This window comes from Colwellia psychrerythraea (genome assembly GCF_000764225.1).
Lineage (GTDB): Bacteria > Pseudomonadota > Gammaproteobacteria > Enterobacterales > Alteromonadaceae > Colwellia > Colwellia psychrerythraea_D.
Genome location: NZ_JQED01000047.1, coordinates 1 through 57671 on the forward strand (window position 1 = coordinate 1; position 57671 = coordinate 57671).

At 38.6% G+C, this 57671-nt stretch carries 40 protein-coding genes and 3 pseudogenes; 29 read left to right on the forward strand and 14 right to left on the reverse strand.

Annotation, left to right across the window (positions count from 1 at the left end; translation table 11 throughout):
* Positions 1 to 662 precede the first annotated feature (662 nt).
* On the reverse strand, positions 663 to 1547 hold the full coding sequence (locus tag ND2E_RS04790) for a recombinase family protein (protein WP_033095106.1): 885 nt from the start codon (positions 1545 to 1547) through the stop codon (positions 663 to 665).
* Between the two features lie 194 nt (positions 1548 to 1741).
* On the opposite strand from ND2E_RS04790, the gene ND2E_RS04785 reads away from it, so the two are divergent.
* The 4 genes from ND2E_RS04785 (at position 1742) to ND2E_RS04770 (ending at position 3120) form a co-directional block, all read left to right on the forward strand.
* On the forward strand, positions 1742 to 2002 hold the full coding sequence (locus ND2E_RS04785) for a type II toxin-antitoxin system Phd/YefM family antitoxin (protein ID WP_033095107.1): 261 nt from the start codon (positions 1742 to 1744) through the stop codon (positions 2000 to 2002).
* Positions 2003 to 2311 (forward strand): type II toxin-antitoxin system RelE/ParE family toxin, encoded by a 309-nt coding sequence (locus ND2E_RS04780; protein ID WP_033095108.1) that lies wholly within the window; start codon positions 2003 to 2005, stop codon positions 2309 to 2311. It begins immediately after the preceding gene.
* A gap of 65 nt (positions 2312 to 2376) precedes the next feature.
* A complete protein-coding gene (locus ND2E_RS04775) occupies positions 2377 to 2619 on the forward strand; it encodes a cold shock domain-containing protein (RefSeq protein WP_033095109.1) in 243 nt (80 codons plus the stop codon).
* A gap of 12 nt (positions 2620 to 2631) precedes the next feature.
* The gene (locus ND2E_RS04770) at positions 2632 to 3120 is read left to right on the forward strand and encodes a hypothetical protein (protein ID WP_033095110.1); all 489 of its coding nucleotides are present in this window, start codon (positions 2632 to 2634) and stop codon (positions 3118 to 3120) included.
* A 284-nt stretch (positions 3121 to 3404) separates the two neighbouring features.
* Here ND2E_RS04770 and ND2E_RS04765 read toward each other — a convergent pair whose 3' ends face one another.
* Positions 3405 to 6917: a polysaccharide lyase family 8 super-sandwich domain-containing protein gene (locus ND2E_RS04765; protein WP_033095111.1), complete on the reverse strand. Its 3513-nt coding sequence runs from the start codon at positions 6915 to 6917 to the stop codon at positions 3405 to 3407.
* A 736-nt stretch (positions 6918 to 7653) separates the two neighbouring features.
* Positions 7654 to 10770, reverse strand: coding sequence for a chondroitinase family polysaccharide lyase (locus ND2E_RS04760; protein WP_033095112.1), 3117 nt, complete (start codon positions 10768 to 10770; stop codon positions 7654 to 7656).
* 234 nt (positions 10771 to 11004) lie between these two features.
* Between ND2E_RS04760 and ND2E_RS04755 the strand changes: the two genes are divergently transcribed.
* From ND2E_RS04755 to ND2E_RS22480, 3 genes are all read left to right on the forward strand, one after another.
* Positions 11005 to 12267, forward strand: a complete 1263-nt coding sequence (locus tag ND2E_RS04755; protein WP_033095113.1) for a glycoside hydrolase family 88/105 protein — start codon at positions 11005 to 11007, stop codon at positions 12265 to 12267.
* Between the two features lie 297 nt (positions 12268 to 12564).
* Positions 12565 to 15261 (forward strand): family 20 glycosylhydrolase, encoded by a 2697-nt coding sequence (locus ND2E_RS04750; protein ID WP_052056852.1) that lies wholly within the window; start codon positions 12565 to 12567, stop codon positions 15259 to 15261.
* 365 nt (positions 15262 to 15626) lie between these two features.
* The gene (locus ND2E_RS22480) at positions 15627 to 16346 is read left to right on the forward strand and encodes a carbohydrate-binding family 9-like protein (RefSeq protein ID WP_052056855.1); all 720 of its coding nucleotides are present in this window, start codon (positions 15627 to 15629) and stop codon (positions 16344 to 16346) included.
* Between the two features lie 193 nt (positions 16347 to 16539).
* On the opposite strand, the gene ND2E_RS04745 is transcribed toward ND2E_RS22480, so the two are convergent.
* From ND2E_RS04745 to ND2E_RS04735, 3 genes are all read right to left on the reverse strand, one after another.
* Complete coding sequence (locus ND2E_RS04745) at positions 16540 to 17430, reverse strand: type 2 periplasmic-binding domain-containing protein (protein ID WP_033095114.1); 891 nt, start codon at positions 17428 to 17430, stop codon at positions 16540 to 16542.
* A gap of 168 nt (positions 17431 to 17598) precedes the next feature.
* Positions 17599 to 18306, reverse strand: coding sequence for a substrate-binding periplasmic protein (locus ND2E_RS04740; protein WP_033095115.1), 708 nt, complete (start codon positions 18304 to 18306; stop codon positions 17599 to 17601).
* Positions 18307 to 18309: 3 nt separating this feature from the next.
* Complete coding sequence (locus ND2E_RS04735; protein WP_033095116.1) at positions 18310 to 20418, reverse strand: methyl-accepting chemotaxis protein; 2109 nt, start codon at positions 20416 to 20418, stop codon at positions 18310 to 18312.
* 880 nt (positions 20419 to 21298) lie between these two features.
* On the opposite strand from ND2E_RS04735, the gene ND2E_RS04730 reads away from it, so the two are divergent.
* The gene (locus ND2E_RS04730; protein ID WP_033095118.1) at positions 21299 to 22060 is read left to right on the forward strand and encodes a TorF family putative porin; all 762 of its coding nucleotides are present in this window, start codon (positions 21299 to 21301) and stop codon (positions 22058 to 22060) included.
* A 183-nt stretch (positions 22061 to 22243) separates the two neighbouring features.
* On the opposite strand, the gene ND2E_RS04725 is transcribed toward ND2E_RS04730, so the two are convergent.
* Positions 22244 to 23191 (reverse strand): DUF4861 family protein, encoded by a 948-nt coding sequence (locus tag ND2E_RS04725; protein ID WP_033078332.1) that lies wholly within the window; start codon positions 23189 to 23191, stop codon positions 22244 to 22246.
* A gap of 1168 nt (positions 23192 to 24359) precedes the next feature.
* Between ND2E_RS04725 and ND2E_RS04720 the strand changes: the two genes are divergently transcribed.
* The 8 genes from ND2E_RS04720 to ND2E_RS04685 all read left to right on the forward strand — a co-directional run bounded on the left by ND2E_RS04720 (position 24360) and on the right by ND2E_RS04685 (position 33820).
* Positions 24360 to 25292, forward strand: a complete 933-nt coding sequence (locus tag ND2E_RS04720; protein ID WP_081962089.1) for a sugar kinase — start codon at positions 24360 to 24362, stop codon at positions 25290 to 25292.
* An 81-nt stretch (positions 25293 to 25373) separates the two neighbouring features.
* Positions 25374 to 27017, forward strand: a complete 1644-nt coding sequence (gene pgi / locus ND2E_RS04715; RefSeq protein WP_033078329.1) for a glucose-6-phosphate isomerase — start codon at positions 25374 to 25376, stop codon at positions 27015 to 27017.
* A gap of 220 nt (positions 27018 to 27237) precedes the next feature.
* A complete protein-coding gene (locus ND2E_RS04710) occupies positions 27238 to 28947 on the forward strand; it encodes a methyl-accepting chemotaxis protein (protein ID WP_033095119.1) in 1710 nt (569 codons plus the stop codon).
* 341 nt (positions 28948 to 29288) lie between these two features.
* Positions 29289 to 30065, forward strand: coding sequence for a 2-dehydro-3-deoxy-D-gluconate 5-dehydrogenase KduD (kduD, locus tag ND2E_RS04705; protein ID WP_033078327.1), 777 nt, complete (start codon positions 29289 to 29291; stop codon positions 30063 to 30065).
* A 14-nt stretch (positions 30066 to 30079) separates the two neighbouring features.
* Positions 30080 to 30922 carry a 5-dehydro-4-deoxy-D-glucuronate isomerase gene (gene kduI, locus ND2E_RS04700; protein WP_033095120.1) on the forward strand — a complete coding sequence of 281 codons (843 nt, stop codon included), beginning with the start codon at positions 30080 to 30082 and terminating at the stop codon, positions 30920 to 30922.
* 138 nt (positions 30923 to 31060) lie between these two features.
* Positions 31061 to 32032, forward strand: coding sequence for a TRAP transporter substrate-binding protein (locus ND2E_RS04695; protein ID WP_033095209.1), 972 nt, complete (start codon positions 31061 to 31063; stop codon positions 32030 to 32032).
* Entirely contained in the window at positions 32022 to 32519 is a 498-nt protein-coding gene (locus ND2E_RS04690; RefSeq protein WP_081962090.1) for a TRAP transporter small permease, read from the forward strand. The genes ND2E_RS04695 and ND2E_RS04690 overlap by 11 nt, the downstream gene beginning before the upstream one ends.
* The gene (locus tag ND2E_RS04685; RefSeq protein ID WP_033078324.1) at positions 32519 to 33820 is read left to right on the forward strand and encodes a TRAP transporter large permease; all 1302 of its coding nucleotides are present in this window, start codon (positions 32519 to 32521) and stop codon (positions 33818 to 33820) included. Before ND2E_RS04690 ends, ND2E_RS04685 begins: the two co-directional genes overlap by 1 nt.
* A gap of 403 nt (positions 33821 to 34223) precedes the next feature.
* Here ND2E_RS04685 and ND2E_RS04680 read toward each other — a convergent pair whose 3' ends face one another.
* Together ND2E_RS04680 and ND2E_RS04675 are read right to left on the reverse strand one after the other, a co-directional pair.
* Positions 34224 to 34970 (reverse strand): FadR/GntR family transcriptional regulator, encoded by a 747-nt coding sequence (locus ND2E_RS04680; protein ID WP_052056858.1) that lies wholly within the window; start codon positions 34968 to 34970, stop codon positions 34224 to 34226.
* A gap of 400 nt (positions 34971 to 35370) precedes the next feature.
* Entirely contained in the window at positions 35371 to 37644 is a 2274-nt protein-coding gene (locus ND2E_RS04675) for a TonB-dependent receptor (RefSeq protein ID WP_033095122.1), read from the reverse strand.
* Between the two features lie 678 nt (positions 37645 to 38322).
* Between ND2E_RS04675 and ND2E_RS22220 the strand changes: the two genes are divergently transcribed.
* Genes ND2E_RS22220 through ND2E_RS04670 form a run of 3 tightly spaced genes read left to right on the forward strand, consistent with a single transcriptional unit; the run spans position 38323 to position 39939 of the window.
* Complete coding sequence (locus ND2E_RS22220; protein WP_052056859.1) at positions 38323 to 38730, forward strand: RNA polymerase sigma factor; 408 nt, start codon at positions 38323 to 38325, stop codon at positions 38728 to 38730.
* 11 nt (positions 38731 to 38741) lie between these two features.
* Entirely contained in the window at positions 38742 to 38870 is a 129-nt protein-coding gene (locus tag ND2E_RS22755; RefSeq protein ID WP_263281888.1) for a hypothetical protein, read from the forward strand.
* Positions 38860 to 39939: a FecR family protein gene (locus ND2E_RS04670; protein ID WP_033095123.1), complete on the forward strand. Its 1080-nt coding sequence runs from the start codon at positions 38860 to 38862 to the stop codon at positions 39937 to 39939. Before ND2E_RS22755 ends, ND2E_RS04670 begins: the two co-directional genes overlap by 11 nt.
* A 153-nt stretch (positions 39940 to 40092) precedes the next feature.
* Here ND2E_RS04670 and ND2E_RS04665 read toward each other — a convergent pair whose 3' ends face one another.
* Positions 40093 to 41103: a LacI family DNA-binding transcriptional regulator gene (locus tag ND2E_RS04665; RefSeq protein ID WP_033095124.1), complete on the reverse strand. Its 1011-nt coding sequence runs from the start codon at positions 41101 to 41103 to the stop codon at positions 40093 to 40095.
* Between the two features lie 165 nt (positions 41104 to 41268).
* Between ND2E_RS04665 and ND2E_RS04660 the strand changes: the two genes are divergently transcribed.
* The 5 genes from ND2E_RS04660 (at position 41269) to ND2E_RS04640 (ending at position 47292) form a co-directional block, all read left to right on the forward strand.
* On the forward strand, positions 41269 to 42312 hold the full coding sequence (locus tag ND2E_RS04660) for a UDP-glucose--hexose-1-phosphate uridylyltransferase (protein WP_033095125.1): 1044 nt from the start codon (positions 41269 to 41271) through the stop codon (positions 42310 to 42312).
* Entirely contained in the window at positions 42312 to 43484 is a 1173-nt protein-coding gene (galK, locus tag ND2E_RS04655) for a galactokinase (RefSeq protein ID WP_033095126.1), read from the forward strand. The genes ND2E_RS04660 and galK overlap by 1 nt, the downstream gene beginning before the upstream one ends.
* A 78-nt stretch (positions 43485 to 43562) precedes the next feature.
* Positions 43563 to 45137: a sodium/sugar symporter gene (locus tag ND2E_RS04650; RefSeq protein ID WP_033095127.1), complete on the forward strand. Its 1575-nt coding sequence runs from the start codon at positions 43563 to 43565 to the stop codon at positions 45135 to 45137.
* A gap of 98 nt (positions 45138 to 45235) precedes the next feature.
* Positions 45236 to 46261, forward strand: a complete 1026-nt coding sequence (gene galE / locus ND2E_RS04645; protein ID WP_033095128.1) for a UDP-glucose 4-epimerase GalE — start codon at positions 45236 to 45238, stop codon at positions 46259 to 46261.
* Positions 46261 to 47292 (forward strand): aldose epimerase family protein, encoded by a 1032-nt coding sequence (locus tag ND2E_RS04640; RefSeq protein WP_052056860.1) that lies wholly within the window; start codon positions 46261 to 46263, stop codon positions 47290 to 47292. The genes galE and ND2E_RS04640 overlap by 1 nt, the downstream gene beginning before the upstream one ends.
* A 2066-nt stretch (positions 47293 to 49358) precedes the next feature.
* Here ND2E_RS04640 and tnpA read toward each other — a convergent pair.
* Positions 49359 to 49783: pseudogene (gene tnpA, locus ND2E_RS22760) on the reverse strand (IS200/IS605 family transposase).
* A 117-nt stretch (positions 49784 to 49900) separates the two neighbouring features.
* On the opposite strand from tnpA, the pseudogene ND2E_RS22765 reads away from it, so the two are divergent.
* A pseudogene (locus ND2E_RS22765) lies at positions 49901 to 51446 on the forward strand (IS3 family transposase).
* Positions 51447 to 51486: 40 nt separating this feature from the next.
* Positions 51487 to 51780, forward strand: a pseudogene (locus ND2E_RS0121805) (transposase); the annotation flags it as partial.
* Between the two features lie 24 nt (positions 51781 to 51804).
* Here ND2E_RS0121805 and ND2E_RS04630 read toward each other — a convergent pair.
* From ND2E_RS04630 to ND2E_RS04620, 3 genes are all read right to left on the reverse strand, one after another.
* Positions 51805 to 52221 (reverse strand): cupin domain-containing protein, encoded by a 417-nt coding sequence (locus tag ND2E_RS04630; protein WP_052056861.1) that lies wholly within the window; start codon positions 52219 to 52221, stop codon positions 51805 to 51807.
* A gap of 328 nt (positions 52222 to 52549) precedes the next feature.
* A complete protein-coding gene (locus ND2E_RS04625) occupies positions 52550 to 52933 on the reverse strand; it encodes a VOC family protein (protein WP_033095129.1) in 384 nt (127 codons plus the stop codon).
* Between the two features lie 256 nt (positions 52934 to 53189).
* On the reverse strand, positions 53190 to 54056 hold the full coding sequence (locus tag ND2E_RS04620; protein ID WP_033095130.1) for a LysR family transcriptional regulator: 867 nt from the start codon (positions 54054 to 54056) through the stop codon (positions 53190 to 53192).
* 178 nt (positions 54057 to 54234) lie between these two features.
* Between ND2E_RS04620 and ND2E_RS04615 the strand changes: the two genes are divergently transcribed.
* The 3 genes from ND2E_RS04615 (at position 54235) to ND2E_RS04605 (ending at position 57609) form a co-directional block, all read left to right on the forward strand.
* Positions 54235 to 54561 carry a DMT family transporter gene (locus tag ND2E_RS04615; protein ID WP_033095131.1) on the forward strand — a complete coding sequence of 109 codons (327 nt, stop codon included), beginning with the start codon at positions 54235 to 54237 and terminating at the stop codon, positions 54559 to 54561.
* Between the two features lie 362 nt (positions 54562 to 54923).
* On the forward strand, positions 54924 to 55712 hold the full coding sequence (locus ND2E_RS04610) for a GlcG/HbpS family heme-binding protein (RefSeq protein WP_033095132.1): 789 nt from the start codon (positions 54924 to 54926) through the stop codon (positions 55710 to 55712).
* Positions 55713 to 56478: 766 nt separating this feature from the next.
* Positions 56479 to 57609, forward strand: coding sequence for an S-(hydroxymethyl)glutathione dehydrogenase/class III alcohol dehydrogenase (locus ND2E_RS04605; RefSeq protein WP_033095133.1), 1131 nt, complete (start codon positions 56479 to 56481; stop codon positions 57607 to 57609).
* Positions 57610 to 57671: the final 62 nt, after the last annotated feature.

Here is a 57671-nt window from a genome sequence, read left to right on the forward strand (position 1 = left end):
AGCCGATCACTCAATACCATTTTGACCGAAAAGTGATCGGCATCGATGGTATTGAGTGATCGCGATGGATGGTATTAGGTGATCGGCTTAGATGGTATTAGGTGATCGCGATGCATGAGAATATGCACTGCTTGAGATTGAGGGAGGTTTTCGTTTGAAATTGCATTAGACGAAATTAACAACCCACATAATATAACTAAATTTTTTAATGGTATAGAAGTACACTTCATAAATCTTATCCTTTAGACTTTTTGAAAAGAAACTATTTTTTAGCATGGTATACCCTAAAATAAAATCTATTAAACATCTATTAAACGTTTGTTGCGGTAGATATGAGGATTTTCAGTTTAGTAATACATATACTAGGCCGTTAAAATGTAAGCGTATATTGATTATTTCAGACATAAGTAACACACCGTTGTTAGTTAAAAACGTTGCTAATTTAAGAAACTACTTTCAAGAATTACGGAACTCAATAGATTATCAGATTGAGGTGAAAGTGTATTGGAGTAGTGTTACTGATCTCCATGATCTCAATGGTACTGAGGAACGCCATAAAATAGTGTCTGGATTGACTGATCACCCGGTGCTTATAGGGTGATTCTTGTAACCTATTATCCTTAGTGTACGTTTTCGTACCCTTAGCTCTCAAGTCCAGGTAACTACCAATGTTTCCCTGACTCTTTATGCGTAACATTAATTTCAGCAAAACAATTTTTCATATCGGCTGTGGACTGAGCTTCAGACATTATATCGTAGACGGTTTCTTCAAGATCTTTTTGGGAACTGTAAGGAACCTTTAAAATATAGTCCCAACCATCTTTTTCTGGTTTGAACATATCATACTGAGTAATCCATTCATCTTCTATATACTCCCGAGCTTTGCTCTTTCCACGCACAAACTTACTGTTATTTTCAACATTCATTGATACATCTAGTTTTGCAATTTTAATTTTTGAACGAGACCCGGGTAAAGTAGTCGTTGGATTAGCTTCCATATATTCTTTAATGATCCTATACACGCTAGCAATACCAATATCTAATTTTTCTGCAACTGCTTGTCGGGTAAGCCCTTCCTTTATAAGACTGATCACCTGATCTGACTTTGTACGAGCCGTTGGTTGACGGCCTTTATACTTTCCTTGTACTTTGGCCTTGGCTATCCCTTCTAACTGCCGCTCTTTCCGCAATGTTGTTTCAAATTCAGCAAAAACACCCAACATACTAAAAAAAGCATTTCCAGCAGCACTAGAAGTATCGATGGGTTGCTCTGTTGCTTTTAAATGAATTCCGTTTTCTTTTAAATCGTGAGCGAGATTTTGAAGATCTCTAAGGCTACGTGAAAGTCGGTCAACCCGGGTAACAATTAATGTGTCGCCTTCGCGAAGATAATCTAAACAAGCATCAAGTTGAGTTCTCCCCTTTTTATGGGTACCACTTTTTTTTTCGGAAAATATCTTTTTACACTGAGCAGATTTTAATGCCGCATATTGAATGCTTAAATTCTGGTCTGTTGTTGAAACCCGGGCATATCCTACCAAAGACATATCATATTGCTCTAAATTATGTGATAGCTATCTATCACAAATGGAAATTTGATTTATATGATAGTAAATACAGTTGTAAAAAGATACTATCTTATGGGTATACTCTATCGATAGGTTGAATTTATAAGTTTTTAGCACTAATCGTTCGAATCGTTTATAATGATTAAATCATACGATATTAAGGTAAAATTCAAATGCTAGCACTCTCAGCAAATGATGCAAAAACACAATTTGGTGACATGTTAATGAAGGTTCAACGTGCTCCAATTCAAATTAATAAAAATGGCAAACCCGTTGCAGTTGTAATATCTGTAGATGAATATCAAAGTATGGAAACATTAAAATTACGTTTATTGCAAACCAGAGCGCTAAGCGTGGTTGAAGATATGAATAATGGTGATACTGTCGATGGGGAGCAATTTTTTACTGAGCTTGAATCTGGACAGCACGATTAAATGGCCGCTTATAGACTTACCCAGGATGCACAAACAGATCTTATTGAAATTCGTCGCTACACTTTAAAGCAATGGGGAGTAGAACAATCTAAAAAGTATCTCCTTGAAATACGTCAAACCATAAAAGCATTATCACAAACACCAGCTATGGGTAAACAACGCCATGAGGTAGGGAATAATGTTTTTAGCTTTCCTCATGTAAGTCATGTTATTTATTACATCATAGATAAAAATCAACTAGTCGTATTTGGCGTTTTGCATAAAAGCATGGTACCTCTTCTACACCTTGATGATCGAAATACTATTTAAAAGTGTGTGATACGTATTATCAAAATGATCATTTACTCAATATTTTGAAAACATAGGGATATAAAATGGAACTTAACACTAATTCAGAAAAAACACAGGGAAAAGTAAAGTGGTTCAACAATGCTAAAGGTTTTGGCTTTATTTGCGCAGATAGTTTTTCTGATGATATTTTTGCTCATTTTTCACAAATCGACATGGACGGTTTTTTAACCTTAAAAGCCGGTCAATCAGTATTTTTTGAGATAGAAAAAACATCTACAGGCTTTCATGCAAAAAATATATTACCCGTTAACTCAGCTGGGACTTAAAGGAGATAATTAATGGCAACATTAACTAAAGATCAGAAAAGAGCTAAAAAGAAAAAATCTTCACAAAAGAAGTTAATTACAAAGCAACATGAAGAGAATAAAAAGTCAAATCTATCGATTGCAGTTACTAACAATTTACCTGAACGGAAAAATCCAAGTACTAAAGTAAAACCTGATTATAAAACCCTTGTTTCCGATTTTTCTGGTTCAATGGAGCAGTGGGATGAGCTTGTTTTGAAAACTCATAACGCTTTTGGTTACGGTTTTGAATATGATGATCTTGCAGATGCCATTATAGAAAAAATCATAACGGTTCTACCTAGTAGTGTAGATGTTATAAATGCACAAAAAGGAAAGTCTCTTGAAGATATTGTTAAACAATTAGAAGAGAAATATGAAAACCTGCTTATAAATATGCTTTCAATTGTTGATAAGCAAACAAGCGCTTATTGGCGTGGCGAATTAGAAGAAGAGGATTTGTTAGATTATGGTTTTGTATAAAGGGTGGCCTTTATCAACATATTATAAGTAATGAGGGGGATGTTTCCCTCATTTTTTTAAAGCTTCACTATCCAATAGAATAAATGGAGTAAACGAGTAATTGAAATATAAAGATGCCAAAAAAAAATAAAAACAAGTCTAAGCGCTTATCAGGCTACATGGACTCCCCGTTGTCAAGCAACAGCTTTCTCTTATAACTAGAATTTCTCTTTGAAAAATTAAAACGACATTCAATACAGTATTGAATGTCGTTTTTTGTATTACGATATTTTAGCTACCCGAGATTATTCAACTGCTATTAGTTTTACTTCAACAGGTAAACCATCAACAATAGAAAACTCGATAACAGTTTCAGCTGTATTTGAACTAACTAACGTAGCACGTGGGTACTCCTCTTTAAGTAACCAATTTCCGTGCAACGTTAGGCTTACTGTCCTTGGTGCTACTGGGTCAGAGCCTCTAGAAATGAAGCCTAAATCAGGATCAGTTACAGAAAGTTCTACTTTGTTACGTTTTGCGTGTTTAAGCATCACTAGGCTAGCAGTGTCAGTTGCTTTTAATATACTGTTACTATGTGCCATATCTTCCGCCGCCTCAAAGAATGCGTAGCCCCAAATTTTTCTAGCTAAATGCTCAATGACGTGTCGTTGTGACGTTTTTTCATGAACCACATATGGCTTGTCCTTGGCTAATGTGTCCATTTGAAAAGCGTTTGCATTCGGTACAGTAACGTATTCATAGCCATTATTTTCTGGTGCGGTGCCGTGATCAAGGTAACCGATTGTGTATTGGTCAATAGGGTTTTGTGAAATATCGACAGGCCATATTTGGTCTTCGTTTGGAGTTTGCTGGTTACCTTTCCATACTTTAAGTTCGCCGCTGCCTGCAGCAAGATAAAAACCGGTTTGGTAATCATCAATCAGCCAATGATTTTCACTTTCAGCAAAGCTTGTTGCACCAAGGTCACCATACGTGTGTTTATCAACAATAACACTACTGTTATCAGTTGCTAAACGTTGGTATAAAGTAGTTACTGTCGGATTAACAACATCATCATTAGTGATATCTGATCCTAATGATACAATCATGTCACTAAAGGCAAAGTTAGACTTTTTAAACGTAAAGGTAGTGTTATGGGTGTTAGGACCATGAACTATACCAAAGCCACCGCCAAGTTCACGTTCTTGGAAGTCCATAGCAAATATACCGTATTTTCCATGGGTTTCTTCAAGTACCCCTTGTCTATTACCGCGGTTTTTAAAGGCTAAGCTACCCGCAAAACGTTTATCTTGATGGCCATCAATTCGTGATCTTTCGCCGTGAAGTTTATCCCACGGCAGCACAATAGTTGTGGCTCCAGGATTATAGTTCCAGTTCCACGTGTCGACATCAAAACCATTATTACCGACACTATCATCGCCCGAGTAAATAATTTCTAAGGCACCATAGCTTTGATAACGGCCATAACGATTCTCAGAGGGATATAATTCTGCACCCCACATATTGTCGGTAAAGCCATTCATAACAGCTAACCAGTCACCTTTCTTACTGCGGTGTCTTAATACGCCAGCATTACCATGGTTAAACTGGAAAAATCCGTTTTCAAACTTGGCGACTTTATCATAGTTAAAGTCAGCATCAACACCTATAGTACGGTTATAATAGCCAGCTAATATTGGATCAGCACTGTCAAGACCTAGAATCTTACCCCCACTAATCGCCAATTTTTTCAGGTGTGTTGGCAGGGTTGAAATTCTTTTAATATGTGGATTCCTACCCGTAGTAGATAATGCCACAATGCCGCTGTCATTACTCTTCATGCGTTGCGCATATACGGTATCTCTTAAACGTAAATATGCATCAGCGTTTATTTGAAAGTCAGTATCTTCTAAAGCGTGTATAAGATTAATTACAGTGCGTAACGAATACATATAACCATCGTAAGCAGTCCAATGATGAAAAGCTGAACCGTCTGGTTTAATACCGTCGTTGGTTGCTTCGGAGTAATCTAGGAAGCGTTCAACGAAACGTTTTGCGCCTTTTAACCACTGCACGCGTTCATCGTCAGTAGTTACGTCTTTCCAAAGACCAAATAAAGCAAGGGTGTCGCCCATATTAAACATCCAGTCAGTATTATAACCGTTTCTGGCTGCATACTCGCCCCAGAAGTTAGAAAAGTCTTCTGACTGTACTGATAGGGTGAAACCGAATCGATCTTTGATATTGTCAGATAAGTAATCTTTTAAGTGAATGGTGTTTCTTGCGAATTCTCTATAACTGTATGAATTATAGTCTCGGGTTATATCAAGCGTACAAACTTTACGTGAAGTCAACCAAACAATATTTGATGCTTTTTCAGCAATATCGGTATCTGTTGGTGCAACAAGCTTAAGGTGTCGAGAAAAAGCTCTAAGCATTTTACCTGCTTCACCATAAGTTATATTTTCGCCCTGAATTTCAGTAACGATTTCGTCATCAATTTCCATATCTGCGATGACAATATTTAAATTGTCATAAGCGGTTAATGCTTCGTCAAGATCAAGTTGTAGTTCAGCAAAATCAATGGTTTCCTCTGTGCCTAAATAAGTATCAGATAAGGTTTGATAAATATTATCTATTTGAGCAATTTGTCCAGACGTTGCCGTCGTTAATGGAATATCCGTGTCATAGTCTATTGCCATAGTACAAGCTGGATTAGGTGGTGGTGGCGCTTTAACGAGCTTTAATGGCGAGCTATTAATGCTGATATTATCAACAGAAAAATCACGAGCAGTATGACCATTATCAGTACGAATATACCTTACTTCTAGTTCATCACCCTCATCCGTCGCTTGAGTAGTGTAGTTAAAGCTAAAGTTGACTGCCGGATCAGCGCTGGTAATTATGCTACTTGCTGTTGATGCTAATTCAACATCATCGGTAACATTGTGCAAGGCGACCTTAAGTGCAACATATGATGATCTTGTGTTATAAACATAGCTTGATACAGCAATATTTTGCTCTGCGCTCATAGGGCAATCAAACAAATAGGCAGCCCCTTGACCTTCTACCTGGGATTGGCCATTAAATAAAAATGCACCATCGCCTAAACCGTCAGTGTTATCCGCATCATCGGTAACAGCGGATGTTGAAACATCACCTATCGGGGCAAAACCAATTTGATTTTGTGATTCCATGAAACAAACATGCATTGGGGGGGGGACATAGGCCTGCATCAACAATGCCTGACCATTTACTGTGGCGTTGTCGACAGCAAAGTTACGAGCAGTGTTACCATCGTCGACGCGAATATATCTCAATTCTAACTCATCAGCTAGATCAGTGTCTTGGATATTGTAAGATAGCGTAAACTCTTTAACTGGTGTCGATGATGTCAAGGCGAGGTTAGCAGTGCTTGCTAACTCAACATCATCAGTTTTGTTGTACAAAACAACTTTAAGTGCAACGTAGGAAGCGTTGGGATTATATACATGGCTAGAAATGTCTAACGTTTCGCCTTCAATAGCGTCACATTCAAAGGCATAAGCACCACCTTGTCCGACAACTGCAGATTCACCATCAAATAACAGCGCGCCATCGTTTTCTCCATCATTATTGTCAGCATCACTGGTCACGGGTGTTAATTGAACGTCACCTATTTCAGTAAAGCCATTAGCTATATCGGTATCGATAGAGCACTGAGCAAAAACTGAGTTTGATGAAAGTAAAAGCGCACTTGCTACTATCGGTTTACTTAGCCTAGTGATGTTGGATGAAAATATCTTTGGTACTGATATATTATGTCGAAATTTGTTCATATAATGTCCCCATATTATCTTTCCTAAGAGTTAGGAAGTATTGTATTTTTGTTATGAGTAACAGCATGGTTTATTTTTAGTTTGATCCTTTTTATTTAAATTTTTTCTTCCATATTTAACCAAAATCAAGTTGTCATATAACAATGTAACAATATTAGAGTATATTTCTATTTACAATTGAGCAAGTGTTTTTTTTATACTGTTTCAATTATTTTCAGTTGCGATGTGGGGGGGGAAAGTAACCATTTGATTTTGAGAGTTTTGTGCGCTACACATATGACATTTAGATGAGGTGATTTTTCCATGTGAAATGCTCTACTGAAACTAGAAAGCTCAGTTGAGCCTAGACTAAAACTAAATATAAATTATTCAATGTGCAATTCCACTTCTTCGTTGCAGTGACTTAGAAGGGAATAACCATTCCTTCATCACTGCGCCTTGAATTGAAATCGCTCAACCGCTCTGAAACATGCATCTTGAATGGTAATGGGTATAGATAAGGCATTGATTGAAGAGAATAGTTATTCTATTGTCGAAATTAATAACGATGTATAAAGCGTTTCTAAACCAGCCATTCTGGGACGTCTGAGCAAATCATGTTCATCGTTATGTAGTTAATTAAGGGAACAACCATTAATAAAATACAAGCCTTGACCATGAGTCGCTCAACCGCTCTGAAACGAGCATTTTGAAGTCGCTTGGGTATATGTCAGAGGTAATGCGTCATTAATACTCGCTATTCAAACTTTTGCTGTACATTGAGTACCACGGATAAGCCATGTTGAGAAGTTAAGGTTATTTCGGTCTTATCTTGGCGGTAAATCACAGACTTAACTTTGCTCGTTGTCGGTAATTGCCAATGGCCATTAAGCGTTAAGGTCAAGGTAACAGGCTGGCTAAAGCCATCAGCACTTTTTTCTTGGCTAAAGTTAAGATTGGGCTCAACTATGCTTAACGTCGCGCCTTTGTTATCTTGCTGCTGCACCATAACTAATGCGGGCGCTGAGCTTGAGGCTAATATGCCGTGCTGCACTGGCGTTTTTGCCGAGAACAGTGCATAAGCTGTGGTATTAGTGATATGGTCGACCACAATATGCGCCTGACTATCGGCTTGCAAAATATCATAAGACGGCTTGGCGTCGGCTATTTCTGCAAAATTCCTGATCTGTGCCTGACTCATAAAAGGGTAAACCGCGTATTGGTATGCGCCGTTTTCAGGGGCGATGCCATGCTCTAACCAAGCACTGGCAAAATCACCTTGGGTTTTGGTTACGCCTTTGCCTTTATGATTCATTTTTCCTGTACGCAATGCGTATTTGTTATGCAAAGAATGCTGATGTTTGCGCTTGACTGTTACCTTAGTGTCCGACAGGAGGTGATATCCATTGCCGTACGGGTCGATTAACCAATTAGCTGTTGAGTTTTTGGCGTTTGTGGTTCCCTTAGCTGAGCCTGTGGCTGATTGTAACGGTAGCGTTGCTTGATACGGAAACGAAGTCACTCTCCCTGCTGACGAGCTATATAAGGGTTGTGCAGGCTCGGTTAAATAACTTTGAAATAAGTTGGTTTGCACTGGGTGGCTGTTATCACGGCTACTGATATCTGTGCCAATAAAAATCAGTTTGTTATTAAATGCAAAGACCGATTTTTTAGCTTTTAACTCTCCGGCTAACAGCTGCACTCCTTCATCATTGCCTTCATGGTTAGCGCCTTTACTTTCATTTAGCTGCATGGCAAACAAACCATTATTGTTTAACTGCACACTACCAACAAAGGTTTCATCAGATTTAAACATTAATAGCGGTTGCGTGGTTTCTAATTGCTCAATCGGCAGGTTGATCACCGTGGCACCAGGAAAGCGGTTCCAGTCCCAACCCGCCTCGACAAAACCACTGCCGCGCTCACCTTGTTCATTAAGTAATTGCACTGTGCCATTGGCAGGGTAACGGCCATAACGATTAGAGGCGACATAAATTTCAGAAGCCCAGACATACTTGCTATAACCTTTAATTATAGCGGCCCAGCCTTTTTGGCGCAGTACAGCCGTGGCGGCATAAGGGAAGCTGTAATAGCCAGTTAATGTTTCGGCGCTAATGCCGTATTGCTTAAATAGCCTGCTACTCTCTTGATCTTGCTTGCCCCATAAACGCAAATAAGCACCAGCGACATCTTTATCTATCGCGTCGGTGTGTTGAGGGTTACCAGATAACGCTAGTTGTAAATACTGCTGCTGTAGACTTGAAAATGAGCCAGCAAAAGGGTGTCGCCCAGCATTGCCAAAACCAAAGTCAAACGGTTGGCTATAAATACGACTGGCTAAAAAGGCTTTTTTAAAGTTGCTATGGCCAGCTTCATTAATGCTAAAACGGCTAGCCGATAAGCTATAGATAAGTTGAGGTACTTTTTCAAATGCGCCTAAAGCATAAGCAGGATAATGGCCACCATGGTGCCAAGCGGTACCATCGATTTTAAAAACACCATGGCTGTCATCCTGCGCCAAAATAATTGAAATATAATCGGAGAACGCCTGTAACAATGCAGCTTGCATTGCGCGCTCATTGCTTAAAAAGATGATTAATAGGTGATAAAAGGACTGCGTATTCATGTAATCAATATTAGCGTGAAAGCTGGCTTTATCTCCTAAGAGCTTACCTAGATTAAATATCCATTGCAGACTAGCGCCAATATCGTTGAGTAAGCCTGCTTGTTGTAACGGCTTGCGCATCAAATAAAAGGCTTCGGTAAGCTCTCTGGTACTATAACCAATATGATGCAAGGTGCCCATCGATGAGCCAGCTTGCCAGCCTTGATCTAAATAATAACGAGACGCCTGGATAAACATTTGTTCAACAGCAGACTGATTTTCTTGCGGCCCATTACTGTGGTGCAGGGCTAGTTTTTTTAATAATAGACCCAAGTCATGTAACCGGGTATGTATCTTCTCACCTTGCTGCGCTTTATTATAATAGACTTCAGACGCGGCAAAAGTAAGTGGCGGTCCCTGTACGGTTTTATCGTTGTCAACCAAGGAAAGCTCGGTAAATGAACGCTTTAATGACGCTAAACTGTCGGCTGATTTATTTTGGGAAATTAATTGTGCGGTTATCTTGTCTTCAATGGCGAGTAGTTGCTTAACATCATCAGCTTGTAAAGGGGCAGGCGACAAACGGTTCACTAATGATAAATCGCTTAGCAGTGGCATCCAATGATCACTGGCACTTTGTTGTGCTTCTTTGCGCATAAATGGTGTTTGCGCGCTCGGGTAGGGGTGTCGATCATCATGAAATTGTGAAAAAATAATATCATCAATAAAAACTTGCCCGCTACCGCCAGTACTAAACGTTAAGGTATCGTAATGTACTTCAGCATTTTTTTCGGGTGCCTGACCGTTCATCTCATAAAAGGGGACCCTAAAAATACGCCAGCCCGAAAAATTTAGCGGTAAATCAAACCATATAGATTCTTTACCGCTTACATCACCATTTTTTTCAAAACTAATCTTTACTGAGCTTGTTTGTGGCTGCTCACTATATAAGGAAATTAAGAAAGTAGGGCTGGCAGGAAAGTAATTACCGTATTTTAGCTGGCTTTGGTTATAAGTTAACAGGCGCAGCTGTTGTGTGCTCAGGCGACTATTTCCTTGCCATTGCCATAATAACGCGCGCTGACCGAATTTGTAATGTTGCTTGCTTAGTGATATTTGGCTATCGTCATTATGCTGATAATATTGAAGCACTGAGCTACTTTCGAAGGACTCAACGGCTGGTTTTTCTAAGGCGTTTGCTAATACCTTAGTGGTTGTCAGCACAAAGCACAGGCTGATGAAGAGTAGTTTTATTGCCTTAATGAACATATTATCCTATGGGGATTTAATAAATGAAATGTTAAATGTAAGATATCATACCTGTGGTGAAGGGGATATATTTTTCAGTCCCTAGGGTAAGTACACAGTAGAAAAATATTTACTATTGTGTAATTTTCTTATTACTTGTATGCTTATATGATAACTACTTTCTCTATGGAGGAGGTTTGCCGTTATTTTATATCGGTAAGTTTTTGTAGAGAAATATTCAATTAAGGAATAATCATGTATTTAAAAAAAATGAAAAAGTTGCTACCAGTAATAGCGATATTTTTCAGTACTTTTTCAACCACGGCTTGCAGTGAAAATCTAACTGCACAAATGAATAAAAAAGATGTTTATCAGGCGATGAAACATGTGTCTGACTGGCAATGGCAACAATTTAATGCAGAAACTAATTTATTTGAAGGTTATGACAAATTAGACTACATGAGCCCGACCGCTTGGGATACTCACCCTCAAGGGTGGGTTTATGCCTCTTTTCATGTCGGTATGGCTAAGTGGGCGCAACTTGCCGATGCCAATGGTGACGAAAGTTATTTTCAGAAACTCAAAGCCGTTGCGGCGAGAAATAACTATTTAGTTGCCCCGCGTATCTACAATGCAGATGATTATGCTATCGGCCAACTTTACTTAGATGTCTACGAAAAATATAAACAACCCGAAGCCTTAGTACCACTTAAGACGGTATTTGATATTATTCTAAACGCCCCTTCTACGGCTTCTCTTGACTATAAACACATTCAAATAGATGCCAACGCTAAAGCCGATTACACCGCAGAAGCGATAGAGGGTTATGGCGGAAGAGAAATAGGGATTACCCCGTGTAAAAACCGTTGGTGTTGGGCTGATGCTTTATTTATGGGGCCTCCAGTGTGGATGCACTTAGCAAAAGTAACAGGTAATCAAGCTTATTTTGATTTTGCCAATAAAGAATTTTGGCAAACAGCCGAGTTGTTATGGGATAAAGAAGATCATTTGTTTTATCGAGACAGCCGTTATTTTGATCTACGTGAGGAAAATGGCCAAAAAATCATTTGGGCTCGTGGTGTCGGTTGGGTGGTTGCAGGTCTAGCAAGAATGCTTGAACACATTCCAAACGAGCACCCGCAACGTGGCAAATATGAAGATATTTTCAAAAAGGTAATGAAACGTTTAGCTAGCGCTCAACAAGATGATGGCTTTTGGCGTCCTTCAGTGTTAGCACCTGAAAGAGCGCCTTTTAAAGAGTCTAGTGGCACTGGGTTAATTGCTTATGCTTATGCTTATGGTATTAATCAAGGTTTACTAGATAAACAAGAGTATTTACCAGTTGTGAAAAAAGCTTGGACGGCTTTGGTTGGTGTGGTTCAGCCAAGCGGTAAATTTGGCTGGGTACAACAAATTAATGCTGGTCCAGCGCCTGTTTTAGCCAGTGATACGCAAGTATACGGCGTCGCTGCCTTTTTATTAACGGGCACCGAAGTGTATAAAATGCTAGATAAATAGTTATTGTGCGTTTATTTTTCATCATAAATATGTCGGCTGTTGAAGCCGGCATTTACGGTGAACGCTAATAAAATAATCTCGCTCCACTTTAAGATGCTCAAACGAACATCTTAAAGTGGAGCGGGTATATAAGTACCAAGGTATTGGAGTTAAGTGCTATTCGTTTGCTTCTTTTGCTGTAGTAGCCCTTATCGTTTTTCTCGCATGAAAACCATACCAAGATCTTAATTAGTTTCGATGATTGAAGAAAGTGTTTTTTAATTATTGGGCCGTAACATAAGTTGATGGATTATAAAAATGAATAAAAAAACACCTTGCACCCTGCTAGCCACTCTACCCTTGGCTTTTTCACTAGGCTTGACGTTGTCGGGTTGTGAGCAACTAGGTAACCGTGTCGATAATGCTAGCGCAACGACAGCGCCGATAGTATTACACCACGCCAGCCAACAAGACATTAATGAAATCGCCGCCACGCTTGAGGTAAAATATCGCGTGATCAGCAATGTTGCCACCGATAAATGCAATGCAACCCTAGCCGAGGGGGCATGTTTTGAAGCGGAATTGAGCTTGACCGCTAAAACGGCTATTGCCGCGAATAATTGGGCGATACAGTTTAGCAGTATTATGCCGGTACAAAGCTCAAACAGTAACGAATTTACTATTGCCCATATTAATGGTAGCGTTCAAAAAATCTCATTGTCAGAAAATTTTTCCGGTTTTAAGGCCGGTGAAACTAAGCGCATCGCTTTTAGAGCTAGCCACTGGATGTTGTCAGAGCACGATGCTCTACCTAATTATTTAGTGACCGCACCCAGCCTGCAAGCAAGGGTTATTACTAGTACCCAAACCACTATAGATCCTGAAACCAACTTAGAAGTCATTCCCTTTATCGAGCCGTTTACCGATGAGCGCAAGCAGTTTAAGCGTAATGCGGATGATAAAACCGCTTGGCTAACAAGCGAAAGCCTTTACCAGCGCAATCTTGAAGGAGCTGCTAACTCCGTACCTAGTACTAAATTAATCGCCAGTGCGATAATCCCAACCCCCAAAAGTCTGCACGTTGACCCCCTTCATGCTCGTGTTGATATTAGTAAAGGCTTATATATTGATTTTACTAATGTCGCGAAAAAAGACGTTAATGCCGCGATTGCCCGTCTAGCCACTTTAGGGGTTAAACAAGGCAAAGAGGGTTTTCCACTTACCTTAAACATTAATGCCGACACCACTAAGCCCCTTGGTAGCTATCAGCTGTTAGTTGGTAAAAAATCCATTAGCATTGTCGGTGTTGACAGCAACGGTGTTTTCAATGGTTTGCAGTCGCTCGCCAGTTTATACACAGTAGGTCAGCATACTTTACCTGTAGTGACAGTATCTGATGAGCCGCATTATGCTTTTCGTGGTATGTTGGTTGATGTTGCCCGTAACTTTCACTCGAAAGAATTTATTTTATCTTTATTAGAGCAAATGGCGGCATACAAGCTTAATAAGTTACACTTACACCTAGGTGACGATGAAGGCTGGCGCTTAGAAATTCCAAGCTTACCTGAGTTAACTGATATTGCCAGTAAGCGCTGTTTTGATGAGCAAGAGCAAACGTGCCTTAGTAGTCAGCTTGGTGCCGGTGTTGACACAAACTCACCAGTGAATGGTTATTACAGCGTTAGTGATTACCAAGAAATATTACAAGCGGCTACGGCTCGCCACATTCAAGTGATCCCTTCTTTAGATATGCCTGGACATTCACGTGCGGCAGTAAAGGCAATGAATGCGCGTTACAATAAATATCAAGCGCTTGGTGATGAAGCCAAAGCCCAGCAGTATCTACTTGACGATTTCAATGACAAAACCCAATACTCGTCGGTGCAGTTTTACGATGACAACACTATCAACGTTTGTCTTGAGTCTTCTTACGACTTTGTATTAGAAGTGATGACTCAGGTAAAGAAAATTCATAGTGATGCAGGACAGCCATTAACCCGATATCATATAGGCGCTGATGAAACAGCAGGTGCATGGCTAGAGTCACCTGTTTGTAAAGACTTTATTGCGAGTAATGAGGTTGGCGTGACCAAAATGAGTGAGCTTGGTGCTTACTTTATTGAGCGTGTTGCTGGCATATTAACAAGTCTTGATATCGAAACTGCAGGTTGGAGCGATGGTTTATCGCATACCCGTAACGAAAATATGCCTGATTTTGTGCAAGCGAATGCTTGGGATGTGCTTTCTTGGAACGGCCATGAAAAAGTACATGAAGTGGTCAATCGTGGTTGGCAAGTGGTTGTTTCATCACCAGACGCTTTGTATTTTGATCTACCTTACGAAGCCTCGCCTAAGGAACATGGTTTTTACTGGGCATCGAGACACGTCAATACCGAAAAAATATTTCAGTTTATGCCCGATAACCTACCGGCTCATGCGGAGATATGGGTAGATCAGCAAGAAACAACTTATATTGCCGATGATACTAAAACAGCGCGCAGTAAAGGTAAGCCATTTTTAGGTATTCAAGGGCAACTGTGGAGTGAAACCACCCGTAGTGATGAAATTGCCGAACATAAAGTTTTTCCACGTTTATTAGCGTTAGCTGAGCGCGCATGGCATTTACCTGAATGGGCGCTGCCTTACAATTACCAAGGGGCAGTTTACAGTCAAGATACTCATTACTTCACAGAGGCGATGGCGAAAACACGTGATCAAAAGTGGCGCTTATTTTCAACGACCTTAGGTCAAAAGGAATTTGCTAAACTAGAATTAGCTGATGTTGATTACCGTTTGCCGACGGTCGGCGCGGTTGTTGAGCAGGGAATGTTAATAGCCAATATTGCGTTTTCTGGTTTGGGCATTGAATACCAATTGGTTGATGCCAGTGGTGCAGTACAAGCATGGCAAGTTTACACTAAGCCAGTTAATGTGAGTGCGGCCCAGGTAAATGTACGGAGTCGTTCAGTAAACGGAGCCAGAGCTGGGCGTACTACTAACATAGTTGTGCATTAATGCGAGCTTCGTAAGTCAATGGGTAGCTATGCCAATATATGACAGATATATTTCTGTGATAGAGGTAGTCATAGTCATTAGGCAATTGATTACCGCTCCTAGAGAAAAGCTATTAACAATATCCTTAGCTATATTTCATCTGTTTACCACCTAATGGCTAATATCATTTGATCAACTTGGTATAATTATTTTCCAACTAATACCAATCAGACTAACTAAGTGATCATTTTAAATGGCTCAAATACTCAATAACATCGTTGCTTTCAATCCCAATAGCTAGCTATTGCTCAATCAAGCGCCTTGTTCTTGAAAATTTGAACCATTAATTAATCTGATTGGTATAACTGCTAACGAAAGGAAACCTCATGCTAGTTAAGTTATTCATCATTTTTGTTATTTGTTTGAGTTATAGCGCCACGCTCTACGCCACATCGTCGACTTGTGGCAAGAGTTATCAATTAACAACAATCGCCAACAATTCAATTGCGCTAGATGGACTAGCTGAGGATCCTGCTTGGGCTAAAGCCAATATTATTAGCGACTTCTCCTTACCGTGGAAAGAATCCCAAGCTCAGAAAACCCGTTTTATGGCGTTGATTGATGACAGTCACTTGTATTTTCATTTTAGTAGTACTGATAGCAGTGTTGCGCTAAAAAAGCACTGGCAAGGTGAAGAAACCGTGGTGTTGGAAGATAGGGTGGAAATATTTTTTAGTAAAGATCTGACCTTGAACTCCTATTTTGCGCTTGAAATAGACGCTGCTGGCAGGGTACTTGACTACCACAGCACATTTTATCGTCAATTTGATCCGCAATGGCATTTTACTGAGTTGTTATTGTCAGCAGTTAACACTGTCAATGGTTACAGCATAGAGGGGAGCATATCATTGAAAAGCTTAGCCTTGCTATCAATTCCACCATTTAACGCGCTACAGCCAGTGTATGTTGGACTGTTCAGGGCCGATCTTAAAAATACCCCAGAAAAACAGCGGGCTGAGTGGATTAGCTGGATAAACCCAGACACGGCTATGCCTGATTTTCATGTTGCTAGCGCCTTTGGTTGTTTCTTTCTTGCCGCTCATTAATATACCGTTAGCAATGTACCAATTTGAGTATATACCCGTTACCATTCAAGATGCATGTTTCAGAGCGGTTGAGCGATTTCAATTCAAGGCGCAATGATGAAGGAATGGTTATTCCCTTCTAAGTCTACAGACAAGCTACTTTTACCGATTGCACCCAGTAAAACTAGTTTAATTCGCGCCATGGTAGATTCCTTTACTCAGGTGGTTTTAAAGCATTACAACAAAGCACCTTCCAATTTTTAACTGCAGGATTTATAACGCCAATAGTTTGATAGTATTGTGCTAGTTTCCCTGTATTCCTTAGTATTTTTAAACCTTTTTGTAGTGAATTTAAGATCAATGTTGCCTGCGGCCATTGTTTGTATATAGCGAAGACTCTTGCGTCAGGGATTAATATTTTTATACCTTTAACGGGTAATAATGAGATATTACCTATTGTTTGTTGCATCGTCGGGTTGTTAGCGAACGCCGCTAAGGTAAAGTCAGCTCTGTTAGCATGTACCATTCTATAAAGGTTGACATAAGAAATAGTGGTTGCAATATCTACCTCCATTTCCTGTAATGTAGTTATATCTAGCTTCCAGGCAATATGCGTTACTGCAGAATATTTGCGTAGATCTTTAAGACTCTTTATATCCGCTTTTAACACCTTTGATGGTAACATATAAATACCTAGTTCAAATTGAGACTTATCCAGTAGCGGGAGAGTAGTATAAAAGATATCTTTTGCTAAGTAACTTTCCCACAGAGAAACCGATGGAATAGTTACTTCTCCTTTAAGGGATTGCAAATACAGCCTTTTATGATTTGGGTAATGGATAAATGTAAACTCCGGAGTTATTCCCCCTAAATGCAAAGCTTCACAGAGTATGTAAAACTCAAGCTTAACCCTTTGCCATGTTTTATCTACCGTTAATCCTTCACCACAATTTTTGATTAGCTTACCATTGCTGTTAAATATTTTTGATTGTGATGGCAGAAGGCCAAGGGTAATTGGCACAGTGATAGTTGGTGGAATTTGAGCATATGTAGGCTGAACAAATATGAACAGAAAAGATATCAATATTGTAGATTTAAGATGCATAATTTAGTTCTTTTTAAAGTGAGATCTCAAAACTGAAAAGGTGAGGTTACTGATAACTAATAATTCATTGAATAATGCAGCCAATTAACTATTTGGGGACTTGATATGCAATAAGTTAAGTAGCTTTTTAACTATCATAGAATAGTTTTTATGTTACTGGTAAGTTTGTTATCTACTCAGTCGTATTTTTTGCAGCTTAGTTAACAGCTCTAAACGTTTTCGATTTTCTACATCATCCCTAAAAGCCAATATCAACTCCTTTTTCATCACATGTTTCACCACCTCAATATCAAAGATACCTTGTTGCTTTGCTAGATAAAACATTACGTTAGGGTCTGTTATCGCTACATCTCCTCTGCCAACAGCAAGCTTTCTAAGTAATGATAGTTCATTAGGAGCCCCCTCTACACTTTCAGGATACTGCTTAATAGCGTCAGCAAATATTTTCGGGTATAAGTAGTTATTTACAACACCAATTGAGTAATTCTCAAAGATCTGATCAATACTATTGAAGTTCACTACTGTTGCTTTTCGTTTCAAAATACTAATTATAGACCAATCTATCGCTGGTGAAATAATTGCTCCGTCAAAAATATCTTCAGGCCAAGCAGGAAAAATACCAACATATTCAGTGTTAGCCCGCACCAAATGCTTAGCCCTGCTCCATGGATAGAATTCAACAACAAGAGTTATGCCTGCTTGCTTTAGTAATTCCCTTAAAATTTTAATTGAGCTTCCATGGTCTGGTAATTCTTCACCTGCATAGGGCTGCCAATTTAAAGAAGCTATTTTCCATACTTCTTCAGCAGAAAGCTTAGAGGAGCAAAGCAAAGTGGACAGTAAAAAAACAATAAAAAATAATTTTAAAATAATCATTAGTTAGACAACAAAGTTATTTAACTGAGCATGTAAATCGGAAACTTTTCCATTCAACTCTTCACTTAATGAGGCTGTTTGTTGCACAATGGTATTCGCCTCATTTGACATATCAGAAATTACAGTTAATGTTCGGTTTATTTCTTCATTCACTCTTGATTGTTCTTCAGCTGCACTGGCCATTTGAGTATTTTGCATATTAATAATATCAATAGAGCTATTAATTCCTTTAAAAGCATCTTCAGCAGACTTAGCTGAACCTACACATGTAGATACTTTACCAATACTTTCGCTCATCATACCCACTACATCTTTTGTATTAGCTGTCAGTTGGTCTATCATACCTCTAATTTCTTTAGTCGATTGCTGTGTTCTCCCTGCTAAGGTTCTCACTTCATCAGCAACGACAGCAAAGCCTCGCCCTTGCTCTCCAGCTCTTGCCGCTTCTATTGCTGCATTTAAGGCCAGTAAATTTGTTTGCTCTGCAATTCCGCCTATGACAGCTAAAATAGACTCTATATTAGCGGCTGACTCAGACAGTAAGTTTGTTTTCTTTTCCGCTTCAGATAATGCCTGAAATAAACTTTCAATATCAATTGTCGTTGATGTAGCTAACTCAACACCGCTATAGCAGTCATTTTGCGCTGTTTGAGCAGCCTTTGAGCCTTCCAAAGCAGAGGTAGCAACTTCACCTGCAGTTGTTGCCATTTCATGAGTAGCAACAGTCAAAGAGCTTAACTCTGTTGTTTGTCGAGCTAGCTTTTGACTCGCTTCTTGTGAAACTTTTTTTCCCATGTTGGAGTTTTCATCAACTTGAGTTGTTATTTGTGAAATATCAGCAATCATAGAGTGTAATTTATCAATAAACTGATTGATTAATTTTGCTAACTGACCTGTCTCATCTGTACTTGAAACGTTAATTCTTTGGGTTAGGTCACCGTCCCCTTGTGAAATGTCAGTTAAGCGATCAATTAAAGTATTTAACGTTGCGGTAATTGTTCTGGATATAATAACCATGGCCAAACAGCCCGCAATTAATGCTAAAATCCCTGCTAACAAGCCCATATTTAAGGCGTGAATAGATTCAGTTGTTAACCACTCGAGAAAATTCACTTTTTCTTTGTTCAATACGTCAATAGGAACCGCTACATTCGTTATCCAAGGATTATTCGTGGTGGTATTAATTCGGTAAAAAGAATTAATATTGTTGTTTGCCTCAATTAGTTTTCCACCTTGACTAGCATCCTTAGCTTGCTGCCAATCTACTAAGCCTGCAACATTTGAAATACGTTTACCGACATTTTCTGGGGAATTACTGTCAGCTAAAATGATCCCTTTCCAAGACGCAACCACAATACGCCCAGCACCACCATACAAGTTATGATCCATTTCCTCCGCCAGCGTTTGAATACGTACTAATGACAAATCAAATCCGATACTACCTACGTGCTCACCATTAACCTTTATCACATCACTAATTGTGGTGATTAATTCTTGTCCTCTGCCTGGAACCTCATAATAATAAGGCTCCATAAAGAATAATTCACCTGTTTCAAAAGGCTTTAAATGCCAATCATCTTTTCTTTCGCCATTATCGTTAATTGTTGTATTTGAAAATGAATCCATAGTGACATAATCGTAACTACCTTGACCATCAGGGAAGAAAAATGGTGCAAGTTTATCACTCTTGTTGATTGCTTTGCCGCCTGAGGAAGTTAACTCATCAGGCCAAGTGTTTTCTTCAAAAACAACATAACCAGAAAAAACATCTTTGTCTTGCGGTTGCATGGTGGCATCAAACTGTTTAACAATAAACTCAGGGCTTTTTTCTAGTGCTCCTGATAACTCAATATTTGATCGAATTACCGCTAAATTTTTGATCACAGGCATTAACAACAACTCAATATTAAACTTAACCGTTGATGATGCTCCTTTGATTTCTTTTTCTGCTGAATTATCTAATGATTTTGACACATGAACTAAGGTTTTTTCATTCATATTTTTATAATAATAGGTACTTAACCCTATGCCAAAAATCAAAACCAAAGACATTGCTAAAACTGAAAAAATAGTAATTTTAAGGTTTAATGATTCATTTATTTTAGAGAACATAATGAGCCTTTATTTATATTTGATAGTATTTATTAAAAGGCTGGTGGTCGCCATAAGCCTATGAAAATAGCTATGTTTTAGATGTTTACTATCTGAGGGTTAGGTTTATGATACATCAATTATTTAACAATTAAGTATCTATATAATATATGTTAACAATCAAATTTTTGCCAATTAACTTCTATATAACTTATAGGTAAAGACCACTTTTTATAATCAGCAGTAAATAAGATGAACTGAAATATTAATGATTAATTTGAACATTTCTTAGTTTATGAATAACAACTATTCGTTTTTGCTAATAATTTCGCAAAAAGTTCAAATATATACCCGCTCCACTTGAAGATGCAGGATTCAGCTGGAATTAGAAACGCTTTTAGGCAAGGCATTGATGAGAATGGTTGTTCCATTGTCAAAATCAATAACTCAGCATAAAGCGTTTCTAAACCAACCCTTGGGGAAAGCTGAGCAAATCCTACCTTGCGTTACATTGTTTTTTAAGGGAACAATCCTTAATAAAAAAATACGCCTTGGTTATGAATCGCTCAGTCTTCCTGAAACGAGCATCTTCAAGTAGAATGGGTATATTTTATTGATCTTCTTTTAATCTTCTCGTCGCTAATGCAACCATTAGTAGGGCGACGCACAATTATTTACTCACCTTATTACCGCGAAGATATGTATATATTTCAAACTTTACTTCATTTTTTGCTAATATTATCTAATACGATAGTGTGCTATTAACTCATAAACTATCAATAATTTATTTTTTTTAGTAATGGTATTCATTTAGTCAAACAAGCCTATTTATAACTGATTAGTAAAATAATGGAACTAATAATTTTTTATCTGATTTATATAAATCTAGGAGCACTCTAGTATGAAAAAGATTTTAAAATCAGCCAATAACTTTCTTGTGGGCACAATATTATTGTCCTGTCCTTTATCGGCAAGTGAAAAGGTAAGTAAAGAAACTCTTTTTAATGGCACTTTTAGTGGCTCTTTAGAAATGGCGACGGATTATGTCTTTCGTGGTGAGTCTGAAGTAGCTGATGGCGATATTCCTGCCGTCAAAGGTAGCTTTACCTGGACACATGAAGTTGGCGTGTATGCTGGTTTATTTAGCGCTACCAATAAGTTTGAATCGACCCCTGATATAAGAGCTGTGTTAGCACCTTATATTGGTAAATTTGGTTCTTTTGGTGAAAGTGATATTAGCTACAACGTTTTTGTATTTCATTACACCTATCCTGGCGTAGAAGGTATGGATTACACCGAACTCTGGATGGAGATTATTAAAGATTTTGGTCCAGTAAAGCTAAAGTTTGAACTAACCCCTACCCTAAATGACTGGTTTGGTGTTGAGGGTTGGACTGGCATTAACTACGCGGTTCACCCAAGTAAAACCTTTGCGAATGGTATAACAGTGTTAGGGAGTATTGGTTACCAAGAATTATCTGGCGAAGGCGCTGAGGGCTGGGCTCACTGGAACTTAGGCGTTAATAAAGATTTCTATGGTCTACATATTGTCCTTCGTTATCACGACTCAGATGTAGATAGCTCGCACAAGGTTTATGGTTCTGAGCAAGGACGACAAATATTTGATGAGCGTTTTGTTTTTAGTGTCAGTAAAAGCTTCTAATTAACAGCAGCCTCATTAAAATATTAACGTACGTTTTGTAAGTTATTAGTCATTGAGCACCGAATACAAAAAAGTAAGAAAACACGCCAGTTTTTTGGGGTGCTTTTTTACCTTTTAATAAGGTAACCACTGGAAGATGCTTGATTATGTCAAGCATCTGTCTTTATTGGTACCAAGCATAATTTACTTTATCGGATAAGTACTGAGGTATTCTTGCCATTTCTTTTCTGTGGTGAACAGCTCTGCACGCTCCCAGCCATAGCCAGCAGCATAACTGAGTTTACCTTGTGCATTGGTATGAGAAATTAGCCAAATGTGACTTTCATCTCTTTTGGTTGAAGGAAGATGTATTATGTCGTCGACAAGCTCTGGAGCCATGACCACACCTGTGCCTAAATGGTAGCCCGCTAGCTTTTCCCAAGCAGCTACCCAGCCTGATTCTTTATCTAAGCTGACGTTGGCTAATTCATCATGAGTAGCAATACCGATGGCAATGCTTATATTTTTTGCTGGTTGGCCGTTCAGGAGAAAGCTAGAGGTGACTTCAAATAATTGTGAGCCTAATGCAAGACTTATTTGCTTAGTTTCTGATACTTGGCCTAATTTGGTTTGCCAGACATAATCAAGTTCAAAGACAACTTTGCTAGGGTTGTCATCAATAATGCGTGAAGCACTATATGTGCCAGCAGGGTAGGGAGTGCCGTCTATCCAAAGTGCCGTACCACCTGTGCCGCGTGATATGCCGGTATGGTATGGATCATGACCTTCGCCCCAATCTTTATGGTAACTGACGTTATTTTGATAATTATCATACCATTTATCAATGATCGAATAGTCAACACGTTTCAGCCAGCAGTCGACACCACTGGCGGCTTTATTCGGGGTTGCTAGTGAAGAGGGACCATACACACGAAATGCTACTCGATCATTCTCCCAAGCAAAATCATCTTCTCGTATGGAGACAAACTTGGCATAGGCCTTAACCACCTGTTGCTCTTTTTTTACTAACTTATTGTAGGTAGTAGTTTTTTTTGCTAAAGAAGGTGATGTTTCGGTGGTAGCCTGCTGGGCACAACCAATAGTTAATGCGGCACTGACGGCCAGTAATAAATACTTAGGTGTTGTTTTCATCTCGTGTTTCTCTCTATTTTGCGTTTGTTAGGTTGTAATTGCTGCTTTATTTGTTGATAAAGTACCCTCTTATAGCTATAAGATATCATACAAGTAAAAAGAAAGGGATATATTAATTTGGGTTACAAAAGGGGTGATGGAACACAATCGGAATATAGTCTCTGTAGGGTAGGATGAATAATCATAACAGTTAGTTAGCTAGTTAATGCTCCGCCAACACTATACTTTTAAACTCTAGGTAGTCTCAATATGCCGTTTGATACTAAATTGCGGTCTCATGTTTAGTGATGATTCTCTAGAAGAGAAAACACCTTGTCGACTTATACCCGTTCCACTTGAAGATGCTCGTTTCAGGAAGTCTGAGCGATTCATGATCAAGGCGCATTTTTTTATTAAGGGTCATTCCCTTAAAAAGAAATGTAACGCAAGGTAGGATTTGCTCAGCCTTCCCCAAGGGGCTGGTTTAGAAACGCTTTATGCTGCGTTATTGGTTTTGACAATAGAATAACTATTCTCTTTAATCAATGTCTTGCCTAAAGGCGTTTCTAATTCCAGCTGAATCATGCATCTTCAAGTGGATCGGGTATATAATGAGACTTTCGCCTTTAGAGTAGCGACTACCACACGTATAACACTGCGACTAACACCCGCTTTTCTTCAATATCTTCGCTGTGGGCAGTTTTGTTCAGGTCTAGGGGCTGTTGATCTTTCGAGATTACTTTTACAGCAACTTGTTTGGTATTTAGACAAGGCAGAGTATGTGACGTGTAGCTGGCTACACGAACATACGATAACGTAGTATAAATTTTAACCCTGAAAGATCAACAGCCCCTAATATTATTATCTAGAATTTTCCTGCTAAGAGGTTAAATAATTAGTCAAACTTCGCGTTGATTGTATACCCAAACGACTTGAGAGTACTGAAATCGAGCATTTCCAAGTGGCTTGGGTATATATGACCCAGATTAAAGTCTATAGAATTCAATGAATCTTCATTAATCTTTATAGGTTATAGCGTTGAAGTATATAATTTGACATTTTTATTGATTTTTCATACAAGATTGACAAAAAATGTAAATATCGGTTGTAATCTTTCAATAAACATACTTGTATGATATCGTACAAGTATGTTTTGACGTTTTATTATTAAATAATTTGAGGGGCAACCGTGGTTAATGTCGTTGTTATGGGGGAATGTATGATTGAGTTTTCTCCAGCTGGAAATAGTTGTTATAAACAAGCGTTTGCAGGAGATATTTATAATACTGCGGTATACCTTAAACGTTTACAAAATAGTGCGGTAGATATCTCTATTTTGACCGCTGTTGGCTGTGATGCTTTGAGTAATGCCATGGTTGATGATTTTAAAGCTAGTGGTATTGATACTTCGTTTGTACAGCGGGTAAGTCATAGGCAAACAGGGGCTTATCTAATTGAAATATCTGCTGAAGGTGAGCGTAGCTTTGTTTATTGGCGAGATACATCGGCGGCGAAATTGACCATTTCGCAACTTGAAGATAACGCTAAGCGCGCGCTTATTGACCAATGCGATGTATTCTATTTTTCAGGGATTTCTATTGCTATTTTAGCTAAAGAAGATCGCCAAGCATTCTGGCTATTTCTTGCAGAGCTAAAACAAGCTGGGGTACGTATTGTTTTTGATTCTAATTTTCGCAGCCGTTTATGGGAAAGCAAAGCCGATGCTATTTCTCAATTTGATCAAGCTTTAAGTATCAGTGATTTGGTCTTTGCTGGAGTTGAGGATTTTAACTTGTTGTATGATCTTAACTCTTTTAGTGATGTTGATAACTTTCTAAATGAGTTTGCCATTAATGAATTAATTATTAAAAATGGCCCAGACGATATATTTTATCGGTCAACAATCGAACAGTTCGAGGTTGAGATTTCCCCGGTTGAATGTGTTGTTGATAGCACCTCTGCGGGTGACTCTTTTAATAGTGGCTACTTAAGTGCAAGAATGAATGGTTCTTCGAGTAAAGAAGCTATTGAGCATGCTTGTCGTGTTTCTGCTTGCGTTATTCAGCATAAAGGTGCGGTCATTAATCAGGATGTCTTTTCTGCTTTTATGGCAAAAGAATAAGACTAATAAAATCACAGTGCATTTCTGTCTATAGGCCTATACCCGTTAATTCCATTAATTTATTCCTTTACGGAGCGTAAAATGACTAGTAGAACATCTTTATCCAGTTGGCAAGCCTTACTTGAACATGCCGAGAACAACAAACAAGTACACTTAAATCAATTGTTTGCAGATGATAGTGAACGATTCGATAAGTTTTCAATTAAGTTGCCAAACTTATTACTCGATTATTCTAAGAATTTGGTTACTGAAGAAACTATGGCTAAGCTTGTCACCCTTGCCCAAGAATGTGATTTAGAGGCGTGGCGTGAAAAAATGTTTAACGGCGATAAAATAAACCGCACGGAAGATCGAGCTGTTTTGCATAGCGCGTTAAGAAATAGAGCCAAATCGCCCTTTTTATTAGACGGTATTAATATAACCGAACAAGTCGAAGATACCTTAGCGAAAATGAAAGCATTTAGCATTAGTGTTCGAGAAGGCCATTGGTGCGGTTATTCAGGTAAACGCATTACCGATATTGTCAATATTGGTGTTGGCGGCTCTAATTTAGGTCCGCAAATGGTCACCGAGGCACTTAAGCAATATAGTGATAATAGTTTAAATGTTCATTATGTTTCCAACGTTGATGGCACACAAATTGCTGACGTACTAAGACCGCTTAACCCTGAAAAAGTGTTGTTTATAGTTTCAAGCAAAACCTTCACCACCACAGAAACGATGACCAACGCGAATACCGCAAGAGATTGGTTAATTGCTTCGTCATTCGATGAAAAAGCAGTGTTAAAACATTTTGTTGCCGTTAGTGCGAATACAGAGAACGCCGTTGATTTTGGTATCGATCAAGAAAATATTTTTGATATGTGGGACTGGGTTGGTGGTCGCTTTTCTCTTTGGTCTGCTATTGGGTTGCCTATTGCCCTCGATTTAGGCTTTGATAAGTTTATTGAGTTACTTGAGGGGGCGCATGAAATGGATTTGCATTTTCAACAAACGTCCCTTAGAGATAATGCCCCCGTCATCTTAGCATTACTTAGCGTTTGGAATTGCACTTTTCTTGGCGCCCAATCTCAAGCAATATTACCTTATGATCAATCCTTACATATGCTGTCAGCTTATATGCAACAAGCCGAAATGGAAAGTAATGGTAAGTCGGTTACTTGGGATGGTGCGCCAGTTGACTACCCAACGGTACCTTCAATATGGGGGGAGTTAGGCATTAATGGGCAACATGCTTTTTATCAGTATTTACATCAAAGTAATAATGTTGTGCCAGCTGACTTTATTGGCTCTGTGCAAAGTGTTACGCCAGTAAAGGGGCATCACGAAACCTTAATGGCCAATTTTTTTGCGCAAACTCAAGCATTAATGACAGGGGTAAATGAAGCGCAAGTGCGTGCAGATTTGAAAGCGAAAGGTCGCACCGATAGTTATATTGATAAAGTTGCGCCACACAAAGTACACAAAGGAAACCGTCCGACTAATACTATATTGTTGAAACGCTTAGAGCCAAAAAGTTTAGGCAGTTTAATTGCGCTTTATGAACATAAAATTTTTGTCCAAGGCATTATTTTACAAATATGCTCATTTGATCAATGGGGCGTTGAATTAGGTAAAGGCTTGGCCAATAAAATTTCAGAAGAATTATATAGCGGGCACATTAATCAAGATCACGATAGCTCTACAAGAGAATTAATTAAATACTACCAAGCGGATAAAACTTAGAACTATCATTTTACAGCTCCTAGTGAAAATCTCTCAGTGTCTCGGTCAATAATACCTGGGGCATAGGGATTTAAAAAGCACGTGTCCATGCAGTTTACTCAGGATTAAGCTTAACCTCATATGCTGTCAGTATTCAAAAATGAATGTGGTATTCTATCTTTATTATTTCTAATATGTATAGGTATAATCAGTAGCAATTAAAAAGAAAAAACAGGTTCGAATGAAAATAAAATACACCCTTATCATTGCACTATCAATCGTCTTAATTGCTACCGTTACTTCCATTGTTGCGGGGGTTGTTACAACGAATAAAAATGAAAGCCAACTGAAGTATAACACTACAAAATATCTTTCATTTGTACTTGCTGACGAGTTTAGGCATACCTCGATAAACTTAACTAGACTTGCTAGAACTTATGTTGCCACAGGTGAACAAAAATACCTTGACCAATACATGGATATTGTTAACTGGCGTGCAGGTAAAATACCAAGACCTACTAATGTAAACAAAAGCTTATATCCGAGTGTAAAAAAATCACAAAGCGATATCATGAAAGAATTAAATTTTTCTGTTGAAGAATTAAACCTTTTAAAGCAAGCAAGTGAAGCCTCTAATGATTTGATTAGCACTGAAACCCAAGCTATTGAATCGGTTAAGGCGGGAATGATAGTTAATGGCCCTTTTCAAGCAAACACAGGAGAAAGCGCTCAATCATTTGCCTTAAGAATCCTATTTGATGAATTATATCATCAAGAGGTTACTAAAATTATGATGCCTGTCACCCTCTTTTTTAGTGCTCTTGAGCAAAGAACTGAAGCAAAGGTTGACCAAGGCAATGAAGAGCTTTCATTTTGGTTGTCGGTATCTACCATGATGCAAATAGTTTCGGCACTTACCTTATTTGGGGGGGCATTTTATATTGGCAAAAAAGTTTTTTTTCGATTAAACCAAAACGTTGAACATCTTAAAAGTATGCTGTTATCAGATGGTAGAATCGATCTTACTGCCACTATTGAAGAAGCGGGTAACGATGAGATTTCAATACTGGTAAACAGTATGGACTTTATTCACTCTCAAATTAAAGATTTGGTACTAAAACTAAATACTACCATGGGCGATTTATTAAAAACATCTGATAACTTGTCTGGCATTGTAACTACTTCTGAAGCCAGCTTATTAGACCAAGAAAATAAACTCACTCAAATTGCTACTGCTACTAATCAGATGGTGGCAACAGTGCAAGAAGTTGCATCACATTCATCTGATGCTTCTGTTGCGGCAAGTGCCTCTCGTGACAAAACCGAATTCGGTCTTAATATTATCAAAGATGCCGTGTTGAATATGGATAAGCTTTCTGAAGAAATCAATACCGCTTCAACTGCAGTTGATAATCTTGATAGCGATAGCACCGCTATCACGTCAGTGCTCGATGTGATCAGAGGAATTGCCGACCAAACCAATCTACTTGCCTTAAATGCAGCGATTGAAGCTGCCCGAGCGGGAGAGCAAGGTAGGGGCTTTGCCGTTGTCGCTGATGAAGTGCGTCAATTAGCAAAAAGAACACAAGATTCGACCATGGAGATTCAAGCTATGATTGAAAAGCTACAGATAAACTCAAAGACAGCAGTTTCTTCTATGATGAGTAGTAGAGAGCAATCTGTTACGTGTGTTGACATAACGAATCAAGCAGGCCAAATTCTAGAAGAGATCTCTAACCTCACCACAGGAATATCAGATATGAGCACATCTGTTGCAACAGCATGTGAAGAGCAATCCGTGGTGATTGAAGATATAAACCAAAACATCCATGGTATTATTGACAGTTCTGAAATCACTAGAAGTGCGGTTGAGAGCACGGCTGATAATAGTGTGTCATTACAACAACTTTCTGACGGAATTAATGCACAACTTAGCCAATTCAAAGTATGATCTAACACATTGATTACCCCTTAATGGTAACGGGTATAAGTTATTTATTAAATGGCTTAAATTCTCAATAATGTCCTTACTCTCAGTCCTAATGGCTAGCTATTAGGACTGAGAACGTCTTGTTCATAAAAATTCCTATAGAAAAGCTTGATGGTTGCATAATTTAGCATGTCACAATCCTATACCTTAGGATTTCTGGGGTATATCTAGCTTGGCCTACGTTTTAATCGGTAAGTAAAAAATAGCATTTGTGAAATGATAAACTAATCAGTTGTATGATAACATGAAGACTGATATCCTTATTAATCATAGGTGCTGTTTTTTAAATTAATGAGGTGGGCATGAGCACAAATTCGGACAAAAATATATTTTCTCTAGAAGGGAAGACGGCCTTGGTTACCGGCGCAAGTAGAGGATTAGGGCAAGCGATTGCGGTTGGGCTTGCCCAAGCGGGAGCCGATGTTATTTGCTGTAGTTCACGTGAAGGTGGTGTTGATGAAACAGCAGTATTGATCCGAGCTCTTGGGCGTAAGGCCTATACCTTAGCTGCTGACTTATCAAAACCTGAAGCGGTACGTTCGTTAGTAGAACAAGCGTATGCAAAAGTTAATAGTATTGATGTGTTGGTTAATAATGGAGGCACGATTGCGCGCCATCCTGCAGTGGACTTTCCACTAGATGAGTGGCAACAAGTGATTGATGTTAATTTAAATTCTGTATTTCTACTAAGCCAGCTTATCGGTAAAAACATGGTTGAGAATAAGCAGGGGAAAATCATTAATATCGCTTCCATGCTTTCTTTTCAAGGTGGTATTACTGTTCCTGCATATACGGCCAGTAAACATGGTGTGGTTGGTTTAACTAAAGCGCTAGCAAACGAATGGGCTGGGTCGAATGTACAAGTGAATGCTATCGCACCAGGGTATTTTCGAACTGATAATACCCAAGCGCTACAAGATAATCCTGAAAGAAACCAAGACATTGAAAAAAGAATACCTGCTGGACAGTGGGGCGAGCCTGCACAATTAGTGGGTGCGGTAACTTTTCTTTCAGCACAAGCAAGTGATTATGTTAATGGTCATGTATTGGCGGTTGATGGCGGCTGGTTAGCAAGATAATAAAAGGTAAAATTATGAGTATTGATTACGAAAACAGATATGCTATTGGACAAAATGAAGCGAAAAATTTTGATACCAAACAATTACGTGAGAATTTTTTGTCGGAAGATTTGTTTCAACAAGACAAAATTAAATTAGTCTATACCCACTATGAGCGTTACATTGTCGGTGGTGTTGTGCCTATTAATGCCGCGCTAGAATTATCGGCAATAGACCCATTAAAAGCAAAAAACTTTTTAGATCGTCGTGAGCTAGGTATTATTAATATTGGCGAACAAGGCATTGTGAGCGTTGATGGTGAAGAGTTTGTTCTAAATAATAAAGAAGCACTATATGTAGGTGCAGGTAACAAAACGGTGATTTTTAGTAGTGCAAATAAAAATTCACCAGCACGATTCTACTTAAATTCAGCACCTGCTCACAAATCTTACCCAAATAAGAAAGTAACACGTGAAGATGCGAATGTTTTAGAGCTTGGTTCATTAGAAACCTCGAATGAACGTTCAATCTATCAATTGATTATTAATGGTGTGGTTGAAACGTGCCAGCTGCAAATGGGCATGACGTGTTTAAAACCTGGTAGTGTTTGGAATACCATGCCTGCACATCAGCATGATCGTCGTATGGAAGCTTATTTATATTTTGATTTAGCTGAAGACCAAGCCGTTTCTCATTTTATGGGCGAGCCAAAAGAAACACGTGTTATGTGGGTTGGCAATGAGCAAGCAATGATTTCTCCTGCATGGTCAATTCATAGTGGCGCGGGTACGTCAAATTATTCATTCATTTGGGGTATGGCAGGTGAGAATCTTGATTATGACGATATGGATAAATACATGCCAAATGAATTAAGGTAACTTGTTATCATCTCATTAAGCTTAACTCAATGGCGACTAACTGAGCTATGGGTTAAGCTTGATGTGAAGTGACTACTTGTTGGTTGTTGGTTGTAGGCTTGAAAGGGTACTGTTTTGTTTAAATTATTGTTAGTTTTGATGTCGACACTGCTACTTAGTAGCTGTGGTGGACAGTCAAAAAATGATCTGGTTTTACGCGTTGGTCATACATTAGACACTAAGCATGCGGTGCATAAATCGCTTGCTTTTATGTCTGAACGATTAACACATTACTCTAACGGGACAATGTCACTTAAGCTCTATCCGAATGGCCAATTGGGCTCTGAAAGAGAAATGGTTGAGTTATTACAAATTGGTAGTTTAGCAATAACAAAAGTATCGGCAGCAGCGATGGAAGGCTTTGTTCCTGAAATGAAGGTGTATAGCCTACCTTATATTTTTAGAAGTAGAGAACACCGCTGGCAGGTCTTGCAAGGCAGTGTAGGTAAAAATATTTTAGCGGCAACAGGCAAAGCAAAACTGGCAGGGTTAGGCTACTTTGATGCAGGGAGCCGAAGTTTTTATACCTGTAAAAATATGGTCAATGTACCTACAGATATCGTCGGTAAAAAAATTCGGGTGATGAGTAGTCAAACAGCCATTAAAATGGTGCAAACCTTTGGTGGTGCAGCAACGCCTATTGCATGGGGAGAGCTTTATGCAGCCCTTCAGCAAGGAGTGGTTGATGGCGCAGAAAACAATCCACCGAGTTACTATCTATCTCGTCATTATGAAATTTGCCCCTATTACTCTTTAAACGAACATACCTCTGTTCCTGATGTCATTATTGCCAGTAAACACATATTTGATGCGCTGAGTACGGTGCAACAAGAGTGGTTAACATTAGCAATGAATGATGCCGTTGAATTTCAAAAATCTCTTTGGCTCACCGCTGAAGAGGGCGCCTTAGCCGCGGTTAAAGCTGCAGGTGTTAAGGTTATATATCCGGATAAAACCGCTTTTTTCGAGGCTGTTGTGCCTTTCCATTCGAGCTATGAAAATACTGAAATAGGACGATTATTGAAGCAAATAAAGCAAGTAACAACGATATCGGAGAGTGATGATGGTTAAATTTACTGCGTGGTTAGATTTAGTCATTGAAAAGCTTTTAATGCTCTTAATGATATTCATTGTGGCTTCTGTTTCATGGCAGGTACTGTCTAGGTATTTATTACATGAGCCAAGTTCTGTCTCTGAAGAAATAGCACGATTTTTATTAATTTGGATCAGTATGATTGGTGCGGTCTATTGTTACCGTACTAAAGCACATTTAGGACTTGATATCTTAACCAATAAAATGAAACCTCAGCAGCAGCAGCAAGTAGAATTATTTTCTCATCTCGTGGTGTTTATCTTCTCTGCTTTTGTCTTGATTGTTGGCGGTTGTAAATTAGTACAGTTAAGTTTTGACCCAGTACAAATTTCACCGGCTTTGAGCCTCCCTATGGGGTTGGTCTACCTTGTTATGCCGATCACGGGTGTACTTTTTTGTTTTTATGCGGTTGTTGAGTCTTTAACCCTGAAAAACTCTAAAACTGTAAATGAAGGAATAAAATAATGGAACTTACGGGTCTTATTTTAATCGTTACCTTTTTTATTTTACTGGCATTAAATGTGCCTATTTCATTTAGTATTGGTATCGCAACACTGGTGACCATGCTTTTTAGTATTGATTTTGTCCCCGCGGTTACTACGATTGCACAGCGTATGATTGGTGGTGTGAACAGCTTTGCTTTGCTTGCTATTCCATTTTTCATCTTATCTGGCCTTATTATGGGTCGTGGTGGGGTAGCTAAACGATTAATTGAATGTGCCATGGCGTTAATTGGTATGTTTCCAGGTGGCTTAGCATTGGTTAATGTGTTGTCTTGTACCTTATTTGGCGGTATATCAGGTTCGGCAGTCGCAGCTACCAGCGCAATCGGTAGCTTTATGATCCCCGAAATGGAAAAGCAAGGTTATGATCGAAATTTTGCCACTGCGGTAACGGCTACGGCTGCAACAACAGGCATGATCATTCCCCCGAGTAATATTTTGATTATTTATGCAATTGCCAGTGGTGGAGTGTCAATATCTGCACTCTTTGTGGCAGGCTACTTCCCTGGTTTATTAGTTGCCTTTTTCTTGATGCTAGTGTGTGCTATTTACTCGGTAAGAAAAGGGTATCCTCGTGGTAAAGTCTTACCTTTTTTCACTGTTATTGAAAAGGTAGCGGCGGCTTTTCCGAGCTTGTTACTGTTATTGATTGTCATCGGTGGCATTATTGGAGGTATATTTACGGCGACGGAAGCTGGCGCTATTGCGGTATTATATTCATTATTTCTTGCTGTTGTTGTTTATCGAGAAATAAAAATAACGGAATTATCTAGTATTATCCTCAAAGCTGCAGGCATTACTGCCATTGTCATGTTTTTGATTGCAGCTTCATCGGCAATGTCATGGATTTTATCTTACGAGAATATTCCACAAAGTATCAGTCAATTTTTATTAACTATCAGTGAAAATCCATTAATCATCTTATTAATTATCAATTTAACACTGATATTAGTGGGTGCCTTTATGGATATGACACCTGCGGTGCTTATTTTTACACCCATTTTCTTACCTGTTGCTGAAAGTATCGGTATGTCGCCTATCCACTTTGGTATTATGTTGGTACTTAACTTATCCATAGGTTTGTGCTCACCGCCAGTAGGTGCGGTGCTATTCGTAAGCTGTTCGGTGGCTAAAACATCTATTGAAAAAATCATTAGGCCTATGATGCCACTTTATATAGCAATGTTTTTTGCTTTAATGTTGGTCACTTATATTCCCGCTATTAGTGAATTTTTACCTAAGTACTTTGGATTATTAAAGTAGCCACTTAGAGGAAGGTGACAAGTCATTGATTTAATGCTTTAACGATTAAATTAATGACTTGGGAATAACCTCATGTCGGATTGCACAATCATATCCCTCAAGTCCTTGGCTATAACTATTTAATAATATCGTTATTTTCGACCCCTACAGCTAATTATTGTTCAATAACGCCCCTTGTAATTAAATACTATTTGATTCCTATCCCAAGATAATTATGGCTAAGAAGATATTAATAATAAGAGTGGTTATGTTATGGCTAGTTAAGTGACAGGACAGGTGAAAATCGTATATGAACCTCCCATTGGTAAGGTTCCCTTTATTGCTCATTGTTTTATTTGTCATTAGTCTGATTCATCTATTACTGAACGAAGGAAAAGCTAAATCAAACTAAATTAACGGATAATTATGTGCTAGTTTTTAAATTCTTAACAATATTCAGATGACGTTTACGACTGTTACCTAGATGCTCCATTATTGCATATCTTGCTTGTTCATTTTCTCTGGCTTCAATCGCAGAGGCAATTTTTCGATGTTCATCTTGTATTGATTTTAAATATTGTTTTGGATCAATGCCTGATTCATTGTTAATGACAATATTTCTCGAAGGAATAATACCTTCATCAATAAACTTTATAAACCGGCTGAAATAGGGGTTACCTGATGCTTCTGCTATGGATAAATGGAATGCTAAGTCTTCTTGAACAGCGTCATTTCCACTTTCTATTTGTTCATCAAACTTATCTAATGATTCCCAAATAGCCCGCATTTGTTTTGCCGTTCTGTTTTTTGCAGCCATTGATGCCATCTCTAACTCAACGGCCATACGCAATTCAAGTATTTTTACAGCATCTTCAATTGAATTAAATTCATTTGAGTCAATCTCAAAAGTCTGTATTTTTGCTTTATTAGCAACGAACATGCCGACACCTTGGCGACTAATAATAAGACCTTCAGCTTTTAGTGCGGCTACAGCTTCGCGTACAACACTTCGACTTACTCCTGCTTGCTCTTCTATATCCTTAGCTGCGGGCAGTTTTGTGCCAGGATCCATTTTACCTTCTAAAATTTTCTTTCTGAGCGATGTAACTAAATCATTAGTTAAACTACGTGTGGTTTGTATGTGGCCTAAATTAAAGTCTATTACAGTCAAAGTGTATCTCCATTTCACTAATAGGTTATCTTATAATGATACTATAATCAGACCATTTTATTAAATGTTATTTGAAAATATTATTAAAATAGTGATTGATGTAATAAGTAACTGTATCAATTTGATAAAACACTTTGTGTGAAGTCTTACAAGTCGGTGTGGTAATAAAAATTTAAAGTGGTCAATATTGTTGTTATGGGGGAATGCATGGTTGACTTTTCAGAAACAGACAATAATCAGTATAAACAATCTTTTGCTGGTGGTATTTATAATACCGTGGTTTATCTGAACGATTACAAGCGGATGTTGTTAATGTATCAATTTTGACAGGAGTTGGGGGGTGATGCCATGCGTGAGTGCATGCTTGAAGATTTTTTGTTAAACGGCATTCATACGAATATTAAAAAATATAGCTAACGCTAACGTCAATAGTTCGCGGTAAGATATAACGACCATTTCCAGAAGTCCATGATCTAGGATCTCCTTCGGTAATACCTTCGGAGTCTGTTAAATTTGCTACAGCCAACCGTAGCTCCACTTCATCGGTGATATTCATGAGCATGCCAATATCTATTTTCTTATATCCATCTAAAATGATAGTGTTTTCAGGGTTTGAGTAACGGTCACCTACTAAAGATATGGTTCCATAAATAACGGTTGGGATTTTATTAAAGTCAAATTCATAACTTGGTGTTACGCGTAATTGAAATCCTGGCTGCCGTATTGCGTCTTTTCCGATGAAACCAGGATTTCCATCTGTAACTTCTGTTTCCTGGAATGTTGAATTTAAGTTAATTGAAAGGCCATTATCATTGTAGTAGTTAAAGTCTAACTCTAAACCATAGGCTTTATTGGTTGTGACAATAGCGGGTGTGCCAGGAATAAATACGACAGCATCACCTTTAACTTCATTAAGGAAGAAAGTGGCAAACACATCAAAATTATCGTCGACTAACTTATAACCCACTTCAAACTGACTGACTTCTTTAATCAAATCTTGACCTTCGGTAAAAGCACCATAGTTTTCTCTGATATCATCAAAGTATGGCATTTTACCGCCACCATTAGCCCGAGCGAATACCCCCATTGTGTCGGTAAACATCCAATTAGCACCTACAGTCCATGCCATATCTGTTTCATCATAAGAAGCATGTTTAGTGATGACGTTGTCTAAACCTTCATCGACGGTATAATCAATAGTGTGGTTTTCACTACGCAAACCTGCGTCGAGTGTGAAGCTATCTGTTATATTAATCGAACCTGCTGCGTATAAGGCGCTTGTTGTGCCATCACCAGTACTGACAAAGTCATAATTCCATGAGCATCCATTGGCATCTTGGTTACAGTCAATACCACTTAGGTTTTCACCACCTTGCTCTACAACATGATATGAATAGTTACCTAGCGCCCACCAATCATTTGCGGAAAATGAAGAAGAGTAATAACCTAAAGTAAAACTAGCATTATCGAAATCTTTGGTAAGAGCAAAATCATTGACCATCGATTTGATTTCTTTTTTAACGACCCAGCGACCGTATTGTTGAACAATCGTTGACCCATTATATTCAGTGCCCGTCACAAGACCCGTTGCACTAGCTCCATTAGCAGCAACAGTGGACAACTCTACAGCGCCACCGCCAGGGACTAGACCATACGTATCAGCATTACCCTTGGTATAATTAAACTTATCTACTAACGACCAGTTATTGCCAAGATCTAGCTCAATACTACCGCCAGACACACTACCATCCCAGCCTCTCCCTTTGGCAAAGTCAAACATTTCAGTGGTATTATCTGCACCGTATTGAATTGCGGCTTGTCTATTGTTTGTACCAAGTTGGGTAAAGTCACTCCCTACATGGGTTAATGGTGCGGGCAGATACCAAACGCCAAAAAAGTCTGTTTGTCGTGTGTAAAAATTAATTTTACCGTTATCCAACTTCTTGGTGATATTAACAGTGAACTGTGTGCCTTCTTCGCCGTTAAACCCTGCATCACGTACACCTGGTGAGCTTTTAATATACCCACCTACCATGTAATAAAGATCATCTGCTAAGCTTCCACTAAGTACACCATCAACTCGTTGCAGGCCATAGTCAGAGGTAGAGTATTTAACTAAACCTTCTGTTTCTTCTGTACCTTCTTTGAGTATGAAGTTAGTAGTTAAACCAGGTTGTCCGTTAGATATTACAGGGTTTGGACCACCGCGTAGTGCTTCCATAAACTGAACGGTTTCATCTAAACGGAATAAAGTTGAGTTTTCTAAGAAGGACAGTGTTGGTGGCGGGAATACTGGCGCACCTTGTAACTGTACAGTGAGAAAAGGGGCATCACCACCGCCAGGAAAACCGCGAACAAAAACATTTGCACCGGCAACCCCGCCAGAGCTTTCAGACCAGACACCAGGAATAGCCTTAAATAGATCGGCTGTACTTTTAGGGGCTAATTTTTTTATATCTTCATCATCAAAAGAACTAACCGCAAAACTTGCCTCTTCTTTGGCCACCGCTTTACCGCTAAATGTGCCCGTAACAACTATTTTTTCTACACTCTCTTTTTGAACCACTGTTTTAGAGTCATTTTCGGCTGCAAATGCCATCATTGGGTTCAATGCCAACCCAATGGACAAAGCAATCATCGACACTTTGTTTCTTTTTTCATTTTTGTTTTTCATGTTATTCCCCAAGTATAATTCAATTTAGTAGAAGTATGCGCTCTCTCTAAAAAGCTCTTCTGATTTGATAAAGCAGAAATACTATTAGCGACGCATCTCCTTTCTTCTTCCGTATGCCAAATATTGTTAAATATCAGTCTCTTGTATTCGTGATTGGAGATAAACTCAACCATTGTGTTTAAAAAACCAATTAACTAAAAATAATATAAATACGTCAGTCACCAATTTTGTTGGTGTATTAAGTTAACGAATAGGAAATAAAAAACAGCCAATAATATTTTAAAAAAACTTATTGGATTATCACTTGGAATATTTTTTTTGATGTTAAAAGCACCATTTTTACACAGAGTTTTAAGACACTTATGTCCATAAAAACATTTAATTCCCGGTGCTTTTTCGCTTTACGGCAAGTAAGGAGAAAGATGTGCAAGGTTTTGGCTGAGGGATTTATGCAATAATAAATGTTTAGTAAATGATTTTTAGCTAGAGGTGATTACTAAATGATTTTCATGTTATCTTTTACCTGTATATTATTTCAACGTATTTGGAGTTTAGTTCGTGTAGAAAATCCAATAATTTCTTTAGTGCCAATTATTAAGCCATTTTTTTTAATATTTATTGGCTGATAAATAGTCTTGATTCGTTTAATCAATACAGCTATAAAAAAAGTAGTCGCCTATGTCTAAAAATTTATTTGTAAATACGATAGTGTCTTACAGAAAATCTTTGTTAAGCCTGATTGGAAAGATCGCACCTCCTGATGAAGTGGAAGATATAGTACAGGATGCGTATGTCAAAATTTACCAAGTTAAAAATAATAAATCTTTAGAATACCCTAAGGCTTTTTTATATCGAGTCGCAGTGAATTTGGCGAAGGACTTTAATAAAAAATCAGAAGTTAGATTAGCTGATTCAGCACAAGAAGAAAGTGATTTTGGTGTCGATTCATCTGATACTATATACCATAAAGTTCATATAGAAGAAGAGTTTGGCCAACTATGTGAAGCAGTGAAAAATTTGCCAGTACAATGTCGAAGGTTTTTGTATTACGTAAGATATATGGTTTTAGCCACAAAGAAATTGTAAAGGAACTGAACTTGAGTCCACATACCGTAGAAAGCCATATAGCCAATGCTATGAGAAAATGTGAAGAGTTTAATTCCTCATTGGAAAAGTCAAAAGCTAAAGCAAGCCAAGCTTTAAGGGAGCGTCAACATGAAAAATAAAATTATACCTATATTTACTGACAATGTAATGAAAGAAGAGGCATCTGTGTGGTTGGCTAAACTGGACAGAGGTTTAACTGATAACGAAGAAGTGTTATTGAAGGATTGGTTAAGCCAGTCTGAAAAACGTCGCGAGTATTTTGTTAAATTAGCAAAGCAGTGGGATGTCTTATCGGTACTTTCTTTATTATCAGATGTTGTCCCTTATAACAAACAAAAAACTAACCTTAACTTTAGGCACGTTATGATGGCTGCTTCTGTATTCTTTCTTTTACTTTTAAATATGCCTAGCTTAGACATTAATCGTTTCTTTGATACGAATGGCACCGCTTCAACAAGCGTTGTGGACCCTACACTTTTTTCCAGGACTTATGAGACAGCTGTTGGTGAAAAATCTACAATAAACCTCCCCGATTTATCGGTGTTAACTTTAAATACGGATAGCATTGTTGAGGTTAAATATACCCAAAAGAATAGATTTCTCCTGCTTAAAAAAGGTGAACTTTTTATCGATGTAGCGCATAACAAACAACGTGAACTTATTGTGTCTGCGGGGGAGAAGTCCTTTGTGGCTGTAGGTACTGCTTTCAACGTTTCATATCTTGATAAGTCAAAGTTGGAATTAATTGTTACTGAAGGAAAGGTTTTGATAGCTGAAAAGACAGCTGCTTCTAATGCGACAAGAAAGGTCGATAATAGGGTAATAAAATCCATTGGGGTAGTTGCAGGTGAAAAAGTGCTACTTAAATCCAATGAAAAGCTAATGGTTGCTGCTATACAAAAGGTAAATATCAAAGATAGTCTTGATTCATCATTATCTTGGCGAGCTGGAAAGCTCGTCTTTAAAGGGGAGACCCTTGATAACGTTATTGCCGAAGTATCTCGCTATTCAAATGTGCAAATTGAACTTGTAGGAGACGAAATCAAAAAAATAAGAATTGGAGGACGTTTTAGAACAGGTGATGTAGATGGATTGTTAAACGTATTAACTGAGCAGTTTGATATAGAAATCAGTAAAATGAATAACTCCAAGATTAAATTATATCTTACAGCTAAGAAATTAACCTGAAGTTAGATAAATTATTTATTAAATTAATTTACTTCAAGTCAAATCTACTTGTAGGGGTTATTTTATTCGGTCCACTAACTTTATGGTGTTTCCTTTGATAGGAACATGTTCTCAATCATTAAAGAATGACACTTTTCGGATGTGTGCTTGCTACTAAGTAAGATTAAAGCTTGTTGATTCACGTTTAACCAGGCTAGGGATGTATTTGCAGTTTATATTTGCAGTGTTTTTAGGTTGCTTAGACGCTAAGTCAATGCCTATAGATGCTGCGTGTATTGCCATCTCTTCTACAGGGTAATTTAATGTACTGAGTTTAGGCCTTGAATACCTTGATAGTAAAACATCATCAAATCCTAGTACTGAAATTTCTGACGGGACTTTAAAGCCGTTGTCTTCTAATGCCGAAATGGCACCTATTGCCATGGCGTCGTTATAAACAAACAAGGCAGAAAAGGATTTTCCAGACGCTAGTAGCTTTTGTACTGCTATTTCTCCGCCTTGAAGCGTCGGTTCACCATAAGCAATAAGCTCAGGCTCTATATCAACGCCAGCAGATAACAACTCGCTTTGAAATCCTTGCAACCTAAGTCGTGGGTCGTCTATTTGATATTTACTGGAAATACATGCGACGTTTTTATGCGCTAAGGCTAAGAAATGACGTGCAGCTATTCTTCCACCCTCAAGGTTATCCAACCAAATACAACGCTGTGCTATTGCTTCAATATAGCGATCAATTAGTACTAAACCGGGCACTTGATTGGCTAACGCTATCAAGGCTTGATCGGATAACTTCTTGCTATGTATTACCATCACCTCGCAGCGCCTTTCAATTAATAAATTGATGGCCTGCATTTCTGTTTCAGCACTGACTAGGCCAGTACTTAATAATAATTGCATATTTTTTTGTCGAGCAACTTGTTCAACACCTTGTGCAAGTGAGGCGAAAAAGGGGTCAACTAAATTGGGAATAACAACACCCAAGGTAGTGCTTTTTTGGGTTACTAAAGCGCGAGCATTGGCGTTAGGGCTGTAATTTAACTCTTGCATTACCCTAGTTACTTTTTCAATGGTCGCTTTACTGACTTTAGGGCCGTTATTTAATACCCGAGAAACGGATGCTACTGAAACACCAGCGACACGAGCTACGTCTTTTATTGTTGCCATAAGGGTAAATGTTTACATAGTTGTTGTTTGTTTAGTTACCCATGAAATATACACTAATTACAGGCTTGCTAGCAAGTTGACTTTAATTTCAAACTACTACTTGCACAAATATAGGTAAACGTTTACCCTTGTTTCATGTTTTTAATTATTGTGACTTAAAATATTATGACAATTGCATTTGATCCAACAGAACATCCACATCGAAGATATAACCCTCTAATTGACGAATGGGTGCTGGTTTCCCCACATCGCGCCAAACGACCTTGGCAAGGGCAGGTAGAGCAGCTTGATGAGCAAGAAAAACCAGCCTATGACAAAGATTGCTTTTTATGTGCCGGCAATACGCGTATTAATGGTGAAATTAATGATGACTACAAAGAGACCTTTGTTTTCACTAATGACTTTGCGGCAATCAAGCAAGACACCCCTATAGTGAAAAGTGAGGATCCACTCTTTACCATGGCAACTGAACAAGGGGAAAGCCGTGTGATCTGCTTTTCACCTGATCACAGTAAAACCTTACCTCAACTCTCTGTAAAAGCAATTACTCGTGTTGTAGGTACCTGGCAGAGCCAATGTGAAGAATTAGGGAAAACCTATACCAGCGTTCAAGTATTTGAAAATAAAGGCAGTGTCATGGGCTGCTCTAATCCACATCCGCATGGACAAATCTGGGCACAACAGCAATTGCCTACCTTAGTGATGAAAAAACAAAAAGCACAGCAGACTTATCTTCAGCAACATGGGAGTAATTTATTGCAAGACTATGTTGTCAGAGAAGTAGAAAATAAAGAACGTATTGTGGTGTCGAATGATGATTGGCTGGTGGTTGTGCCATATTGGGCGGCATGGCCGTTTGAAACCTTACTTTTACCTCGCTTTAGTGTTGCTCGAATAACAGAATTGACTGTGGCACAAAAGTCGTCTCTTGCCGATGTTCTTAAACAAATAACCATTAAATATGACAATTTATTTAATTGCTCTTTTCCTTATTCAATGGGCTGGCACGGTGCTCCTTTTGATGGGCAAGAGCATGATGAATGGACCTTACACGCGAGTTTTTTCCCTCCATTGTTGAGATCAGCCACTGTGCGTAAATTTATGGTCGGTTATGAAATGATGGCTGAAGCACAGCGAGATTTAACAGCTGAGCAAGCGGCTCAACGATTACGTGATTTGCCAACAACTCACTATAAGGAGCAAAGCTAATGACTCAGCCAGTGCCAAAGTCACATGGACTTGAACAACAAGCCCTTGTACAAAACTTATTTAAACAGCAATTTCAACAGTCGGCTGAAATAGTGTGTCATGCACCAGGTCGTGTGAATTTAATTGGCGACCATACAGATTACAATGATGGTTTTGTGCTACCCGCAGCCATTAACTATGGCACTATCATTGGGGCCTCGGCTCGCGAAGATAATTTAGTTAAAGTATATGCTCACGATTGTGACCAACAAACGGCTGAATTTTCACTAAGTGAGATAGTGTTTGATCAAAAAATGATGTGGAGCAATTATGTTAAAGGCACATTACAAGCGTTATTGAAAAAGTACCCTGATATTAAAGGTGCAAATTTAGTGGTTACTGGTAATGTCCCCCAAGGTGCAGGTTTAAGTTCCTCTGCCAGTTTTGAAATTGCATTGTTAAGAGTGTTTACCGAGCTTTATCAATTAGAGCTAAATGGTGTTAATGCCGCTCTTATTGGCCAGCAAGCTGAGAATGACTTTGTTGGCTGCAATTGTGGCATTATGGATCAGCTTATCTCAGCCATGGGACAAAAAGGTCATGCTATGTTACTCGATTGCAAAGATTTGTCTTTTGAAGATGCACCTATTCCAGATGATTTAGCCTTGTTTATTGTTAATTCCAACGTAAAACGAGGCTTGGTTGATAGCGCTTATAACTTAAGGCGCCAACAATGTGAAGCAGTGGCTAAGCACTTTGGTGTTTCTGCCCTGCGAGACGTTACCATTGAGCAACTTAATGCAGCCCAAGATAAAATCGAGCCTGAGCTATTTAAACGTGCTCGTCATGTTGTTAGTGAAAATGCTCGCGCAGTAACGACATTAAAGGCGCTTAAAAATAATGATATGACGACAATCAGTGCAGCAATGAAGGCATCACATAATTCACTTCGTGATGATTTTGAAGTCACTACCAAGGAAATGGATGGTTTAGTGGCCATGATTGATAAGGTATTAGGCGGTGAGGGCGGCGTTCGCATGACCGGTGGTGGTTTTGGTGGCTGTGTCGTTGCCTTAGTGCCTACCGCTTTGCTCGAAAAGGTCGAGGCTGTTGTTATTAACAACTATGAAAATGAATTTGGTTTAAAACCGAGCATTTATCACTGCTCCGCGACACAAGGTGCGTTTCGATAATTTATTCAATTATAAATAACAAGCGAAAATAAAACTAACTCAAAAGATATAATGATAACTATAAAAAGGTAACAAATGATGGATTTTACAAATAAATTGGGGACGCTGGATAGCACAATTTTTATTGTCTACGTCATAGGGCTGCTATGTCTTGCCTTGTGGGTTTCTCGTAATGAGAAAAAAGAGGGCGCAAATACCGAAGACTACTTTTTAGCCAGTAAGTCTTTGCCTTGGTGGGCTATTGGTGCATCACTTATTGCAGCTAATATTTCTGCTGAGCAAATCATTGGCATGTCAGGCTCTGGCTATGCTATCGGTTTAGCGATTGCCTCATACGAGTGGATGGCCGCCATTACCTTGGTTTTGGTTGGAAAATACATGTTGCCTATTTTCTTAGAAAATAAAATATTCACCATGCCACAATACCTTGAACAGCGCTTTGATAACAAAGTTAAAACCACCATGGCGATATTTTGGCTAGCGGTATATACCTTTGTTAACTTAACCGCAGTATTATGGTTAGGCGGTATGGCTATTGAAACCGTAGCAGGTGTTGACTGGATGTTCGGTATGATATTTTTAGCCGTATTCTCTGTTGCCTACTCGTTATATGGCGGTTTAAAAGCGGTCGCTTTTACTGATATTTTACAAGTGGTGTTATTGGTGTTTGGCGGTTTATTGCTAAGTTATTTAGCCTTAGATGCCGTTGCCGATGGACAAGGTGTTTTAGCCGGTTTCGGTATTCTTACCGATACTATGCCTGAGCATTTTGACATGATATTAAGCCCCGAAAATGACCATTACATGAGCTTACCAGGTATTTCTGTGTTAATTGGCGGTATGTGGGTGATGAATTTTAGTTATTGGGGGTTTAACCAATATATTATTCAACGTGCGCTTGCGGCTAAAGATATTAAAGAAGCGCAAAAAGGTATTGCTTTTGCTGCTTACCTAAAGTTATTAATGCCATTAATTGTCGTTTTACCCGGCATTGCTGCGGTTATTCTTTACCCAACTTTGACGACGCCTGATCAAGCTTATCCTTCAATGATGGCTATGTTGCCTGTTGGCATAAAAGGTTTAGTTTTTGCTGCATTAGTTGCGGCGATTGTTTCTTCACTTGCTTCAATGACTAACAGTATTTCTACCATTTTTACCATGGACATTTATAGCCGATTCAAACCGAATAAAAGCCAACGTCATTATGTGCATATCGGCCGAATTGCTGCCTTAGTTTCGCTTTGTATTGCCTTAGTTGTTGCTCAGCCATTACTGGGTAAGTTTGACCAAGCGTTCCAATATATTCAAGAATTCACCGGCTTCTTTACCCCAGGTATCGTAGTGATATTTGTTATGGGTATGTTCTGGAAACGCGCTACCTCAATGGGCGCTTTATCAGCGGCTTTAGGATCTGCGGTATTTTCGTTAGTGCTTAAGTTTGCTTGGCCTGAACTACCCTTTATGGATCGCGTAGGTTTAGTGTTCTTACTTTGTTTAGCGCTTTGTTATGTGGTTTCTATTCTGGGTAAACCAAATACAACCGATAGTAGTGTCAGCCTTGAACAAGTGAGCTTTGCTACGACTAAGCCATTTAATGTCGCCGCACTAGGCGTGGTTATTATTTTAACTGCTTTATATGCCACATGGTGGTAACAAGCTGTTATGGCTACGCAGTTTTTAGTTGAATTTTTAGTTAGATAAGGAGTTAACCAGGTCAAGTTATTGGCCTAGTTGATTTTTAAGGAAAACATATGAAAGTTTTAGTGACAGGGGGAGCAGGATACATTGGATCCCACACGGTTTTATCATTATTAGAAAATAATTATGACGTTATCGTTTATGATAATTTAGTCAATTCAAGTATTGAGTCTATTGACCGTGTTGAAAAGCTGACCGGTAAAACTGCAGCGTTTATCGAAGGTGATATTTGCGATAAAAAGAAATTATCCCAGGTATTTCAAAACTCTAAAATTGATGCCGTTATTCACTTTGCTGCACTTAAAGCAGTCGGTGAGTCGGCAGCAATACCACTAAGTTATTATCAAAACAATGTCTATGGCAGTGTTTGTTTATTGGAGATTATGCAACAACATAAAGTGCATGATTTTATTTTTAGCTCTTCTGCCACGGTTTACGGCGAAGAAAATAACGTGCCTTATGTCGAAACAATGAAGTTGGGTACCCCTTCGAGCCCTTATGGTGCTAGTAAAGTCATGGTCGAGCGTATATTGGCTGACTTAGCGCTTTCAAATAATAATTTTAGAGGCGTATCCTTACGTTATTTCAACCCTATTGGTGCTCACGAAAGCGGGACGATAGGAGAAGATCCAAAAGGAATTCCTAATAACCTTTTGCCTTATGTGGCTCAAGTTGCCGTGGGTAAACGCGACAAACTGAGTATCTTTGGTAATGATTACCCGACAAAAGACGGTAGCTGCGAGCGTGATTATTTGCATGTGATGGACTTAGCGCAAGGACATGTGGCAGCCTTAGACTGGTTAAATCGTCACAATGAATTTAGCGGTGTTGAAGCTTTTAATCTAGGTACTGGTAATGGCGTGTCAGTTTTTTCGATTGTTGAGGCTTTTGAAAAGGCCAGTGGTAAAAAAATTCCCTTTGAAGTATCACCAAGAAGAGCGGGTGACCTAGCTGCTTTTTGGGCAAACGCCAGTAAAGCCAATAAAGAGCTAAATTGGCAAGCTAATAGAAGCTTAGCGCAAATGATGACTGATACATGGCGCTGGCAGCTAAACAATCCGAATGGGTTCTTAATTTAATGACTCAATTAGCAACCGATGTCAAAGCGGGTACAGAATTTAAGAGGGTTAATCAATTGGATACCATTGTCTTGAGCAATGGCAATAACATGACCGTTGAAATCATCAACTTTGGTGCGCGCATTAAGTCTATTAAATTTCCGGTACATGGCAAACCAACGGAAATGACGTTAGGTTATGAGTCATCCCATGAATATTTAGCCGATGACTTCTATTTAGGGGCAACTTGTGGTCGGGTGTGTAATCGCATTGCTGGCGGAAAATTTGAACTTGCGGGGCGACAATATCAATTGTCTCAAAATGACGGCGACAATTGTTTACATGGCGGCACTGATAATTTTGCTAGGCGTATGTGGAAAGTAAGAAGAGAAACAGTTACTAATTCTTCAGTAACTTTATCGCTTATTTCACCCAATGGTGACCAAGGTTTTCCGGGAACACTTAATTTGTCTATTACTTATCAACTAAGTGAGGATAATTTACTAAGCATTCAGTTTATAGGTAATACCGATTTAGCGACACCCGTTAATTTGACTAACCATGCTTATTTTAATTTGGGCGAGCATGACTGCCAATCTCTCTATTTACAAATGATGTCATCGGCATTTCTTGAAAGTAACGCAGAGAATATTGCCACTGGAAATATTCTCTCGGTGAACCAAAGCGATTATAATTTTCGATCGCCTGCTTCTATTGGCGAACGACAACACAATACTGAAGATGAATCCATTAACGCTAAAAACGGTTATGATCATTGCTTTGTTTTAGATAACACGCCATTTGAACAACCCAAAGCGATTCTTACGTCACTAAAGAATCAAATTAGCTTATCTGTATATACCGACCAAGCAGCAATGCAACTTTACACTGGTTATTACCTAAACGGCCAATTTAACGCGTATCAAGGTATGTGTTTAGAGGCTCAAAATTATACGGGTGCGGAAAACAATCAACACTTTCCCAGTACTATTTTGAAGCCAAGCCAGCAATATAAACGAAAAATAATTTATAAATTTGAATCAATAGCCTAACATTGTCTGAGCTTGTTTTTGTTATTGCTATTCAAGCTCAATTTTAATACGTTTAGCACCGTCTAGTTGTTTGCTATTATCAAAAGCTAGTTTGATACGCTCATCTCTATGTTGCCGCTTAATTTTACTGATGTAGAGCGAAATTCAATGGTTATCGCTTAACCCGATTTGAGGTTAAGTAAGATATATTTCAGGACTAAATGACTATAAAGTGGCACGATTGTTTGACAAACTATTTTGAACTGACATTTTAAGACAATTTCAGCATAAATTATGCTATGTAGGTAAATTCTGGGAGTAAGTTTGGTGTGAAAATTCTTCTTACTTTACGTAGCATCGCATAAAATTCGATGTTACGTGTTTTTGCACAACCAGTAGCTGGCTAACCGAGTTTTAAGTATGATGCTTCATTACTTAAATTGTAGTATCTCAAGTTTGAACTGATACCATGGATCTATTAGTTGTATCAAAGCTGTCAGTGACAAAAGCCACCGGCCCCTTCATTATTCCTGATCTGTACCTCAAATTATAATCAAGAGCCCAAAACCAGAATTGTTCCGCTAAACCATAATACGAACCAAGCAGCTAGTGGTTTACTAGGAATGTCAGGAATGATGCTTGCAACTGTCTATCAGATTCAAGAAAACCTTGATATTTGGAACTGTTTGTTAAGACTGAATGCTACAAATTTATGTTTTATAATCCTACATTACTATCATTCGGTTGTTTGTCATTTGAGAAGCCGACACCAATGGTCGATATCTAAGAGCATTGAATTTATCTTGATGTCGCTGCCACCCACTAGTCAAAGATTATTGTGACGCTTCTTTTTGCTAGGCACACATATTTATATTCCAACCAAATTATTAATAATTGATGCATTAATAGGGGGCATTATTATTGATCCAATCTATTGGTATAGAAGAAATGCTCCACAGATTGAACCAAAGATAAATCACTGCACGCAAATAGTTGATGTTAACAAATTCATTTTAATAAAATTCAAAGCACCTAATAAAACACTAACAATCCTCTTAATAACCAGTCTTGAATTGCTCAATATATATAAAAACCAGCTAATCTGGCCATAGCCCACGTTTAACGTGTCAGATCAAAACCCACGGGCACCTCGTTCCTTTTGGTGGGCACTAAATGTACCCACAAGGTCTTAGAGTGCCCGTTAAAAAAAGTGAAGTTCTGTTCCGGTTATTATTCTTCGCTTTGGGTTAAAAATATTGTTATTTCATGGGTTGTGGTTATTCTGTTGTAACGGTTTTTTATACCTGTGCTTTTGAGTGTTACACATGTCCTTTGTAACGTGGGGAGTAGGCTTATTTAAGAAAACGTTACATAGAAGGGGCTTGGTGCAAAAAGTATTGGCGTAATAGGGAGGTTTGAGCACAAAGACTAGTAACTTTAAAGCTATGGAGATAAGAGAACAAGCTAATAAATAAAAACAGAAGTGGTAAGGACAAAGTTAATAACTGACGCCTTGTTGAGTAGCGTTTGTGGCTAGAGATGCAGAGAGATTGGATGGGATAAAAAGACAAGTTATTAAATGGTGATTAATAATAAAGATAAGTAACTGATGCAGGTTGGTGTCTTTAATTCAAGTTGATGGACGGAGCGTTAGTGTAGTCATAACAGGCTCAAATTATTAAGAGTCTTGATCATGTGATCGGTCACTTGACCTTTAAACTCTTTTGCAAATAAATCGTCAGGAAGGATCTTATAAGCCACTAGTGTGTTGTTTTCAATAATTCGGCTAAAGCTTCGCTATAAAGATCTTTATAAAAGCCACTGTTATCAAGACATTTTTGATAAAAGGCAGCTTTTCAGATGTTCGGTAGTCCATTTGAAATTCACATCCAAATGCAAAATAACAATTACCCCCTGTGTAAGGATGGGGCTTGTAGGGCTGCTTAAACTAAACAACCACCGTCTAAAGACGGTGGGTTAAAAACAGCGAGCCTGTAACAGATTTTGTGTAACTGCCAGTTTTAAATAAAGTCCTTTAAACGGGTCAAAACAGCGGACTGAAAGTCCAGCATTTCGGCTAAAGCCGATTACTCCACTTCAAAGTTGTCATTTGGCTTACGTTCAATGTAATGTTCCAAATATTCTTTGATCATCTCTTTGGTTAATTCTCCTGCTGTGACACAAAAGTAACCTCTTGCCCAAAAATGCTGTCCCCAATATCTTTTGTTTAATCGAGGAAACTCTTGAAACAACTTTGTCGATGTTCGCCCTTTTATTCGTCGCATTATCTCTGATGGAGACAAACTAGGTGGAGCTGAAACCAACAAGTGAACATGATCTTGACTGACTACGCCTCGTAGTATTTCAATTTCTAAATGCTCACAAGTTGCCTAGCCAACTCTCGAACCCTTAACCCCACATCATCTGTTAAAACTCGGTAACGATACTTCGTTACCCAAACAAAATGATATTCGATTTTATATTTGGTATGTGAATCATTACGATATTTCATACCTATACTAAACGCAACTACTAGCTTAAAGCTATCCCGTCTAAAGACGGGGGGTTAAACCAATTCCTGCGGACGAATTAATTTAGTAAATAAACAGGGAGCGGTAAGTTAACAACAATGCATTACCAAAGGCATTCAAGCCAATTTAAAGAAGCAATATTAAATAAACTCAGTCAAAGTGGTTTATCGGTCAGAAAGTTTGCTGAGCAAGAAAGCATTAATCTATCAACCCTGTATAGTTGGAAAAAGCAATTCAAAGTATCAGGTTTTAATGTGTCAAAAGTTAGTTCGTCAGATAAATGGTCAAGTGAAGAAAAGTTTGCAGCGGTACTGGAAACCTCAGCCTTGTCGGAAATTGAGTTGAGTGAATATTGTATAACCAAGGGTTTGTATCCCGAGCAAATAAAAGCCTGAAAATAAGATTTCATCGTAGGCAGCACAATAAAACCGAGTAAAAGAGTAGAAGAGTAAAACAAACACCTGAGCAAAAAGCTGACAAGAAACGTATTAAAGCATTAGAGCGAAAGCTGCGGAGAAAGGAAAAAGCTTTAGCAGAAACGGCAGCATTACTCGTCTTAGGAAAAAAGTACTATGCCTATTGGAGGGAAAAAGAGGACAGCTAATACCGCTGACCGATAGGCAAAAACATGCACAACTGATTAGCCAAGCAGTAACCTCAGGGGCAAGGCAAGATAAAGCTTGTGAAGTTATTGGCTTGTCAACTCGAACGCTACAGCGTTGGCGTATTGATGGTGGTATTGGTGAAGATAAAAGACCTACAGCCATTAGGCCAGAGCCAGTGAACAAGCTAAGTGTACAAGAGCGACAAGCTGTTATTGATGTTTGTAATGTTGAAGAGTTTTCTTCATTACCACCAAGCCAAATAGTGCCAATACTGGCAGATAGAGGTGAATACATAGCTTCAGAGTCGAGCTTTTATCGCATATTAAACGCTGAGAATATGCTGCACCATAGAGGTAAATCGAAACCGAGAAATAGCCATAAAAGGCCAACGAGTTATACCGCTAAAAAGCCAAAAGAAGTGTGGAGTTGGGATATCAGTTATATGCCGACAACCGTGAGAGGCCAGCACTATTACCTGTATATGATAGAAGATATCTACAGCCGTAAAGTGGTTGGTTGGGAAGTTCATCACAACGAAACAGGAGAACAAGCCGCACAGCTGCTAGAACGTAGTGTGTGGACAGAGAAATGTTCAAAAACAAAGTTAGTGTTGCACTCCGATAATGGTGCACCGATGAAGAGTCTAACCATGCGAGCCAAGATGTATGATTTAGGCGTTGTGACCTCGCGAAGTCGCCCAAGGGTAAGCAATGATAATCCGTACTCAGAATCACTGTTTAGAACGGTAAAGTATCACCCGCGCTGGCCTTCAGAAGGGTTTAAATCCTTAGACGAAGCCCGTAAATGGGTAAAAGAGTTTGTTTACTGGTACAACAATGAGCATCGTCATAGCAGGATCAAGTTTGTCACACCCAATCAAAGGCATGAAGGTCTTGATATTGAAATATTAGCGAAACGAAAAGCGTTGTATCAACAAAAAAGAAATGAGCATCCTGAGCGATGGTCAAAAAGTGAAAGAAACTGGCAACCAATAGGCGCTGTGGAGTTAAATCCAGAGCAATATAAAGAGGTTACTTAACAATTTAGGCGACAACTGCCTTGAAAAACGCCGAGCAGGTCAAAATGTAAAAACTGATGCATTTAGAGGGTTGAATATTATTGATAAAACTCAACAGCATGAAACGAAAGTAACCCCAAGTAATAAAGTAGATGAATGGCTACCTTGGGTTCATATAGCCATAGGTAATTTAAAAGCATTCTTGTTAGGGACATTTCATGGTGTGACTAGAAAATACTTACAAGAATACCTTGATGAGTTCTGTTATCGCTTCAACCGTCGATTTGTGGAAAAACAAATACCTAATCGGTTGTTAAATTTAGTAATTGTTCATACGCCATTTAAATCAACCTGAAAATAGTACATAAGCATGTAAAATTTATTTAGGTGCAAACATCTTGTCTGCGATGCGGTGTGCGGTATAAACCGCTTCGCCATCACTTTCGCCATCAAATATAACGGTAACATTTGGAGTGAATAAGACAACGTCACCAACTTCTGCTACATATTTGTTGCCTTGTAGGTCACGCATAACAATTTTACCTTTGGTGATAACCTTGTACTCTACAAATTCATAAACAAATTCAAAGTCAACGCCAGGCTGCATGGCAAAGAAACCAACCGTTAGACCATTTGAATTGTCAGTAACGGTGATTTCAGCCATCTGACTTTTCAGGTTGTTGACTTCAAGCAAGTCAGCTAAATCGTTTAGCTTATAAGTGCCCGCTTTGAATAGTTGTATACTAGGTTTTTGGGCTAGTTTCGGTGTGTTATTTTCATTAACAGGTTGATTCATTTTTTATCCTAATAGATTGTGCTGAAAAATCAGCAACGAGAAATTGTGTGTTTATTTTACAGCGATAAAGCCAATGCATTGCTTGCGGTCTGCTTCATGATGACTACTCATATTGTTTGCATAAGATGATAACTAGCAATAGAGTCAAAAAAATTTACTTATTAGTAACAATCTCATACTGAAATAGGCGCTAGATATAAAGAGCTATAGTAAATGTAAACGCCTCTAAAGTGGCAAAAGTGAATATCGGCTTTATACTTCGGTGGTGTATCAAAGAAAAACACCGAGCAACCGGTGTTTTTCTAATTTATTAATGGCTTACGCTAATCTAAGCTTCTTTAAAGCAGTAAACAGCTAGCTTGTTGCCATCAGGGTCGCGAGTATATGCCGCGTATGCATTTGGTGCCCAATCTCGTGTACCAGGAGCGCCTTCATCAGGGCTACCAGCAGCTATCGCCGCCGCATGAAATGCATCAATTGCACTACGGCTAGGCGCTTCAAAGCTGACAGTACCACCGTTACCTACACTAGCGGGTTGACCATTAGCTGGCTTTAAAACAAAAAATGATGGTGCATCTACACCCCAAATAGTTCCATTTTCATCTAAATCAGCGATGCGCTTAAGGCCAATTGTATTTAAAACGTTATCGTAGAAAGTGCGTGATTTAGTTAAGTCGTTAGTACCAATAGTTACATGAGTAAATATGCTCATTTATATTCTCCATAGAGTAAAGTTAATTTTTTGCTTATCGATGTGTAGCAAAATTGCTACGACTCGTTTCGATGGAGGTATAATATACCCTTTAAAATAAATGATAATAGCTAGATATGTAAATAACCTTTACCTGATGGTAATAATGGTATTTTAGTCAGAAAAGAAATAAAGAAGGGCATGCAGGGTCGGATACCCCCTACATACATTGGTGTGTCATATATAAATTGGGCATACAGCTTAGAAAATCATAAGATTAAAGTAGTTGCTCAGCTAGGTAGTCCACGAGGAGTCGTATTTTGGGTGATAAATGACGATTTTGAGGATAGACTGCCCATATCCCTTCATCTGGCGCGCGATAATTATCTAACAAAGTGACCAATTCACCGCTTTGTAGGTGTTGTTGAACATAATAATCGGGTAATTGCACTATCCCTACCCCTTTTAATGCCGCATCCGTTAAGCTGTAACCATTGTTGTATCGTAACCTTCCCGTTACGCGAATACTTTTTTCTCTGCCAGACTCTCTAAAGTGCCAGTAATCATTTGTTCCCAACAAACAACTGTGCTTATTAAGCTCTAATATAGAATGGGGTATGCCATGCATGTCTAGATAGTCCGGCGATGCACAAACATAGTTTGCTCTATTGCCTAGTTTTTTTGCCATCATTGTTGAGTCACTTAACTTACCAAGTCGAATAGCTAAATCATAGCCTTCTTCAACGATGTCAATTTGACGGTTACTTAAATAAGCAGAGACTTCAACATCGCTATATTGCTTTATGAAGTTATTAACCAGCGGTAATATTTGCTTCTCACCATAGGTTACAGGGGCTGTTAATTTAATTTTACCCTGAGGTTTTGATTGCAAATTTGTGATAGCACGCTCTGCAGCATCAAGACCGTCAAGTACGCTGCGACAATGCTGATAAAAAAACCGCCCTTCTTCCGTTAAGGAGACTTTGCGTGTTGTTCGATAAAATAATTTGATATTGAGTCGCTTTTCTAACGCGCTGATTTGACGGCTCACTTGAGCTGTAGATATCGCCATTTTTTTTGAAGCTAATGTAAAGCTCTCGTTTTCAGCAACGTAAACAAATTCGCTGATACCATCCCACTGCATAATTATTACCTATATGTATAAGTGAATTACCAAATTAGCATATTATCATTTAATCAGGAATAAATATAATAGCCGCCATCGAGAAAGGATGCAGTGACTTAGCTAATCCATCAAAGATTTACGTAACTATGAGATATACCTAGGTTACAAAACTTACATAACAAAATAGGAAGCAAAAATGAGTTGGTTATTTCTTTTGTTAGGTGTCGCTGCTGAAGCGATGTCTCATGTAGCATTAAAAGAGACTGATGGTTTCACTAAACCACTGGCAAGTGCATTAGTTTTACTGGGGCACTTAGCGGCGTTCATGTTTTTAGGGCAAGCAATGAAGGGCATGCCCGTTGGTATCGTTCATGCACTTTGGGCAGGGTTAGCTATAATTACCGTGACTTTCTTGTCTACTGTTATCTATCGTCAACATATTGAATTAAGTACATGGCTTGGTATGGGGTTAGTAGCTATTGGAATTGGCATGATTAACCTTTCTCAAGGACACAGTCATTAAAATGAGTTACGTACCTGACGTATTGTTATGCAAATTCAATAAACAGACTCACATTTATTTTAAGACAGCACAAATATAAAAATAAAATATCAGTCAATTGGTGTATTTATGAGGCTTAATTCTTAGGTAATTTATGATTGAAAAATTGACGAATAAAATTATTTATCATGATAGGAAGTCTTTGCTTTTCTAGTAGATGACAAAGGGAGTTGTACGCAGCTTTACTTTATTCCAGTGATAGCAAAATTTTCAGATGAATAATTACACATAAAAACTTAGAGGTTATTTATAACTAACAAAACGAAAACTTTGAAGAGCAATATGAAAACAACACAAACAAAACCAAAAACTTGGAGAGTTATATGAAAAAATCAAACTTGAAAACTATATTAGCGTTATCTGCTTTATGTACAGGACTATTATTGAGTTCAACTTATGCTAGCGCTAAATCAGATAAAAACTGTACTGGATTACCAGACCACCTTGCCCTTAAAACAGCACTAGACGCCGCCGTTATGAGTGAAACCAGTGGTCTAGACTTCGACATGTGGGCTACCGTAGTAAACCGAGATGGTGTTGTATGTGCCGTTGCTTTCTCTGGACAAGATCGAGGAAGCCAATGGCCGGGTAGTCGCGTTATATCGGCGCAAAAGTCAAATACAGCCAACGCATTTAGTCTAGATGGCCTTTCATTATCAACGGCTAATTTATTTTCCGCGATACAACCCGGTGGAAGCTTATACGGCTTGAATTCAAGCAATCCGGTCAACACAAAAATTGCCTATAAAGGTCCGTCTAAAAAATACGGAATGCCTAACGATCCTATGGTCGGTAAAAAAGTTGGAGGTGTGAATACGTTTGGCGGAGGACTAGGGCTTTATAATGCCGATTATAAAATAATTGGCGGGCTTGGCGTAAGTGGTGACACATCTTGTGCCGATCATATGATTGCCTGGAGAACGCGTGCAAATCTGACATTGGATTACTTAAGTACAGTGGGCGGAGTTAATAGCGACACTGAACGCCCAGACAATATCATTTATGATGTCACACCAAATCCAAGTGGCGGTACTGGCACTAGCGCAGGAGGCTTCGGTCACTCCACTTGTTTGAACACAGGCGATCAAACATTATTACCCGCAGTGAGATAATAAAAGATTAGCCTTGGTACTTTAAATTTTCCTCATCTATACCCGTTATCATTCAAAGTGCTCTGAAACATGCATCTTGAATGGTAACGGGTATATATTTGTTGTAGAGGGCATATTGAAGTAACTATGGCTCGTGATGAAAATGCCTTGAAATTAGCTTAGGGATAACGGTAATTCAAAATATTTGTCTCAGAAATAAATTGTAACTTTCGTTCATTTGTTTCTATCCTTTAGGGGGAGGCTTGGAACTTTAATATAAAGTTTTGTTATCGGGTCAGTTACCTCTGAGAGGTATCTCATTCCTGTAGTCAGTTAATCGGGAGTTTTGGTTAATCAACACTAGACCCCTGATTTCATACTTCGAGGATGCCGTAGGTGAATAAACATAAGTGTTGTAATGTAAAGGCGTGTTGTTAAGCGCTTAAAGATATTGTGGTTATACCCGCTTCACTTGAAGATGCAGGATTCAGCTGGAATTATAAACGCCTTTAGGCAAGGCTGAGTAAATCATACCCTGCGTTACATTTGTTTTTAAGGGAATTAATAAAAAATGTGCCTTGGTTTTGAATCGCTCAGTCTTCCTGAAACGAGCATCTTCAAGTGGAGCGGGTATATATCTTTATTGTTACTGAGAAGTAAAAGTGAATTGCATTTTAAGAGTATTATCAAATTTGAAAGAGTGTTATAGACTGACGTTATTAAGTAGCAAGTTTGTCTACACGCTAAACCCATTAAAGTATCTATTAATTGAAAAGTGAGAATAACTATGTCAGATAAATTTATTAAATCAAAAGCTGCCATTGCTTGGGGCCCTAAACAACCATTATCTATCGAAGAAGTCGATGTCATGTTACCCCGTAAAGGTGAAGTGTTAGTTAAAGTGGTTGCTTCTGGCGTATGTCATACCGATGCATTTACTTTATCTGGTGATGATCCAGAAGGTATTTTCCCCGTGATATTAGGTCACGAAGGTGGTGGTATTGTTGAGCAAATTGGCGAAGGGGTTACTAGTGTACAAGTTGGCGACCATGTTATTCCGTTATATACACCAGAGTGTGGCGTGTGTAAATTCTGTTTATCAGGCAAAACCAATTTGTGTCAACAAATTCGTGAAACGCAAGGCAAAGGTTTAATGCCTGATGGTACAACGCGTTTTTATAAAGACGGCCAACCAATATTCCATTATATGGGTTGTTCAACATTTTCTGAGTACACAGTATTACCAGAAATTTCGTTAGCGAAAGTCAATAAAGAAGCACCGTTAGAAGAAGTTTGTTTGTTAGGTTGTGGCGTAACTACCGGTATGGGCGCTGTAATGAATACGGCAAAAGTAGAAGAAGGCGCTACGGTTGCTATCTTCGGCCTTGGTGGTATTGGTCTTTCTGCTGTTATCGGCGCAACCATGGCTAAAGCATCACGCATTATTGCCATTGACATTAATGAAAGTAAGTTTGAGCTAGCGAAAAAATTAGGCGCTACTGACTTTATTAATCCAAAAGATTACGACAAACCAATTCAGGACGTAATTGTTGAATTAACAGACGGCGGCGTAGATTACTCGTTTGAGTGCATTGGTAACGTTAACCTGATGCGCTCTGCTTTAGAGTGTTGTCATAAAGGTTGGGGTGAATCAGTCGTTATTGGTGTTGCAGGCGCTGGGCAAGAGATATCAACCCGTCCATTTCAATTAGTGACGGGTCGTGTATGGCGTGGCTCAGCATTTGGTGGTGTTAAAGGCCGTACTGAATTACCTGATTACGTAGAACGTTACTTAGCAGGTGAATTTAAATTGAGTGACTTTATTACCCATACTATGGCGCTAGAAGACATCAATGAGTCGTTCGATTTGATGCACAAAGGCGAAAGTATCCGTACCGTTATTCACTTTGATAAGTAAGCTTTGGCAAATAATATTCGATAAATAATATTTGAAAAGTAATCGTTACCCTACTGTGCCGA

Bases quoted from the DNA above. Each gene is read 5' to 3' on its own strand.
- ND2E_RS04790 (WP_033095106.1), bottom strand. From the start codon at position 1,547: ATGTCTTTGGTAGGATATGCCCGGGTTTCAACAACAGACCAGAATTTA.
- ND2E_RS04785 (WP_033095107.1), top strand. From the start codon at position 1,742: ATGCTAGCACTCTCAGCAAATGATGCAAAAACACAATTTGGTGACATG.
- ND2E_RS04780 (WP_033095108.1), top strand. From the start codon at position 2,003: ATGGCCGCTTATAGACTTACCCAGGATGCACAAACAGATCTTATTGAA.
- ND2E_RS04775 (WP_033095109.1), top strand. From the start codon at position 2,377: ATGGAACTTAACACTAATTCAGAAAAAACACAGGGAAAAGTAAAGTGG.
- ND2E_RS04770 (WP_033095110.1), top strand. From the start codon at position 2,632: ATGGCAACATTAACTAAAGATCAGAAAAGAGCTAAAAAGAAAAAATCT.
- ND2E_RS04765 (WP_033095111.1), bottom strand. From the start codon at position 6,917: ATGAACAAATTTCGACATAATATATCAGTACCAAAGATATTTTCATCC.
- ND2E_RS04760 (WP_033095112.1), bottom strand. From the start codon at position 10,770: ATGTTCATTAAGGCAATAAAACTACTCTTCATCAGCCTGTGCTTTGTG.
- ND2E_RS04755 (WP_033095113.1), top strand. From the start codon at position 11,005: ATGTATTTAAAAAAAATGAAAAAGTTGCTACCAGTAATAGCGATATTT.
- ND2E_RS04750 (WP_052056852.1), top strand. From the start codon at position 12,565: ATGAATAAAAAAACACCTTGCACCCTGCTAGCCACTCTACCCTTGGCT.
- ND2E_RS22480 (WP_052056855.1), top strand. From the start codon at position 15,627: ATGCTAGTTAAGTTATTCATCATTTTTGTTATTTGTTTGAGTTATAGC.
- ND2E_RS04745 (WP_033095114.1), bottom strand. From the start codon at position 17,430: ATGCATCTTAAATCTACAATATTGATATCTTTTCTGTTCATATTTGTT.
- ND2E_RS04740 (WP_033095115.1), bottom strand. From the start codon at position 18,306: ATGATTATTTTAAAATTATTTTTTATTGTTTTTTTACTGTCCACTTTG.
- ND2E_RS04735 (WP_033095116.1), bottom strand. From the start codon at position 20,418: ATGTTCTCTAAAATAAATGAATCATTAAACCTTAAAATTACTATTTTT.
- ND2E_RS04730 (WP_033095118.1), top strand. From the start codon at position 21,299: ATGAAAAAGATTTTAAAATCAGCCAATAACTTTCTTGTGGGCACAATA.
- ND2E_RS04725 (WP_033078332.1), bottom strand. From the start codon at position 23,191: ATGAAAACAACACCTAAGTATTTATTACTGGCCGTCAGTGCCGCATTA.
- pgi (WP_033078329.1), top strand. From the start codon at position 25,374: ATGACTAGTAGAACATCTTTATCCAGTTGGCAAGCCTTACTTGAACAT.
- ND2E_RS04710 (WP_033095119.1), top strand. From the start codon at position 27,238: ATGAAAATAAAATACACCCTTATCATTGCACTATCAATCGTCTTAATT.
- kduD (WP_033078327.1), top strand. From the start codon at position 29,289: ATGAGCACAAATTCGGACAAAAATATATTTTCTCTAGAAGGGAAGACG.
- kduI (WP_033095120.1), top strand. From the start codon at position 30,080: ATGAGTATTGATTACGAAAACAGATATGCTATTGGACAAAATGAAGCG.
- ND2E_RS04695 (WP_033095209.1), top strand. From the start codon at position 31,061: ATGTCGACACTGCTACTTAGTAGCTGTGGTGGACAGTCAAAAAATGAT.
- ND2E_RS04690 (WP_081962090.1), top strand. From the start codon at position 32,022: ATGATGGTTAAATTTACTGCGTGGTTAGATTTAGTCATTGAAAAGCTT.
- ND2E_RS04685 (WP_033078324.1), top strand. From the start codon at position 32,519: ATGGAACTTACGGGTCTTATTTTAATCGTTACCTTTTTTATTTTACTG.
- ND2E_RS04675 (WP_033095122.1), bottom strand. From the start codon at position 37,644: ATGAAAAACAAAAATGAAAAAAGAAACAAAGTGTCGATGATTGCTTTG.
- ND2E_RS22220 (WP_052056859.1), top strand. From the start codon at position 38,323: ATGTCTAAAAATTTATTTGTAAATACGATAGTGTCTTACAGAAAATCT.
- ND2E_RS04670 (WP_033095123.1), top strand. From the start codon at position 38,860: ATGAAAAATAAAATTATACCTATATTTACTGACAATGTAATGAAAGAA.
- ND2E_RS04665 (WP_033095124.1), bottom strand. From the start codon at position 41,103: ATGGCAACAATAAAAGACGTAGCTCGTGTCGCTGGTGTTTCAGTAGCA.
- ND2E_RS04660 (WP_033095125.1), top strand. From the start codon at position 41,269: ATGACAATTGCATTTGATCCAACAGAACATCCACATCGAAGATATAAC.
- galK (WP_033095126.1), top strand. From the start codon at position 42,312: ATGACTCAGCCAGTGCCAAAGTCACATGGACTTGAACAACAAGCCCTT.
- ND2E_RS04650 (WP_033095127.1), top strand. From the start codon at position 43,563: ATGGATTTTACAAATAAATTGGGGACGCTGGATAGCACAATTTTTATT.
- galE (WP_033095128.1), top strand. From the start codon at position 45,236: ATGAAAGTTTTAGTGACAGGGGGAGCAGGATACATTGGATCCCACACG.
- ND2E_RS04640 (WP_052056860.1), top strand. From the start codon at position 46,261: ATGACTCAATTAGCAACCGATGTCAAAGCGGGTACAGAATTTAAGAGG.
- ND2E_RS04630 (WP_052056861.1), bottom strand. From the start codon at position 52,221: ATGAATCAACCTGTTAATGAAAATAACACACCGAAACTAGCCCAAAAA.
- ND2E_RS04625 (WP_033095129.1), bottom strand. From the start codon at position 52,933: ATGAGCATATTTACTCATGTAACTATTGGTACTAACGACTTAACTAAA.
- ND2E_RS04620 (WP_033095130.1), bottom strand. From the start codon at position 54,056: ATGCAGTGGGATGGTATCAGCGAATTTGTTTACGTTGCTGAAAACGAG.
- ND2E_RS04615 (WP_033095131.1), top strand. From the start codon at position 54,235: ATGAGTTGGTTATTTCTTTTGTTAGGTGTCGCTGCTGAAGCGATGTCT.
- ND2E_RS04610 (WP_033095132.1), top strand. From the start codon at position 54,924: ATGAAAAAATCAAACTTGAAAACTATATTAGCGTTATCTGCTTTATGT.
- ND2E_RS04605 (WP_033095133.1), top strand. From the start codon at position 56,479: ATGTCAGATAAATTTATTAAATCAAAAGCTGCCATTGCTTGGGGCCCT.